This is a genomic window from Rhodoferax sp. (assembly GCF_023700745.1).
Lineage (GTDB): Bacteria > Pseudomonadota > Gammaproteobacteria > Burkholderiales > Burkholderiaceae_C > Rhodoferax.
On sequence record NZ_JAMPYG010000010.1, the window covers coordinates 1 to 56,076 of the forward strand.

Genomic DNA, 56,076 nt, shown 5'->3' on the forward strand with positions numbered 1-56,076 from the left:
ACATTGGGGCGCATCAAATGAAAAATCAGGAACATCTCGGCGGTCCAGCGGCCAATGCCACGAATGGCCACCAGTTCGTCGATGATGGCCTCGTCGTCCATCGCCGTCCAATCCTCCACATGCACTTTGCCACTGTCAAAGTGCAGCGATAAATCCACCAGATACTCCACTTTGCGGGCACTCAAACCGGCCGCCCGCATGTCGTCAATCTTGAGCCTGAGCACTTGCGCGGGCGTCATCTGTTGTGGCAATTTGGCAAAACGGTCCCATACGGTCTGGGCCGCCTTGACCGATATCTGCTGCCCCACCACACTGCGCGCCAAGGTCGCAAAGGCATCACCCCGGCTTTGCAAGCATGCCTGACCAAACTGGGGAATCAAGCGCTTCATGACACGGTCTTTTTTCATCAGATGCTTGCAGGCATCTTCCCAATAATTGGGCGTCGCAATATTGTCTGGCGCACTCATCACGCAGTCCATCTCATTTGGCTACTTCCCAGGTGGTACCGCTGGCGGCATCCTTGAGCACAATGCCCATGGCCAGCAGTTCCTGGCGGATACGGTCCGCCTCGGCAAAATTTTTGGCGGCCTTGGCAGCGGCCCGCTCGGCAATGCGCTGGGCAATGTCCTCTTCACTCACCCCGGCACCCGACTGCAAGAACGCATGCGGCTCTTCGTGCAACAAACCCAGGCAGCCACCCAAAGCCTTGAGCAACCCCGCCAGCGCGCCGGAGCGGGTGCGGTTGACCTCGCTGGCCAGGTCAAACAGCACGGCCACTGCTTCCGGCGTGCCGAAGTCGTCGTCCATGGCCGCCTTGAAGCGCGCTGCAAACGGATTTGTCCAGTCGATCGTAACGGCGTCAGGGGTGACCAGGGCCAACGCGGTGTAAAGACGCTTGAGCGACTGGCGGGCATCCTCCAGATGCACATCGCTGTAGTTCAAGGCACTGCGGTAGTGGGCGCGCACGATGAAGAAACGCAGCGTTTCGGCATCAAAACGGGCCAGAATTTCGCGGATAGTAAAGAAATTGCCCAGGCTCTTGGACATTTTCTCGTTGTCACGCGTGACAAAACCGTTGTGCATCCAGAAACGCGCCAGTGGCTTCCCGTTGGTACCTTCACTTTGGGCAATTTCGTTTTCGTGATGGGGGAACTGCAGGTCGGCACCGCCGCCATGGATGTCCACCGTCTGCCCCAGAAGTTCGCCACACATGGCCGAGCACTCGATGTGCCAGCCGGGTCGGCCGACACCATAGACACTGTCCCATTTGGCATCGGCAGGTTCAGCAGGTTTGGCAGATTTCCACAGCACAAAGTCCAGCGGATCGGTCTTGCCATCGACGACGGCCACACGCTCACCGGCGCGCAACTCGTCAAGCGATTTGCCGCTGAGCTTGCCGTAACCGTCAAATTTGCGCACCGCAAAATTCACATCACCATCGCCACTCTGGTAGGCCAGCCCCTTGTCCTTCAATTGACGAATGAGTTTGAGCATGGCCGGCACATAGTCGGTGGCGCGCGGCTCATAAGTGGGCCGCTCAATGCCCAGCGCATCGGCATCCTGGTGCAGGGCGTCCACCATGCGGTCGGTCAGGGCGCGGATGGTTTCACCGTTTTCGAGGGCACGTTTGATGATTTTGTCGTCAATATCGGTCACATTGCGCACATAAGTCACCTGGTAACCACTGCTTTTGAGCCAGCGCTGCACCACGTCAAAGGCCACCATGGCCCGCGCGTGACCCAGATGACACAAGTCATACACGGTCATGCCGCAGACGTACATGCGTACGTGCCCTGGCTGCAGGGGGATAAAGGGTTCAATTTCACGCGACAGCGTGTTGAAAATGCGCAAACTCATGGGTCTTTCAAATCGGATGTAAAGGGCAAAGCTGCGCCCATCAAGGTGCGCCGGCGTGGTCATGGGGCGCGGCAGGCAGTGGTCAACCGGCTCCCCAAGCAACGACCCTCAGCTACAATGATCGTCAGTATAAGGCCCTGCCTTCACCCGCTTTCTGGCAGATCAAGCCCCCTCAATCGGACCTATCCACCCATGAAGCACGCCCGTTCAGTCATTTTCAAATCCTTGCGTTGGCTCACCCTTCTGGGCACGCTGGTGGCACTGTCGAGCCAGGCCGACGAGTACGCCGATACCAACCAGTTGGTGCGCGCCAACAAATTCACCGAGGCTCTGGCCAAGGTGGACAATTACCTGACCAGCAAACCTGCCGACCCCCAAATGCGCTTTCTCAAGGGTGTGATCCAGCGCAATCTGGGCCAGCCCGCTGCCGCCATTGCCACGTTCACCAAGCTGACCGAAGACTACCCTGAACTGCCCGAGCCCTACAACAACCTGGCTGTGCTTTACGCGGGCCAGGGCCAGTATGACAAGGCCCGTGTCACTTTGGAAATGGCCGTTCGCACCAACCCCAACTACGCCACCGCCCACGAAAACCTGGGTGATGTGTATGTCCGACTCGCCAGCCAGGCCTACAACAAGGCCTTGCTGCTCGACAGCAGCAACAACACGGTGCCGCCCAAGCTGACCTTGACACTCGACGTGTTCAAGCCCAAGCTGGCACCCAAAAAAGAGTGATCGCATGAACTTCAAGACCATCTGCGCCCTGACCCGCACCACGATGACAGCAGCCGTGCTGTTTACTGCCGCCAATCTGGCATTGGCGCAAGCCGCCCCAAAGGTTAAATTTGCCACGTCTGCGGGAGATTTTGTGGTTGAGGTGTACCCAGACAAGGCGCCCAAAACCGTCGAAAATTTTTTGCAGTACGTCAAGGACAAGCACTATGACGGCACCCTATTCCACCGTGTGATCAACAACTTCATGATCCAGGGTGGTGGCTTTGATGCCGGCTACCAACAAAAACCCACCCGTGCCCCGGTGCTGCACGAAGGTCGCCAGGCCATGGAAAAAGGTTTGCGCAATATGACCGGCACGCTGGCCATGGCGCGCACCAACGACCCGCAGTCTGCCACCGCCCAGTTTTTCATCAACGTCAAAGACAATGGCTTCCTGGACCCCAGCGTTCAAGCCTTTGGTTACACGGTTTTTGGTAAAGTCGTTTCAGGCATGGACGTGGTCAACACCATCAAGACCACGCCGACCGGCGCCGGTGGCCCCTTTGGCTCTGACGTGCCCAAAACCCCTATTCTTATCAACTCTGCAACCCTGGTGAAATAAATCATGAGCAACCCCCAAGTCGAACTCCACGTCAAAAACTACGGCACCATCACGCTTGAACTCGACGCCGAGAAAGCGCCCAAGTGCGCCGCCAACTTTCTGGCCTATGTCAACAAGGGCCATTACAACAACACCATTTTTCACCGCGTGATTCCCGGCTTCATGGTGCAAGGCGGCGGCATGGAACCCGGCATGGCACAAAAACCGTGTGATGCACCGATCGAAAACGAAGCCAACAACGGCCTGAAAAATCTGAACTACACCGTGGCCATGGCGCGCACCTCCGACCCGCACTCGGCCACTGCCCAGTTTTTCATCAACGTGGCCGACAACGGCTTCCTGAACCACACCGCGCCCAGCGCCCAGGGCTGGGGTTACGCCGTGTTTGGCAAGGTGGTGGCGGGCACCGAGGTGGTGGACAAGATCAAGACGGTCAAAACCGGCCGCAAGGGCTACCATGACGACGTGCCGCTGGAAGATGTGGTGATCGAAAAAGCCGTCGCCTTGTAAACACCCGGGGTTTCAGATGCCCCAACATGCACCAGCGGACGACGCCGGGGAAACCCTCAGGGGTTTCATGGTAACGGCCCAAGCCCACTGGCGCAGCCTTGATTTCATTTCTGACCTGCACCTGCAGGCCAGTGAACCCGCCACCTTCACCGCCTGGCAGCGCTACATGGCCGGCACGCCGGCCGATGCGCTGTTCATTCTGGGGGATTTGTTCGAGGTCTGGGTGGGTGACGACAGCACCGCTACACCTGGCGACCCCGACAGTGATTTTGCGTTGCAGTGCCAACGGGTCCTGCATGCAACGTCGGCGCGACTGCCGGTGTATTTCATGCACGGCAACCGCGATTTTTTGCTCGGTGAGCACTTTGCCAAGGCTTGCGGCATGACGCTGCTGCCCGACCCGGCTGCGCTCGACTTTGATGGCCAGCGCTACCTGCTGTCACATGGTGACGCCCTGTGCCTGGACGATGTGGACTACCAGCAGTTCCGCCGGCAAGTGCGCAACCCGGCATGGCAGACTAATTTTCTGGCCAAACCCCTGGCCGAGCGTCAGGCCATTGCGCGTGGACTACGCGCCCAAAGCGAAGCACTCAAAATGAGTGGCACCAGCTATGCCGATGTTGATGCAGGAATGGCACGGTCCTGGTTGCGCGCCAATCAGGCCAGCACCCTGATCCACGGTCACACCCATCGGCCCAAAGACCACGTGCTGGATGCCACCGCACAGCCGGCCTTGCGCCGCCTGGTGCTGAGCGACTGGGATGCGACCGCACCGTTGCCACGGCTGGAAGTGTTGCGCCTGCAGGCTGGCCACGCACCCAGGCGCGTGGCTCTGGCGCCAGGGCATTAAGGCTTCAGCAGCACTTTCAGGACATTTTGCACACGGCGCACCTGCGCCGCATCAAAAGCGGATGCCAGCACCGTGGCCGCATCCTGCACCCAGGTTTGCGCCGGTGCCGGGTCGTTACGCTTGGTCAGCAACTGCAACTGGTACATGCGCCGCGCGCTCAACTGCTCGGCAGGCGTTGGCACTTCGGCGGCCATTTCAAGGCGCAACAGTGCGGTAGCAGCCTCACCGGAGGCAGGCTGCGCCACCGCCTTGACCCAGGCACTGCGTGCCGCCGGGCTCACCCGGCTGCCGAGTTCCTGCACCGTGGGCACCTGGGCAGGATCACGCGTCTCCCAGGCGGTCAGCAAATGCGTCAAGGCTTCGCCATGGGCCTGGGCGGCCAGCTTGCGCAAGGCAAACTGGGCCTGCTCCAACGCGTCACGCTGGGCACGGAAAGCGGCATCGCCAAGGCGCGGGGCATCAAGGCGCTCGCCATAAGCGGGGCGATCCGTGCGCGCATCGCGGCGCGGACCACGGTCATCCATGCGACCCGAGCCACGTGCATCACGTGCAGCGTCGCGACCCGCGGGACGGCCAGCGTCCTTGCGGTCACCAAACTTGCCGCCGCGGCCTTGTGCTGCAGGCTCTTCCTTTTTCATGCCCGGGCGATCATCGCCACGCATGGCCACCACACGCTTGGGAGCGGCCACAGGTTTGACCGGTTCGGAGGCTGCTTCGGTTGCCTCACCAGCGGCGCCTTCTTGAGCGACGTCAGGTGTCTCGGTAGCCATGGGCGTTTCAGCCACGGCCTCACCCTGCGCTGCGGCGGTGTCGGTCTCGGCAGGACCTGCCGCCACAACCGCAGCCTGGGCCAGGCGCTGACCAGACAGTGCGGCCTCGAGCGCGCTCATGGCGCTGCGAATGGCCTGGGCATCACCCGAGGCATTGGCTGCCTGTAGCACTTTGGAGGCTTCCAGCACGATGCGGTCGCGCTCGCTCAAGGCGTTTTGGGCTTTCTCGCGCTCGGCGGTCTTGCGGTTAAACGCCTCGTCAATCGGTTTGCGGAAGGCGTCCCACAGCTTTTGCTCCTGACGGCGGTCGATGGGTACACGGTGTGCCTCGGCCTGCCAGCGCTGCTGCAGCGCCTTGACGGCGTCGATGCGCAACATGGCCTCTGCCCCCAGGGCCCGGGCTTCGTCAATCATGGCGTGGCGTGCTTGCAGACTTTGTTTTTGCAAGCTTTCCAGCGGGCCTGCCGCGTGGTCGATGGCGGCCTTCCAGAGCGGTTGCAGCTCGGCAAACATCTTTTCGCCAATGTGGCCAGCCTCACGCCAGCGATCAGCAAACTGGTGCAGCACGCGGCTAAAGCCTTTCCAGTCGTCGTCCAGCGCGACCCGGTTGGCCTCGGCCCAGGCCTTGACTTCCTCGATCAGGGCCAGGCGCTGGGCACGGTGCTCGGCCGACTCGGCCTTCATTTTTTCGAGCCAGGCCTCGACCACCTTGTGGGCTTCGTTGCAGGCTTCATCAAAGCGCTTCCAGAGCATGTGGTTGGGCACGCCGCCCTGGTCGGTCAGCTTCCACTGTTCGCGCAAGCCACGCAAGAGGTCTTGCATTTTGCGACCGCCAATGGCCTGGCCTTCGGGACGTTTGAGCAAGCCCTCGGCTTTGGCCACCAGTTCCTCACGCAGTTGGTCGGCACGCCAGCGCTGCCAGCCCTCGAGTTCACCCGCTGCCACCAGCGCCGCATGCGCCTGGGCTTCGAGCTTGTCATCAATCAGACGACCGTTGTCCTTGAGCGCCTGACGCAGCGCATTGGCGGCACCAGCGCTGGCTTTGCCATGGCCCTGGGCCATTTCATGTTCCAGCTTGGCCAGCACTTCCGCCACGTAAGCAGTGGCTTTGGCGCGAATTTCGGGGTCCACCTTGGGTTTGGCCTGCGTCACGGCCGGCTCCAGCGGCAGACCCCGCGCCAGACGCAGTTCATCGGCCCACACCGGTACCTTGGGCAAGGGCGCTGCCGCGTCCTGAGAGGCGGCAATGGTGAGTGCCAGGGCATCCTGGAAAGCCTGCCAAACCAGTTGTAGCTGGGCTTGGGCATCGTGCAACTGGGTCACAAAACGAACGTCCACACTGGACCAGTTGGCATCGGCCACCAGTGCATCGGCCTCAGTTTGCCAGTGGACCACATCAGCCGCCAGGGCCTCCTGGGCGGCCTGGGCATCGGTCCAGGGTTTGGTGGACAGCACTTCAATGCGCTGCGCCAGCAGCACCGCTGCCTCGCGCTGCACCTGCACCCGGTGCTGCAGGTCTTCTATGGCGCGCACCCGCTCCACCAGCTGGGCTTTCAAACCGGCCAGAGGCTCTTTGCTCAGCGGCGCGCCAGCTTTGGCGGCATCACGCTGCCAGGCCAGGGCATCGGCCAGATTGAGCTTGCTCAGAGCCAGCAGCGCCTGGGCTTTGTCGGCCCATTCCAACGCAATGGTAGCCTGCGTCTTGCTGCGCTTGATCTCATCGAGCTTTTCGCGCAGCAACTTGGCGGCACCCTTGTCTTTGCCACTGAGCTCCTTGAATACCTGCTGCAACTGCTCGCTGCCCGGGCTGGTAGCCAGCCATTCGCGGATGCAGGCCATGCGCTCACCCGAGGTTTGCGCAGAAAACGCACCATGCGTGAGCGCATCCAGCGGATGAACTTCGGAGGTTTTGGCGCTGACGGCAGGCGCGTCAGGCGTGGGATTTGCTTTGCTTTGGGTAGAAAAAGGGAACATCGACGTCGCGCACAAAAGTGAGAAAGTGCCCACTGCGAGGCAGCGGGAATAAACGCGTATTTTCGCCGGGTTTTGGCGCCCGGCAAAAAAACAATTTGGACAGCCGCCAGCATAAGACAAAAGCCCCGCGCGCTGGTGCGGCGCGCGGGGCTTTCAACGGATAAATCCTTATCGGCGCTGCCCGATAACGCTACCAGTCGAAGGTTGCGACAGGGTGTCGGTAAATGTTCCACTGACACCACCCGTCAGGAAATTCAAGTTCCCTGTGACGGTGCTGGTGGCAGGACTATCGTTGCTACTGTCAGTCCAAGTAAACGCACCGGTAGCCGGGTTCGTGACCGTTGCAGAGCAGGTGATGGGGGTTGAACCTTCCCGGCAGGAGACATTGCCATTGCCCCCGATAGTCAAAGTGATTCCGTTCCCACCCATATTTGCTGCGTCACGGAAGTCCCAGGTTCCCTGGTAAGAAGCCGCCGTCAGCGCAAGTGGCACTGACGGATCTTCCGGTGTCAAGCCAAGTTGTGTCAGCAAGGCCGTGGCCGCCACGGTGTTCAGGCGTGCGCTGTTAAACACACCTGGCTTGTTCTGAAAGCCCGAATAGACCAGGCCGCCGCGTTCGACGAATACCCGGGTGTAGGTCAAAGGCGATGTCTGTGCAGGCAGGTTGTTCAGTGTCATGACACGGGCATCACCCAGGGTGGCTATAACGTACGAACCGGTGCCGATGACTGTGCAGTTGCGGGTCGAGCCGTTGTTGAAACGCTCCTTGCACGCGTAGTAGGTGACCGGGTTGGTACCGGTGCCTTTGAATGCCATGCGAAGTTTCGTGTTGCTGGTGTAAAAACCGGGGGCCGCGCCCGTGCCAACGGGTGCCGAACCAATCGTGCCGAGGCTCACCGTGCTGTTGGCCCACGCCTCATTGACCGAGTCGGGGTTGGTGTACGTGACGTTTTGATACACGAAGCTGCCCGGCAACCCAAAACTGCAAGGCATCCCTGTCATGGCGCTGATCATGCCCTCCAGCGTGCTGCTGCTGGTGCCGTTGGTATTCTGGAATTCGGTGGAGTTGCATCCCACACCAGCGCCTTGCGTGGTGGCATCACCGCCAGCCGAAACCGCCGAACTGTACTGGTTAACCACGTTGCTCACGCCGACCGGGTTGCTGCTACCAGGGTAATAACTGATGGCCGTCGTCAGATCGGTTGCGCTGTTGTAGAGCAAAGATGCGCCTGCGGGAAAGGTCGCACTACCCAACAAGGTGGTCAGCGTGCCAGCTGTGTTGTCGCCAATCGACAGGTTGGTGTAGCCCGCCGCACGCACGTCAGTGATGACACCCGCCAAAGTCTTGCCCGCGATGTCAAAGGTGGCGCGACTGGACTTGCCGGTGGCCGCGTTGTTGCAGTGGTTGTAGCTGCTGTTGCCCTGCGCATCGCGCACGCTGGAGGTGTTCTCAAAGTTGATGGGGCAATTGGCCCAGGCACTGCCACTCCAGTACAGGTCTGCGCCACGCCATGGGTCGCTGCCGCTGCCCCACTTGGCCAGGTTGCCGGTATTGTTGCGGTAACGACGTTCCACGTACCTGATATTGTTGTTGGCATCCGGCGTGTTTTGCGCCAGAGATGCAGTGAAGACGCGGGCGAAGAAATTGGAAGTGTCCGTGAAATTCAGATTGTTCAGGGTGAATCCGGCACTCGGGGTATCTGTGGTGGACGCGGTCTGGTTGTTGATGGCCACCGCCGTCGCGATGGAGGTGGTGGTCAGGCCCGAATCGGTCACCAGGGTGGTCGCTGCTGCCAGCAGCGCCGCTTCCATGTCTTCCTGGGTGGTTGCGGCAAGCACGGCAGGATCGCTCAAAGCCGCGACTAGCGCTGGCAAAAGTTCCAGCAGCTTCTTCTGAACCGCCAAGTCGAGATCAGCCTGCGTGATGGTGCTGCCATCCAATGCCTGGGTGCCCAACGAGTCATCAATTGCAGTGGACTGCTGCTGTGTGGTCACCACCACCATGCGCGCGACCGTAGCCGCGCTAATGCTGCCGTCCGTAGGTGCTGCCACGGTCGTGTAGTCCTGAAACAGCGAAACGGTGATGCCGGTAACGGCTTGTACGGCCGCAGCAGCATCCTCGGTACTGACACCCGTGCTTGCAACCGTCTGTTGCACCAATGTCGTCAGCGGACTCACCACGGCGACCTGATCGGCCGGGGCCGACAGGGTGAACGGGACGGCTACCGCTCCTGTGTCGGCATCGATTGCATCGGTGCCAACCACGGCAATGACGGGGTACTTGCCGACATCGGCGGCATCCACCGTGAGATTGACTTGGCCCGCAGCATCTGTTTTGCCTGAGGGCTCGCCTGTGTCGCAGGCACCGTTGCTGTTTTTGTCCAGACAGACCGTGGCGTTTTGGATGGCACCGTCAATGACGGTAATCGGTACGCTTGTGGTGGTCACCACCGGGGCGACACTGGAACTCCCGCCACCGCAGCCATAGAGCGAGAGCAGCCCTGCGCTGACAACGCCAAACAGCAGTCTTTTCAATCTGATTGTCATATAACCCCCAATAAAATTTTTTGGTAACAGGTCACAAATGTCTTCGGACTGAAGAAGTCACACCATCCCATATCTATGGGAGGATGCACGCAAGCGGGAGCAGGCCGCTGCGGTTAAGCTCTGCGCACCCAAGGAACAACGAGGTTGCTACGTGTGGCGAGTATTGATAGTCGAAGACGATCAGCAAATGCGCGAATTCTTCGCCGACAGTGTGTCGCGCAATGACGCATTGCAGCTGGCTGCCAGCGTAGGCACTGTGGCTGAGGCAGTGACCTGGCTCAATGCAAATGCTGACAAGTTCGATGTGTTGTTAACCGATCTGGGCCTGCCTGACGGCAGTGGTCTGGAGATCATCGTTCACGCCAAGACACTCAATCCAGCCTGTGAGCCCTTGGTGATCTCGATGTTTGGCGACGAATCCAATGTGCTGGCCAGCATTGAAGCTGGGGCGTTGGGCTACATTCACAAGGACTCTTCGCCGGAAGATATCGCCAAAACGATTCTGGACATGTGTGCCGGGGCCTCCCCGATTTCTCCCATGATCGCACGGCGGGTGCTGGACAAATATCGAACCGGACAGTCAAACCGGTTAGCTGATCCGATCAAAGCTGCATCAAACGCCATTGAAGAAGTTCATGCCGTGTCCATGCACGATCTCCTGACACCGCGAGAACAGGATGTGCTGGCCTTGATTGCCCGCGGTTTTTCTTACGCTGAAGTTGCCCGCTTGCAGTCCATGAGTCTGAGCACGGTGCAAACGCACATCAAAAACCTTTATGTCAAGCTTTCTGTGCATTCAAAAAATGAGGCTGTTTTTGAGGCAACACGCATGGGATTTTTATCGAGCTAGCGATTAGCCCCGAAAAAGTGCCATTTATGATGATTACATGACGCTTTGCAAATTCATCCTGGGTATTTCAGTCTGGCTGGTTATTGCATCCAGCCTGGCGGCCAAGCCGATTGAACTGCAGCAGACACATGCGGCCATGACGGTTGAGTCGACCACCAAGATCGCGAGTGGGTCCAGCAAACCCCAACTGAGAACGACTCATTACCCATTTCAAGACGAACACAGCCTGCTAGCTGTGATGCTGCACGAGGATGCCAACCAACATAGTGGCTTGTCGCCCATTCTGGTGGATCTGCAGCCAAAACTGGAAATGCCCTATCTGAAAGAATACCAAAATCGGATAGCCAAGACATTGGTGATGGTCGTTATCAGCTTGTGCGTCAGCACATTGGCGTTTTGGTTGTGGTTAACGCAGCCCGCGCAACTGGCTGGCAAACGACGCGATCCTCTTTATTTGCTGATGGGCGTCAACGCCCTGGCTTGGGCGATCGGTGTGAGTAAGCTCATCATTGAAACACCCCTGCTTCCCTGGCCGTGGTGGGGAGTTTTCACGACGGGGGCTTATGTGGCCTGGGTAGCCTTTACTTTTTTGTTTTGCCATCAGGTGTTGAGGCCGGTGCCACAGCGGGGTTGGGCGTTGGCGATGCTGTGTTTGGCGAGCGGAATACTGGCAGTCTATTTGGCCCTGCGGTCAGGAGAAACATGGGGTTGGCTGGTTTTATCAACATGGTTGGGGGCCCTGGCATTGTGGTCAGTGGGTTATGTGATGTGGTACATCCGGCGCACCTGGATCGATCGCAACACGGCCGGTCAGGCTGACCGATGGGTGATTTGTGGTGCCATGGTTCTGGCAGTCATGGCTGGCTTGCGCGAGTTATTGTTTGTCAGCCCGAGCCGTGATTTTTACGACGACAGCCGTGTCATTCAATACACGTCCCTGCTATTTGGTATGGCGTTTGTCTTCATTGTGGCAAACCGTTTTCGCACGGCAAGCGAACAGTCACGCGACTTGACCCACCATCTGGCTTTGCGGGTTGCCCAGCGAGAAAAAGATTTGGCAATCAGCTACGGGGAGATGGAGCAACTTGCCCGCGAACAGTCAAGCACCGCTGAACGAGTCCGCATTCTGCGCGACTTGCACGACGGTGTTGGCTCTCACATCAGTACCGCGATCCGACAGTTGGAATCGGGTCAATCCCGACCGGGAGAGGTATTGCAGACATTGCGCGATTCCCTGGACCAACTCAAGCTCTCCATAGATGCCATCAATCTGCCACCAGGAGATATCAATGCCTTGCTGGCAAATATTCGCTACCGGCTGGAACCCCGTTTTCTGGCCTGCAACATCCCCTGGCATTGGAATGTCAATTTGCTGGAGCCGGTCAGTCGACTGGACGCCAGCGCCATGCGACAGCTTCAATTCATGATATTTGAAGCACTGTCCAATGTGCTACAGCATGCGCAGGCCACGGCCTTGCAGATCGCTGCCTCGCCATTGAACGCTCAAGGTGAGGGAGCACGACTCCAGATCATTGACAACGGATGTGGTTTCGATGCCACCAGCGTCCATTACCGTGGCTTGCAATCGATGCAAGATCGAGCACATGCCATAGGGGTGATATTGAACATGACGAGTGTTCCAGGGCGCAGTGAGGTCGAGATCAGAATTGAGTGATCAACCTCATCACCTCACACCGACCTCTATTGAGTCGCCAGGTTGAGCTCGGCCCGGGGCTGCCATTTGGCATCGTCCGGCACGGCTTTGGCAGCGCCCAGAAACAGGCGCTCCATGGGCAGCTTGAGGCTGGCCAGGTAGTCGCGCACCACCACACCGCGCTGCTCGGCCAGCGCCCGCATGGCCGGCTCTGTCACGCTCAGATTGGCCAGCAGCAAGGCCTCCATCTCGGGTACCGGAATATCCTTGACCAAGCCAATCAGATTGCGCGGCTTGGGAAAATCAGCGCGCTTGTAAACGGCTTTGAGCAGCGCCGGGTATTGGGCGTCGGACACGGCAAGCGCCTGCGCCTGGTCTGCAGTGGCGCCGTTCAGCACGCCACCACGGCGCTTTTCTGCCAGCACCAGCGCTTGCAACTGCGCCCGCTTGTAGGCCTCGCGTTCATGCGCCAGACTGGCGCTGCCCACCACGGTCATATTCAGCGCCGGCCGCTCCAGCAGTGCCTTGGCCACTTTGTCGAGCCCGGCGCGGGCCTCGGGGCTCAGGGTGGCGGACCCGGCGGCGAAGCTGACCACACTGAGTTCTTCACCCCCGCCTCCGAGCACATTGGCCAGTAGGGAAAAAGGCGCGGTCACGGCTTTGACGATCAGATTGACAATCAGCTTGAACACGATCGGTCCGATACGAAACTGCGGGTCGCTGAGTGAGCCACTCACCGGCAGGTCGATGTCAATGACGCCATGTCGGTCGGCCAGCAAAGCCACCGCCAGTTTGACTGGCAAACTGTTTTTGGCCTCGGGCACGGCATCGCCAAACTTGAGCTGATTCAGCACGATCTTGTGGTTGGCCGTGAGCTGGCCATCTGGCTGCACCTTGTAACCCACGTCCACACTCAGCTTGCCGCGCTCAATGCCATAACCGGCGTAACGCGCCGAATAAGGGGACAGAGGCGGCAGTTCCAGGTCGCGCACCTTGCCCGTGATGTCGAGCGCCAGCGGCTTGGCCAGCGGATTGACTTTGCCCAGCACTTCCAGCGAGGCCGTGCCCTGGGCGCGGCCTCGCAGTTCCAGGTCGGCCAGTTGCACCACCCCATTGGGCGCTTGCGAGGAAAACGCACTGAGCTTGCCAGTGAGTTCGGTCAAATCAGCTGAGTAATTGGGCTGGATGAAACGGTCACTGAAGTCCACCCGGCCGCCGAGCAGGCTGACCGGGCCAAAGCTGACGACCGGAGGCAACTCAGCCTCTGTGGTGGACGGTGCTGTAGCAGCGGCCGAAACAGGCGCAGAAGCTGGTAAAGACGCAGTTGCTGCCACACTTTCGGGCTGGGCTGGCTTGAGCACGTCCTGCAGGTTGAAGCGACCGGCCGCGCTGAGGATCAGACGCGCATAGAAATCGCTGAGCACGGTTTCCTGAACATTGACCTGGGTCGCCACACCCGGCGCCAGCTCCAGCGCCAATCCACGCAAGCTCAGGGCTTTCCAGTTCAACAAATCCTCGCCTGGCATGAAAGGCTGGGCCTGCGGCAAGGTATTGGCCTGAAAATCTTCAATGCTGCTGTCGCCCTTCACTTTGAGCCGGATGCCAGCGGCCTGCCGGGCAAAATTGATCTGTCCTTTGAAACTCGCATCGGCCCTGATGAGTTCCACGTTGAGCAGGTCGGTCAGATAAGGCTCCAGCGCGTGCACAGGCAATCGCTGCGCCGTCAAGTGCCCCTGTATTTGCAAAGGTGTCAATTTGCCCGAGCCACGCCAGTTCAGCTGTCCGGGCCCGGTACGGCCATGCTGCACGCGCGCCGCCAAGTTCAATCCGAATGCTTTGCCAGGGGCCGTTGAAAAATTGTTTAACTGCAGCGACATGGCAGACCCGTTGAGGGTCACTGGCTTGGCGCCGGACTGGTCGACAAAACCCACTTGCCCGTTGCGCACATCGAGTTGCTGCACGGCCAGCGTCCAGTCCTGGCTGGCCGGCGCTTTGGCCGCTTTTTGAGACGCCTGACGCGGCTCGGGCTTGAGCCAGTCCTCAAACATCCAGCGCCCATCGGCCGCGCGCGACACACGGGTCTGCGGCTGGTTCACGGCGATCCGGCCCAGACTGGCGTTGCGCCGCGTGACGTCCAGCGCCACATCGTTCAACTGCACCTGCTTGATGCTGGCCAGCGACGGTTTGCCCGGCTTGCCACGCTGGATCGGTACCAGTGTGAACTGGTCCAGTGTCAATTGCGGCAACTGCACCTCAAGTTGCGCAGCTTGCCCCGCCTGCGGTGCGGCTTGCCAGTGCAGCGTGAGCGCGGTATTCAAGAGACCGTCAACGCGCGGCTGCAACACTTGCGCCACATAGGGTGCAGCCACGCTCAGGGGCAAATCAGTCACTCGGGCGTTGACCTGGACGTTTTGGTCAGTGGCGCTGCCATCAAAACCGAGACTGGCCGTGTCGAGCCGGGCGCTACCCGCAAACGGCATGGCCTGGGTCATGGGCCATTGGAGGGCAGACGCGGTCACATCGAGCGCCGTCAATTGCAGGCGGCTGGGCGTGGCCATGGTGTTGTCTTGCCATTGCACCTGGCCAGCCTGAACAGTCAATTGGTCGAGGCTGACTTTCCAGGGTTGGGGGCTTTTTTGAGCGGTCGTCCCTGATTCCTTGGCTGGCTGAAAAAGCGCCAGCCAATTGAGTTGGCCGGCCGGGTTACGCGTCAGGCTCACGCGCGGCTCGGCCAGGGTCAGGCTGGCCAAGTGCATGTTTTGCGTCAATGGCTGCACGTCTTTGAGTTGCAGGGTGAGCTGATTGAATTCAAGCAAGTCAGCCATGGATGGTGCTTGGGCTCCGGCATGCGACACCAGCTTGACCCGGCTGGCCTGGATCTGGCCAGTCAGTCGTACCATGGATTCCGACGTCTGCTCAAACGCCAGCTTGAGGTCGGCATCAAACACAGCCGAGCTCAGCCGCAAGGGCAAGCTGACTGGTTGATAGTCCAGGTAAGGTGCCAGATCAAGGCTGGTCACCTTCAAGCTAGCCTCTGTTTTGTGGCTCTGGGAAAACGGTGTGCTTTGTGCAGCCGAGTCAAACTGGCTGCCATTGAGCGCAAAAGACAAATGGGGTACCACCTGCACTTCACGCTTGCTGGAGAAATTGCTCAAGAAAGGTAGCTTGACCTCAAGCTTGCTCAGGCGATGCGTCTTTTGGTGGGGTGCGTCGGTGAATTCAATCGCACCATCGGCCAGCACCAGGTTGAACAAGGCAAAGCGCATGGGGTCTGTCTCTGGTTCCGGAGTTGCAGGTTTGGCAGCCAGTCGGGCCAGCACATCGTCCACGTCATAACGGCCTCCGCCCAGGTGTGTCAGGCGCAAGTGGGGCGCCTCCAGCGTGATGGCATCCACCACCGGCGCCAACCTGAACAAGGACTGCAACTCTGCATCTATATAGAGTCGCTTGACAAACAACTGTGGCAAGACCTCAGCCTGCGCTACTGGCAAAGCACCTTCGGGAATGCTTGCCGGCGCCACCTCAAAGTCATGCAGTGTGAGTTCAAGCGACCAAGGCTTGAACTCAAGTTGCCCCAGCGTCACCCGGCGCCCAAGCTGCTCACTCAAGCGTGTTTCAAGTTGCGTCTTGAGCAAGGGCGGTAACGCCAACCAACCAATACCCCATGCCAACAACACCGTTACCACGGCACCAGCCAGTCGGCGCAGCCACTTGGAAGAACGAGGAAACCATTGCGTCATCATGCGTACATTTTCCGCCTTGTTTTCAAGCCTAAAAACCCCTTGAACACAAAGTTACCATATTATTTTTATAATATAGAACGTTTTTGTTATGGTTGACTTGGTATATCAAGTCCCCATAAAATCCGCTCTCTTTAACCCAACCGAGAGATAACCCCATCCACTGCCGACCTCGGCAACATCAAATTTCTGCACTAACGGGCATAAATCCGCAGGAGCTTGATAGCGTAACAACCCAAGCCCGGGCATTGATGAACTTTAAGCTGGTCTTGAAGTGACATCAGCCCTCGCGCAAGAAGGAGAAGCTATGACAGCGTCTTACAACATGAGTACCCGCCTCCGGCAAGCACTGGCTGCCGTGACCAAGGGCTTTTTTCAATTGACCCACAACAGTTTTGCCCTGATTGGCTTGACTGTCTTGTTTGCCGCCATGGCTTTGGTGGCCCGTCCCGAACTGCGTCAGGTTGGTGAAATCCATCTTTTCAGCTGGTTGCAGGAGCGCCAGCAAGAGGTGAGCGGCGTGGTCAGCGACCTGGTCGCCAGCGAACGCGCCACCGCCGCCGACCCCAAGGAGTTGCCCAAGCAACAAGCGGCCGTGGCTTTTTGGCTGAGCAAGAAATACCGCGTGGCACCTGAACCCATCAGCGCACTGGTGTCAGAAGCCTATGAAATTGGCGCGCGCGTCAAGCTGGACCCCAAGCTGATCCTGGCCGTGATGGCCGTCGAATCCGGCTTTAACCCGTTTGCGCAAAGCCATGTCGGCGCACAAGGCCTGATGCAGGTGATGACCAAAGTGCACAGCGACAAGTACCAAAGCTTTGGTGGCAAGTTCGCTGCCTTTGACCCGCTGGCCAATTTGCGCGTGGGCGTCAAAGTGCTGCAAGACTGCATCCGCATGGCTGGTTCCATCGAAGGTGGCCTCAAATACTACGTCGGTGCCGCCAACATGGAAACCGATGGTGGCTACGCCTCCAAGGTGCTGGCGGAATATGCACGACTGCAGCGGGTAGCTGACGGACGTCCGACGCCACAGGCCAGCCCTGCCCCCATCCTGACCAATGTGCTTGCGGCGCCTCCCGCACCCGCAACACCTGCTGTCACCCAAGACAAAACGGCCACCTTGGCCTTGGGCTGATACGTCAGCTAAAATCCAGAGGTACGCGACTGGCGATAGGCAGCGCCCTGAAACGGGGCGTGTTGCCGATGTGGGAACACCACGGGGGAGCGTGCCACAAAGACAATCCGGATTTGTGATCAGCCGTTCGCCTGGGCACCTTAACCCACAGGACCATTGTCTTTAAGGACCGCCATGTTCAACCGAAACATCCTCATCGAGCAAACCGACCCCGAGCTGTTTGCTGCCATCCAATCCGAAAACCAGCGTCAGCAAGACCACATTGAGCTGATCGCCAGCGAAAACTACGCCTCGCCCGCCGTCATGGCCGCGCAGGGCACCCAGCTCACCAACAAGTACGCCGAAGGCTACCCCGGCAAGCGCTACTACGGCGGCTGCGAGTTTGTCGACATTGCCGAACAACTGGCACTGGACCGCGTCAAGCAAATCTTTGGCGCAGAGGCCGCCAACGTGCAACCGCATTGCGGCGCATCGGCCAACGAAGCCGTGTTTTTGGCTTTCCTGAAACCCGGCGACACCATCATGGGCATGAGCCTGGCCGAAGGCGGCCACCTGACGCACGGCATGGCGCTGAACATGAGCGGCAAGTGGTTCAACGTGGTCAGTTACGGCCTGGATGCCAACGAGGCCATTGATTACGACGCCATGGAGCGCAAGGCGCATGAATCCAAACCCAAGCTGATCATTGCCGGCGCCAGCGCCTACAGCCTGCGCATCGACTTCGAGCGCTTTGCCAAGGTGGCCAGGGACGTCGGCGCCATCTTCATGGTGGACATGGCGCACTACGCCGGCCTGATTGCTGCCGGTGTCTATCCCAACCCAGTGCCGCACGCCGACGTGGTGACCAGCACCACCCACAAGAGCCTGCGCGGCCCGCGTGGCGGCATCATTTTGATGAAATCGCAGCACGAAAAAGCCATCAACAGCGCCATCTTCCCCGGCCTGCAAGGCGGCCCGCTGATGCATGTGATCGCCGCCAAGGCGGTGGCTTTCAAGGAAGCACTGCAACCCGAGTTCAAGACCTACCAACAGCAAGTGCTCACCAACGCCCGCATCGTCGCTGAAACGCTCACCGAGCGCGGTCTGCGCATCGTCAGCAGCCGCACCGAGTCGCATGTGATGCTGGTCGATTTGCGCTCCAAGAACATCACCGGCAAGGAAGCCGAAGCAGTGCTGGGTGCGGCGCACATGACCATCAACAAAAACGCCATTCCCAACGACCCGGAAAAACCCATGGTCACCAGCGGTGTGCGCATCGGCACCCCGGCCATGACCACCCGTGGTTTCAAGGACGAAGAGGCCCGCCTCACCGCCCACCTGATCGCCGACGTGCTGGACAATCCGCGTGACGAGGCCAACATCGCCGTCGTGCGCGCCAAGGTCAATGCGCTGACCGCGCGCTTCCCGGTGTATTCGGCTTAAGTGCGTCATCATGAAATGCCCCTTCTGCAGTCATCCCGACACCCAGGTGGTGGAAACTCGGGTTTCTGAAGATGGGGGGTTGATCAGACGGCGACGGCGCTGCGCATCGTGCGACAAGCGCTTTACCACCTACGAACGCCCGGAAGTGAATTTCCCGGCGATTGTCAAAAAAGACGGGCGCCGCATCGAATACGAACGCGCCAAACTGCTGGCTTCCATGAAGCTGGCGCTGCGCAAACGCCCGGTGAGCACCGAGCAGGTTGACAGCGCGGTAGAACGCATCGAAGAAAAACTGCTGAACTTGGGCCTGCGCGAAGTGCTGTCCACCCGCATCGGCGAACTGGTGATGTTTGAACTTAAAAAGATCGACAAAGTCGCCTACGTACGCTTTGCCAGCGTGTACCGCAGTTTTGAAGACATCGACGACTTCAAGACGCTGGTGGATGAAGTGCGGCGGTAAGTCAGAAAAAATTCAGGTAGCGCGCCCGCGTTTGATGGGAATCCGGACGCTCACGACAAACTCCCCGTTCACGACATCAACTTTCAGGCGCGCCTCAACGTCAAAGTGCAAAGCCAGACGTTCCCTGATGTTGTCCAACGCAATGCGGTTGCCCTCGCTTGTTTTAGTGTCGCCAGGAACCGGATTATGAACAAAGATCACGAGGCTATGGTCATCCTCATAAGCCTCAACACTGATCTGCGCACCAGCTTCAAGCGGCGCAACCCCGTGCAACACAGCATTTTCAACCAGAGGTTGCAACAGCAGGGGCGGCACCAATGCATCGGCAGGCGCGACATCACAAGACCAATGGACGCGTAGTCGCGTTCCAAAACGAATTTCTTCAATGGCAACATAGGCCTTCGCCAGCTCCAGTTCCTGGCTAAAAGGTACCAGTGCCCGCGAGTCCGCCATCACAGCCCGAAATAGATCAGCCAGGTTTTCCAGCATGGCCTCCGCTCTTTTGGGGTCTTCACGGATCAGACCCAGCACACTGTTTAGGGTATTGAACAAAAAATGGGGGCGTATCCGGGCCTGCAAAGCCATCAGCCGGGATTCTGCCAATGAGGGTGACAATCGAAGATGACGCCAGTTCAAATAAGCAAGCAAGGTTCCACTCACCATCACAGCCAAAAGTGCGTTGCGCAACAGGCTTTCGGGCAATTGGCCCGGTAGCAGCATGCGAAGACCGAGTTGCAAAACAAGCACAATCACAACCACCATCACCAGAATAAACGCTACGCCTGCACCATACGAAATCCTTCTGATCAATGGCGCCCATACATACAGTGCAAGCAGGCTGAGGAGAATTGCCGGCTCGTAAAGCAAGCCCTGTGCGGTGAACTGTGCAAAGGCCCCAGCCAGATCAGGTGCGATCACCACCGTCATCACCAGCCTCAAAGCCTCGGCCAGCAAAGTCACGCGCAGGATAACCCCCAGATTACGGAAATCTGGCAAAGAAACATGGCTGAACGAAAAAGTGCCAGGTGTTGGATTTTGCAAACTAGGCAATCTATGGAATCTGATGTAATTCAACCGTTCATACTGTCAAAAGAGACGTTTGTCAGTTTGTTGCGTTCACGTACCAGTTTATCGCCCAAAATAACCCTAGCCTACAGGAACTTCATCATGCAAGCGAAAACCACGAAACCACACGGATTCACCTTGATCGAACTGATGATTGTTGTTGCGATCATTGGTATCCTGGCCGCTGTTGCCATTCCTTCATACCAAAATTATGTGAAGCAGTCACGGCGTACCGAAGCACAGGCCTACATGTTGGATCTGGCATTAAAAGAAGAAAAACACAGGGTCAACAACGCCAGCTATGCCGACCATACAGCACTTGGCGTCACAAACACGACTTACTACACCTTCACTATCGCTGCAGGCACCAACACCTACACCATTTCGGCGGCAGCAGCCAACGATACGGGGTGCACCCCGCTGACTCTCACTGAAGCCGGTGTCAAAGGTCCAAGCGGCTGCTGGAAAAAGTAACATGAAACAACTTGAACGCGGTTTCTCACTGATTGAATTGCTGGTCACCATCTCGGTGATTGCGATTCTGTCTGCGATTGCCGTCCCTTCCTTCCAATCCATGATCGAAACCAGGCGCTTGATAGCTGCCACTGAAGGCGTTTATGCCCATCTCCAATTTGCACGCTCCGAAGCTGTCAAATTCGGATTTGCTGCAAACCTGAATGTCAGCATCAAGACGGGAACCCCCTGGTGCTTGGGCATCAGCAACGCAACCGCGAGTTGTGATTGCAACACTGCGGGTGCTTGCGTTTACGGACCAGATGCAGTGATGCAGCGCAACCTGATCGGCAGCGAATTCACCAATGTGGCACTCAGCACCAATCAAGCCAATGCCCAGCTGGACGGCATTCGTGGTGGATTCGGCGGTACTGCTGGAACCATCACATTGACGTCGTCCCCTTCCAACCGGACAACCAATATTGTTTTCAGCCGCCTTGGCAGAGTAAAAATCTGCTCTGCCAGCGGCGTAGGTGGTTACCCATCATGTTGAAAAGCCCATTACTCCATCGCCAGAAAGGTGCCAGCCTGGTTGAACTGATGGTCGGCATGGCCATCGGTTTGATCATTGTCGCCGCCGCTGCCTCAGTCTATGTAACGACCGTTCGCGGGGGTGCTGACACTTTGCGCTCCGCCAAACTCAACATCGAATTACGCGGCGCCATGGACATCATGGTGGCCGAGATTCGCAGGGCGGGTTACATCGGGTTTGATGGCAACACTAATTTGTCCACCAACCCATTTATGCAGGCCAATACAAATCTTACCCTGGTGGGGTCCGACTGCATTCTGTTTGCCTACGATGCAAACGGTAACAACGTGGCCAACACCTCTGACCAATTTGGCTTCAAGAAAAACGGCTCGGTGGTTTCAATGCGATTTGGCGGCACAGCGCCCAGCACATCGGCCGGCTGCTCGGTAGGGAACGACTCCTGGGAAAGCATTACCGACGACAACAGCATCATCGTTGACACCTTGACCTTTGCCCTGACTTACCAGTGCCTGAATTCAAAAACAGGGGCTGGTTCAGCAAACCAGGCATGCGCTACAGGTAACGCCATTTATGACGCAGCGAGTGCTGCTGCTGTCAAATCTGATCTGGTCGAAATACGCAATGTGACCATTACCCTGGTGGGCCACCATAAAGACGACGCGCTCACCAGAATGTCGCTCAGTCAATCCGTGCGGGTTCGCAATGACCGAATCCAAACCGTGCCGTGACCCGATGGAGACGCATATGAACCATCATGATATTACTTGCGGCTGTTCTTCGTCCACCAAACAGGCCGGGGCAGTCACCCTGTTGACCTCGGTCATGATCATGCTGCTGGCGACCATCCTGGTGGTTGCGGTTTCCCGTACCACCATCATGGAACAGCGTATCTCCGGTAATGAAATTCGCACCCGCCTGGCGCATGAGGCCGCAGAGGCCGGGCTCAATTTTGGACTCGCTTATTTGACACAAACTTCTCAAGGCGGCGCAACGGTACCAATGGGCGCAGACAAAGACGAAAACACCGTTGCAGACACCATAGCCCTCGCCACATTAACGGGCACATCAAATCAATACAGCGTGGCATTTTGCAGCCCTATGGAAAATCTGTCTGCCGTCAGTTGCCCGAATGTACCAGGGGCAGTCACCTGCACTGCCGCCCCAGCCACCTATTTACGTACCCCGCGCATCGTCGCCTGCGGCTGGAGCGACGATGGTTTGGGCCGTGTCATGCTGAGTCAGGGCGTGGGTACAGTACCTGCAGTCAGCAACCCGGTCACGATGCCACTGACATCCAAAGGCGCTGTGAATGTCCAGGGCAGCGCAACCATCACCAACTACTACAACAATCTGACCATCTGGTCGGGTGGTTCCCTGTCCAATATCGGCAACTCTGGCAAGACCTTTGTGCGCAATCCCAATGTGCCACCACCTGACAACAGCGTGCCTCCCCCCACGCCACCATCGGCTTGCAGTTCCTCTGCTGATTACGTGTGTCTCACTGACAAAAACTCGACTGGACCCGACGTGATTGACGCAGATCCCACATTAAGCAATCTCACTGATGCGGCCCTGTTCAACATCTACTTCGGCCAGGTTGACGTGGCAGCTTACTCCGCCAACGTGGCCTCGATGGCTGACGTAGCACCGGGCAATGTAGGAACCCTGGATGGTGTCAAGCAGGAATCTTTCGTCGTGACCGGCAATATCACCAACACCATGAATTTCACCATTGGCAGCCGCGACCAGCCCGTGGTCATGATCGTCGATGGTGATTGGACGGGCGGTGGCAACACCACCGTCTACGGCATTGTGTATGTGACGGGGAATATTGATCTGACAGGCACCAAAACCATCTATGGCGGTATGGTCGTTGAAGGTACGGTCGCAGGTACCGGCAGTCTGGACATCATCTATGACCCACTGGTCTCAACCAATACCGCCAAGAATATCGGCAGGTCAGGCTCGATCCCTGGTTCCTGGCGCGACTGGAAATGATGGTGGTGACACGTCACAACCATACTGTGGTTAAAGGAAAAATCATGAAACCATCCTTACTCAAACAAACCGGCTCCATCCTGATCGAGGCCTTGGTGGCTTTGGTGGTGGTGAGCGTTGGCACCTTCGGGGTCATGAAGCTCAACACGGTCCTGCTCAGTGGCACAGGTCTATCCAAAACCCGCGCCGAGGCCCTGCAGATTGCGCAGAACCGCATGGAGACCATCCGGAATTTTTCTGTTGAAGCGGGCTGCCCGGCTGCAGATACTGGCAGTACCGAAACCGACGCTGTGACAGGTGTCAATGCCGTCTATAAAGTCGGCCGGACCATCAGTGGCGTCTTAGCCGAGCGGGTCAATGTCGAAATCTATGTGGGCTGGGATGGTGTTGCCGATCCGCACAATTCTGCGGCCGACAAACGTATCGTCCTGAGCAGCGTGGTAGCCTGCGTGGGTATGGGTACCTCTGGCATGGTAGGCGGCACTGCCAATGCCCAGAACGCGGGAAAACTAAAGGCCCCGACTGGCGCCGCGCGCGTGGGTGGCAGGACTGATCCAACTTGCCCAAGTGGTAGTTGTGTCACGACGATCAACAATACAAACAACATACCTGACAACACCAAAGTCTATAAAACGGGTAATCTGGTCGAATTGGTTGATACCGTTACCAATAAGGTACTTTTGACAGTCGAGGATGGCACGGACTTCAGCACCATTTCAGGGCGTGTTTATATCGAAGCCAATAACAGTGGTGACCCCATTGTTGACCCTGACGGTACCACCAGTTCAACGCTTGACGACAACGTGTTTGTGCTGTCGTCAGACGCATCCTATTGCGCACGCATTTTCCCAACCGATGCCAATTCAATCATCCCGGCAGGTGCCACTGGCAATGCCATCAAATACCGCTATTTTGATTACAACTGCTATGTAGGCGCGGGCTGGTGGGGCAATGTCGGTATTGCCAGACTGGACAACCCGAACACCAACAACCGCATTTGTCTGGGTGACCCTGCGTCGAGTCTAAACAACGAAACATCCATCTGGTCGAGAAAGGACCAGCTCAGTATCAGCCGCAGCTACCGCGGTTATAAAAAAATTGACCCCAGCGGCAGCAATACCAATTCAATTAATTTCGAAACCAAGGGGATTGGCTACAAACCCGCCAACCAGGCAGATGGCGCAGAGTGGGTCTATGTAGCGGAGCATATTGGGGTATCTGACCAGCATGATTTTCTGGTAACGATTATCAGTGGCAACCAAACCTGTGAAGGCTCTGGAAAAATGGCGCTTGTGGCTGACCAGTTTACGGGCAACCAGGGTCGTTTCTTTTGCATGTCAGGCCAATGCCCAGACCTGATCGCGACACCCAGCACACCCACAACAATCATTCATGGCACCATCACAAAAGAGTCAGGCGTTGTATTGACAGCGCCCGTGTCGGGGGCCGACAACTCGTGCAGCAGTGTTACGTGGACCGAGGCGGGCGATGGCGGGAGCTACAGCTATAGCTGTACGTTGAATTGGACAGGCTTCTCAGGCTCCGCCTGGCAAGGCGCCATTTCATTCGGGGCAACCGGTACCAATACAGTGTGTGCATCAGGTACTGCTGCGACGGTGATCCCAGATGGCAACAACGTGGCTTTTACTGTCAATAACAGCTCGGCTTTGGTGAATCCAAATTCATTGACATTTACCGATGTGCCACTGGCGGTAACAGATGTCACCATCGACTTCAATGCGGCGGCATCAGCTTGCCCCAGCCTGGGTACGCCTGCTACAAGCTGGTCGCCAAATAGCAATTCCAGTTCAACGATGAAGCCATTAACGTGGAGCTCTATAAGTTCAGCAACATCCTACTTGATCAATACTTGTACGTTAAGTGGTAATGCCACGATTTGTACACCAGCCACATCTGCAGGTTCGGTAACGTCACCTACAAGCTACACACCTGACATTACTGCGATTACTGGGGGAGTCAAAGGCATTTGCGTTTCTGTGACCGCAAGCAATGGGAGTAACACAAACAGTACCCCAAGCAGCACGAAATGCGTGACCAAGAGCGGGAACAGTTATAACTTCAACTAAATTTGAAAATTGAGTTTTGAATCGACCATCTATTTTTCTAGCTTCCCTTGGTATTGATGGGCGCGAACCTGCCCGTCTTGCCAGGATTAGCCGGTGGATTCAAGTCTTATGCAGAGTGGCTATTCAGCTTCCCAGATGTGGGCCCCTGCCTGAACAAGTAGCTGGCATTCGCCAGCAGGTGGTTTAGGACGCCGGCAACAAAAAAAGCACTTAGCGTTTCCGCCAAGTGCTTTTTCAATAGGTATTTTTGGTGGGCAGTACAAGTTTCGAACTTGTGACCCCTGCAGTGTGAATGCAGTGCTCTACCCCTGAGCTAACCGCCCTTTCCCTGTTCAGGAAAGACGCAGATTATGTCACAGTTTCTGGCGTTTTCTGCTCTCGCGTGCGCCAAATTGTCTCGGCATTGCTTGACTTGTCAATTTGCTTCAACACGTCTTCGTGTGCGGTCAATTCCTGCTCGCTGGCGCAGATCACCGGCAGCACAAACTGGCGCAGGTCCAGCGCGCTGACCAGGGCGCCGTTGGCATCGGTGGTGGGCGCCTCGTCCATGAGCAGGGCATCCTGGCCACGGGTGAGGTTGATGTACATGTCGGCCAGCAGCTCGGCATCCAGCAGCGCGCCGTGCAGCGTGCGACCCGAGTTGTCAACTTCGAGGCGGTCACACAGGGCATCGAGCGAGTTGCGTTTGCCCGGAAACATCTCCTTGGCCATGACCAGGGTGTCGGTGATGCTGGCCACCACACTTTTGACCGGCGGCTGCTTGATGAGCGCCAGCTCCATGTTCAAAAAGCCCAGGTCGAACGGCGCATTGTGGATGACAACATGCGCGTCTTTCAGGTAGTCCAGCAGGTCCTGGGCGACTTCTGCGAACTTGGGCTTGTCCTTCAGGAACTCGCTGGTGATGCCGTGCACCTTGAGCGCTTCCTCGTGGCTGTCGCGACCCGGGTTGACGTAGAAATGACGGTTGTTGCCCGTGAGCTTGCGGTGCAGCATCTCGACGCAGCCGATCTCGATGATGCGGTCACCGTTGTCAGCCGACAGGCCCGTGGTTTCAGTATCCAGAAAGACTTGGCGCATGGTTTTATCAGTGATTTTCCTTGGCGTGGTTGATGGAGTATTTGGGAATCTCGATCACTAGGTTTTTCTGCGCCAGGATGGCCTGGCAGCTCAGGCGTGAATTGGGCTGCAGGCCCCAGGCCTGGTCGAGCAGGTCGTCTTCGTCTTCTTCCGACGGTGCCAAGGACTCAAAGCCTTCGCGCACGATGACGTGGCAGGTGGTGCAGGCGCAGCTCATTTCGCAGGCGTGCTCAATGTTAATGTGGTTGTCCAGCAAGGCTTCGCAAATGGAAGTACCCGCCGGGGCAGACAGCTCGGCGCCCTGCGGGCAGTATTCAGCGTGGGGCAAAATTTTAATGGTGGGCATAGTTGATTGGTTGGGGTTAGAGCACGTTTGCTACACAAGGTGGTCTGACCCGCAAGTTCCTATTTTGTTGGGGTCAGAGCACATTTGCTGCGCAAAGTGGTCCGACCCGCAAGCATCTTAAATTGTCGCGATATTTTTACCAGCCAGCGCTTTCTGGATGCCGCGGTTCATGCGCAGCGCGGCAAAGGCTTCGGTGCCCTTGGCCAGCGCCAGCGTGATGGCCTCAATGGCCTTGGCGTCTTCGAGCGTGCGCGCGGCCTGCACGGACTGCATCAGTCGGTCGATGTCGGCGCGCTGGGCGTCGTCGAGCAAATCGCCGTCAGCCTGGAGCGCGCTCACGGTGGCGAGGATCATGCGGTCGGCGTCCACGCGCGCCTCGGTCACGGCGCGGGCCTGCATGTCGGCCTCGGCGGTGGTGAAGCTTTCCTGCAACATGCGTGCAATCTGGTCATCGGCCAGACCGTAGGACGGTTTCACGGCAATTTGTGCCTCGACACCGCTGCCCTGCTCGCGCGCCGACACACTCAACAGGCCATCAGCATCGACGGTAAAGGTGACACGAATGCGTGCCGCACCGGCCGCCATCGGTGGAATGCCGCGCAACTCAAAGCGCGCCAGGCTACGGCAGTCCGCCACCAGATCGCGCTCGCCCTGCACCACATGCAGCGCCAGCGCAGTCTGGCCGTCAATGTAGGTGGTGAAGTCCTGCGCCTTGGCGGTGGGAATGGTCTCATTGCGCAGCACGATGCGCTCCACCAGACCACCCATGGTCTCGACACCGAGCGACAGCGGAATCACGTCGAGCAACAGCAGATCGCCACCCGGGTTGTTGCCGGCCAGCTGGTTGGCCTGAATGGCTGCACCCAGCGCCACCACTTCGTCCGGGTTGAGGTTGGTGAGCGGTGCCTGGCCAAAGAATGCACTGACGGCCTGCTGAATCTGCGGCATGCGTGTGGAACCACCCACCATCACCACGCCCTTGACCTCGTCGGCAGCCAGTTTGGCGTCACGCAGTGCCTTGCGCACCGCCTGCAACGTGCGCGCCGTGAGCGCCTGGCTGGCAGCGTCGAAGTCTGCGCGCTTGACCTCCAGGTTGAGTTCTACGCTGGTCAATTGAGCACGGAAAGTTGCGACTGCCGCGTCCGTCAATGCTTCCTTGCAGGCGCGCGCGGCGGCCTTCAGGGCGGCCTTGTCGGTGGCATTGGCTGCAGTTGCGCCAGTTTGTGCCAGCACCCAGTCGGCCAACGCATGATCGTAGTCGTCACCCCCCAGCGCCGAATCGCCGCCAGTGGCCACCACCTCAAACACACCCTGGGTGAGTCTGAGTATGGAAATGTCAAAGGTGCCGCCACCCAGGTCGTAGACCGCGTAAACCCCTTCGCTGGCGTTGTCCAGACCATAGGCAATGGCGGCGGCAGTGGGTTCGTTGATGAGACGCAGCACGTTCAGGCCGGCCATTTGCGCCGCGTCCTTGGTGGCTTGGCGCTGGGCGTCGTCAAAGTAGGCTGGCACCGTGATCACCGCGCCATACAGGTCGGCGTTGAAGGTGTCTTCGGCGCGGTAACGCAGCGTAGCCAGGATGTCGGCACTCACTTCCACCGGTGACTTTTCACCCTGCACGGTTTGCAGGCCCAGCATGCCGGGATGGTCGACAAAATGGTAGGGCAGCTTGGCGGCCAGCGCCACGTCCTTCAGGCTGCGGCCCATGAAACGCTTGACCGAGGCGATGGTGTTTTCGGGGTCGCCAACACCGCCGGTCACGGCATCATCACCAATTTGACGGCCGCCGCCGGCCAGGTAGCGCACCACCGACGGCAAAATCACCCGCCCCTGGGCATCGGGCAGGCATTCGGCCACGCCATGGCGCACGCTGGCCACCAGCGAATGGGTGGTGCCCAGGTCGATGCCGATGGCAATGCGTCGCTCATGCGGGTTGGGCGTTTGCCCGGGTTCGGAGATTTGAAGTAAAGCCATGATGGGTAAGGCAGACAAGACTTGCGGATCAGGTCCGCAATGACCGCTGGATTTTGAATGGTTAGGTTTCTATGCTGTCAAGCCGGTCATTGACATCTGCAGCAAAGCGTTCAATGAACATCAGCGCCCTGACCTGCGCCACGGCGGCTGCGTAGTCATGCAACTGGTCCAGCAGCTGCTCTATTCTAAGAAGTACGTCGCGTTCGGCCAGGCGGCACTGCTGGTTGATCTGCTCCAGATCCTGGGGATCTCGCGCCTCGTCAAGTTCTTCGCGCCACTGCATTTGCTGCATCAGGAACGATGCGGGCATGGCGGTGTTGTTCTCGGCATTGACTGGTGCGCCGTGCAATTCACACAGATAGGCAGCACGTTTCAACGGGCTTTTAAGACGCTGGTAAGCCTCGTTGATGCGCACCGACCACTGCATGGCCACGCGCTGTGCAGCGCTGCCCTGGGCGCTGAACTTGTCGGGGTGCGCCTGACGCTGCAGGTCTTTCCAGCGGGCATCGAGCGCGGTACGGTCCTGGGCAAAACGCCGCTCCAGACCGAACAGCTCAAAATCGTCAGATTGAAGATTCACACCCGGAAAGACTCACCGCAGCCGCAGCGGTCACGCTCTTTTGGATTGTTGAACTTGAAACCTTCATTGAGGCCTTCGCGGACAAAGTCGAGCTCGGTACCATCTAGGTAGGCGAAGCTCTTGGGATCAACCAGCACTTTCACGCCGAAACCTTCAAACACCATGTCTTCGGGGCCGATCTCGTCGACATACTCCAGCTTGTAGGCCATGCCGGAACATCCGGTCGTTTTGACACCCAGGCGCACACCCACGCCCTGACCCCGTTTGGTCAGGTAGCGGGTCACGTGCCGGGCAGCGGCTTCTGTCAACGTCACAGCCATGATTGGTGAATAGGTTTTGATTATGCGGTTTGCGCTTCAGTGTGCTTTTGGCGGTAATCGTTGACAGCCGCCTTGATGGCATCTTCGGCCAAAATAGAACAGTGGATTTTGACAGGTGGCAAGGCCAGTTCTTCGGCAATCTCACTGTTTTTTAGCGCAGCAGCTTGATCCAGCGTCTTGCCCTTGACCCATTCCGTCACCAATGACGACGAGGCAATGGCCGAACCGCAGCCATAGGTCTTGAAGCGTGCGTCTTCGATCACGCCAGTTTCGGGGTTGACCTTGATCTGCAATTTCATGACGTCGCCGCAAGCCGGTGCCCCGACCATGCCAGTGCCGACGGAGTCGTCGCCCTTGTCAAAAGAGCCCACGTTGCGCGGGTGTTCGTAGTGATCCACTACTTTTTCTGAATATGCCATTTTGTTTCTCCTGGATGGGTTGGGTTCAGTGGGCAGCCCACTGAATCGTGGATATATCGATGCCGTCCTTGTACATATCCCACAGCGGGCTGAGCTCGCGCAGGCGCGCCACGTTTTCCCGGATGGTCGCCACGGCGTAATCAATTTCCTCTTCGGTGGTCCAGCGGCCAATGGTCATGCGCAGGCTGCTGTGCGCCAGTTCGTCGCTACGGCCCAGGGCACGCAGCACATAGCTGGGCTCCAGCGATGCCGAGGTGCAGGCCGAACCGCTTGAGACAGCCAGGCCCTTGATGCCCATGATCAGCGACTCACCCTCGACGTAGTTGAAGCTGATGTTCAGATTGTGCGGCACACGCTGCGTCAGATGGCCGTTGATAAAGACCTGCTCAATACTTTCCAGGCCGGCAATCATGCGGTCGTGCAAGGCCTGGATCTTGACCAGTTCAGCGGCCATTTCTAACTTGGCAATGCGATAGGCCTCGCCCATGCCCACGATCTGGTGCGTGGGCAGCGTGCCGGAACGCATGCCGCGCTCATGGCCACCACCGTGCATTTGCGCCTCGATGCGGATGCGTGGCTTGCGGCGCACAAACAGGGCGCCAATGCCCTTGGGGCCGTAAGTTTTGTGGGCCGTCAGGCTCATCAGGTCAATGGGCATCTGGCTGATGTTGAAGGCCACACGGCCGGTGGCCTGGGCGGCGTCCACATGGAACACCACGCCTTTCTCACGGCAAATGGCGCCGATGGCAGCCACGTCCTGGATGACGCCGATTTCATTGTTGACGTACATCACACTGGCCAGGATGGTGTCGGGGCGAATGGCGGCCTTGAAGGCGTCCAGATTCACCAGACCATCACTCTGCACGTCGAGGTAGGTCACCTCGAAGCCCTGGCGCTCCAGTTCACGGCAGGTGTCAAGCACTGCCTTGTGCTCGGTCTTGACCGTGATGATGTGTTTGCCCTTGGACTGGTAAAAGTGCGCTGCACCCTTGAGCGCCAGGTTATTGGACTCGGTGGCACCCGATGTCCAGACGATCTCACGCGGGTCGGCGCCAATCAGAGCCGCCACCTGTTCGCGGGCGTTTTCAACGGCGGCTTCGGCCTCCCAGCCCCAGGCGTGGCTACGCGACGCCGGGTTACCAAAATGGCTTCTAAGCCAGGGAATCATGGCATCCACCACCCGCTGGTCGCAGGGGTTGGTGGCGCTGTAGTCCATGTAAATCGGGAAATGTGGGGTGCTGTCCATAGGGCTTGCTCTTGAGGGGAAAGTATTACATCTTGGCGAACGAGGAGCCCAGCGCAAACACCGAATTGGGGGCGTTGATGCGGATGGGTTTCATGACCGGCATGCTGGAGATGGCGCGCTTGAGGTTGGGTTTTTCTTCCATCTGAAAACCCTTGGCGAGTTGCTCGTCAACCAGCTTTTGCAGGCTGACCGAGTCCAGAAATTCAACCATTTTGACGTTCAGCGAGGCCCACAGCTCATGGGTCATGCAGCGCGCGCCCTCGCCCAGGCAATTTTCCTTGCCGCCGCACTGGGTGGCGTCCATGGGCTCGTCCACCGAGGTAATGATTTCGGCCACGGTGATGTCGGCCGGCGAGCGCGCCAGCGTGTAGCCGCCGCCAGGCCCGCGTGTGGATTCCACCAGCGCGTTGCGGCGCAGCTTGCCAAACAGCTGCTCCAGGTAAGACAGGGAAATTTGTTGACGCTGGCTGATGGCGGCCAAGGTGACGGGACCTGCCGACTGGCGCAAGCCCAGATCAATCATGGCGGTGACCGCAAAACGGCCTTTGGTAGTTAAACGCATGGCAACACTCCTGATGTTTTGTTATCAATTAAATCGATATTTAAGAGGGATAACGTGGGCCATTATAATCAAAAACCGAGTGTTTTAGTCGGGTAAATAGACTGCTCAGTAACTTTATAAGGTTATTTGGCCGCTACCAAGGCCAGCAGGTTGTCGCTGCCCGCTGCACCAAAGGCCTGTTCCTTCAAAATCGCCAGTTGATCGCGCACCCGCGCAGCCTTCTCGAACTCCAGGTTGCGGGCGTGTTCCATCATCAGTTTTTCCAGACGCTTGATTTCGCGCGAGATGTCTTTCTCGCTCATATCTTCCACCTGGGCGCGCTGCATGGCATCGCGCTCCAGCTTCTCGGCCTCCCGGCCCGCTTTTTCACTGTAGACGCCGTCGATCAGGTCACGCACTTCCTTGACGATGCTGCGCGGCGTGATGCCGTGCGCCAGGTTGTGCGCCACCTGCTTGGCCCGGCGGCGCTCGGTCTCATCAATGGCTTTGCGCATCGACTCGGTGACCTTGTCCGCGTACAAAATGGCCCGCCCTTCCAGGTTGCGGGCCGCGCGGCCAATGGTCTGGATCAGCGAGCGTTCGGAACGCAGAAAACCTTCCTTGTCGGCGTCCAGAATCGCCACCAGCGACACTTCGGGAATGTCCAGCCCTTCGCGCAGCAGGTTGATGCCCACCAGCACATCAAACGTACCCAAGCGCAGGTCCCGCAAGATCTCGACCCGCTCCACGGTGTCGATGTCACTGTGCAGGTAGCGCACCTTGACGCCGTTGTCGCTCAAATAATCGGTCAGCTGCTCGGCCATGCGCTTGGTGAGTGTGGTGATCAGCACCCGCTCGTGCTTGTCGACACGGATGCGGATTTCCTGCAGCACGTCGTCGACTTGGGCTGAGGCCGGGCGCACTTCCACCTCGGGATCGACGAGGCCGGTGGGTCGCACCAACTGCTCCACCACCTGGCCGGCATGGTCTTTCTCCCACTGGGCCGGCGTGGCCGAGACAAAAATGGCCTGGCGCATCTTGGTCTCGAACTCTTCAAATTTGAGCGGCCGGTTGTCCAGCGCGCTGGGCAGCCGGAAGCCGTACTCGACCAGCGTGGTCTTGCGTGAGCGGTCGCCGTTGTACATGCCGCCAAACTGGCCGATCAGCACATGCGACTCGTCCAGAAACATCACCGCGTCCTTGGGCAGGTAGTCGGTCAGCGTGGCCGGCGGTTCGCCGGGCGCGGCGCCACTCAGGTGGCGGCTGTAGTTTTCGATGCCCTTGCAGTGGCCAACTTCACTGAGCATTTCCAGGTCGAAACGGGTGCGCTGCTCGATGCGCTGCGCTTCGACCAACTTGCCCTGGCTGACAAATTCCTTGATGCGCTCGGCCAGTTCGATCTTGATCGCCTCCACCGCGCTCAAAACCTGCTCGCGCGGCGTCACGTAATGGCTGCTGGGGTAGACCGTGAAGCGCGGAATCTTCTGCCGGATGCGCCCGGTCAGCGGGTCGAACAGCTGCAGGCTCTCGATCTCGTCGTCAAACAGCTCGACGCGGATCGCCATTTCGGAGTGCTCAGCCGGAAAAATGTCGATGGTGTCGCCGCGCACGCGAAAGGCGCCGCGAGAAAAATCGATGTCGTTGCGCTGGTACTGCATGCGCACCAATTGCGCAATCATGTCGCGCTGGCCCATCTTGTCGCCGGCACGCAGCGTCATCACCATCTGGTGGTAGGCCTCGGGCTGGCCAATGCCGTAGATCGCCGACACCGTGGCCACAATCACCACGTCGCGCCGCTCCAGCAGGCTCTTGGTGCAGGACAGGCGCATTTGCTCGATGTGCTCATTGATGGCCGAGTCTTTCTCAATGAACAGGTCGCGCTGCGGCACATAGGCCTCGGGCTGGTAGTAGTCGTAGTAACTGACGAAATACTCGACCGCGTTTTTCGGGAAAAACTCGCGGAACTCGCTGTACAACTGGGCAGCCAGCGTCTTGTTGGGCGCAAACACAATGGCCGGACGCCCAAGGCGGGCAATAACGTTGGCCATGGTGAAGGTCTTGCCCGAACCCGTCACGCCCAGCAGCGTCTGGAACACCTCGCCGTCGTTGACCCCTTCCACCAATTGGTTGATGGCCTCGGGCTGGTCGCCGGCAGGCGGATAGGGCTGGTAGAGCTCAAAGGGCGAGTCGGGGTAGCGCACAAAAGTGCCGGTACGCTTGGGCTCGGAAACATCGTTCACGGCCAGGGACAGGGTTTCAGACATGCAGGATCAGCTCAAAATTCAAATCAGGGGGGATGTTATCGAATGCACAAAAAAACGGCGCCAGGCCGGACTCAAGCCCCGACACCGGCTAATGCCTGGGTTTTCAACCAGCGCTCCACGTCAGCCGGGTCGTGGAAGGTCCGCACCTCGGCAAACGCAGTTTGCGCCTGCGGGTAGACCCGCCGCAACAAATTGAGCCACTGCTTGAGGCGACCGGTTTGCTGCCCGCGCTCCAGGTGGGCGCAGACCAGACGCCAGAATTCAGCGATCAGATCCAGCAGCTGCGGCCAGCTCAGGCTGGCCGAGGCGGGATTTGCCCCCAAAGCGGCCCGGATGCCGCATGCCAGCGCCGGGTTGGCCACCATGCCGCGCCCCAGCATCAGACTCTGGCAGCCCGACACCTGCTGGCAGCGCAGGGCGTCAGCCACCGTCCAGATCTCGCCATTGGCCACCAGCGGCAGGCGCACCACCTGACGGATGTCGGCAATACGCTCCCAGTAGGCTGGCGGCCGGTAGCCATCGGCCTTGGTGCGGGCGTGCACCACCAACTCAGAAGCACCAGCGGCCTCGATCGCCAGGGCGCAGGCTTCGGCGCGACGGTCGTCATGCAGGCCGAGCCGCATCTTGGCCGACACCGGCAGATGCGCCGGCACGGCCCGGCGCACGCCAGACACAATCTGGAACAACAGTTCTGGCTCTTCGAGCAGGGCCGAACCGCCACGGTGCCGGTTCACCACCGGCGACGGGCAGCCAAAGTTCAGGTCAATGCCTTCCGCCCCCATGGCCGCCAGACGCGCCGCGTTGTCGGCCAGGCAGACCACGTCGGAGCCCAGCAATTGCGGCCGCACCGGTATGCCCGATGCGGTCCTGCAGCCCTGCAGCAGTTCCGGCACATAACGCAAAAAAACTCGCTCGGGGTAGAGCGTGCCGGTGATACGGATGAACTCCGACACGCACCGATCGACCCCGCCCACGCGCGTCAGAATGTCACGCAGGACAAAGTCAAGCAAGCCCTCCATGGGGGCAAGAAGCAGGCTGGGCGTGGTCATTTGGTGTGGATGAAATTGGAAAGTCCAGGTTGGATTGTCGGGCCCTGTGGCGCGGTTTTGACAGAAACAGCCGCGATCCGTACAGTCACCAGTTTTCAACCCCTTGCTAGACACTGCACATGACCATCACCGTCAACATCGACCTGGCTTACGAATTTGCGGTCAGGGCCGACTTCACGACCGTCTTTGGCACCCTGTCCGACGTGCCGAAGTCCGCCAGTTTTTTCCCGAAAGTGGATCAGCTGGTGGACCTGGGTGATGGCGTTTACCGCTGGGAAATGGAAAAAATTGGTATCGCCCAGATCAGCCTGCAAACCATTTATGCGTCGAAATACACGTCCAACAAGACCAAGGGCAGCGTCCTCTGGACCCCGGTGCCGGGTGAAGGCAACGCGCTGGTGTCAGGCTCCTGGAAAATCACCGACAAGAAAAAATCCACCCATCTGGTGCTCCAGCTTCAGGGCGAACTCAGCTTGCCACTGCCGGGCCTGATGAAAAAAATGATCACCCCGGTGGTTGAGCACGAGTTCGAGAAACTGGTGGAGCAATACATTGACCAGCTCAGCCGGCATTTTGGCGGCGAAGTGTGAGCGCGATCAGTTCAGGTCCCGCTTGAAGCGGATTTCCTCAACCCGGGTATTACCCATGGGCACGGTCTTGATGCTGGTCATTTCGCGCTTGAAACCGGCCATATCAAAAAAGCGCAGGGCGCGCTCAAAACCCAGCGGCACCCAGGCGCTGACCTTGGTGCAGCCTTCATAGATCAGACCCTCACGCGCGGCGTCCCACAGCGCCAGCCCGACGCCCTGGCCCCATTGCTCGGGTTCAACATACAGGGACCATATCTCGCCCATGGTGTTGGGCGTTTTGGGGTCGCGTGAACGGTCAAAGCCAACAAAACCCACGACCTTGCTGCCTTGCACGGCCACCAGCACCTGGGGTTCGCTGTATTCAATGGCCTCGCGCCAGTAAACCAGACTGTGCTCGGGGGTGCCGCCCATTGGCACGGCCTCACCGGGAAAAACAGCCTTGAAAGCGGCCTGACTGGAGCGGGTGCGAATTTCGGCAATGGACTTGGCGTCGCGCATCAGGGCGGGACGCACTTCGGTAGGCGTGATCAAAGACATAACAAGCGCCGGGGACCAGCCCGGCCATCAATCAAAATAAGCAGCAGATTGTCGCCGCAAGGCGGCAAGGCCATGATTCCCAGCCATCAGTAGGTGTAAACGCCCTGCCCGGTTTTGCGCCCCAGGCGGCCCGCGGCCACCATTTCTTTCAACAGGGGGCAGGCGCGGTACTTGCTGTCTCCAAACTCGCTCAGGTACACCTCCATCACCGCCAGACAGACATCCAGACCGACCATGTCGGCGAGCGCCAGCGGACCGATCGGCTGATTGCAACCCAGCTTCATGCCGGCATCAATGTCCTCTGGCGTGGCCAGCCCTTCGGCCAGCACAAAGAAGGCTTCGTTGATCATCGGCACCAGGATGCGGTTGACCACAAAACCGGGGGCATTTTTGACCGTGATCGGGGTTTTTCCCAAGGCGGTGGCCATGGCGTGCACCGCCGCGTGGGTGGCATCGCTGGTTTGCAGGCCGCGGATGATCTCGACCAAGGCCATCATGGGTACCGGGTTGAAGAAATGCATGCCGATGAATTTGTCGGCACGGGTGGTCACGGCAGCCAGCTTGGTGATCGAAATCGACGAGGTGTTGGAGGCCACCAGCACCTCCGGGGCCAGCAAGGCATCAAGCTGCTTGAGAATTTTCACCTTCAGATCGTAATTTTCCGTGGCGGCTTCAATCACCAGTTGCGCCCCCTTGAGGTCGTCGTAGCTGGTGCTGCCCTGGATGCGGGCCATGGCTGCTGCCTTGTCATCGGCGGTGATTTTTTCTTTCTTGATCAAACGGTCCAGGCTACCTGACACCGTGGCGATGCCCTTGGCCACTGCCGCTTCTGAAATATCGACCATCACCACCTTGATGCCCGACACGGCGCAAGCCTGTGCAATGCCGTTGCCCATGGTGCCCGCGCCAATGATGCCAACTGTTGTGATTCCCATCTTGAAGACTCCTTTGAATTGATCTCATGATGTTAACTGCCAAAGCTTGCCGCATCGCTGACATTCCCGGCAATGACAAGTCCTGCCGCGATAATCCGCCCACCTCAAAACCCAGGAGACATTCCACATGAATCTCACCGAACAACTGCTGACCGCGCTCAAAAAACACGGTGCACGGCAGATTTTTGGCATCCCCGGCGATTTTGCCCTGCCCTATTTCCGCATCATCGAAGAGTCGCAAATTTTGCCGCTCTACACCCTGTCGCACGAGCCCGGCGTGGGTTTTGCCGCCGATGCCGCCGCGCGCATCAACGGCAGCCTCGGCGTGGCGGCGGTGACCTACGGCGCGGGTGCGCTCAACATGATCAATTCGGTGGCAGCCGCCTTTGCCGAAAAATCGCCGCTGGTGGTGCTGTCTGGCGGGCCGGGCAAGAACGAGTCACGTTCCGGCCTGCTGCTGCACCACCAGGCCAAGACGCTCGACAGCCAGTTCCAGATTTTCAAGGAAATCACCTGCGACCAGACTCGACTGGACGACGCCGAACGCGCCCCGGCCGACATCGCCCGGGTGCTGGCCAACTGCCTGCGCCACTCCGAGCCGGTGTACATCGAGATCCCGCGCGACATGGTGGCCGTGCCCTGTCTGGAGGTAGTGCCCGAAGCCGCGTTCCAGGTTGACCCCGATGCCCTCGATGCCTGCGTCGACGAAATCCTGGAGCGCCTCAAACAAGCAAAAACCCCCGTGCTGATGGCCGGCGTGGAAGTGCGCCGCTACGGCCTGGAGGACAAAGTGGCCACCCTGTCACGCCGTCTGGGGCTGCCGGTGGTCACCAGCTTTATGGGCCGCGGCCTGCTGGCCGACCAGGACGCCCCTTTGGTCGGCACCTACATGGGCGTGGCAGGCTTTCCCGAAGTAACGCAGTTGGTGGAAGGATCGGACGGCCTGTTTTTGCTGGGCGAAATCATCTGCGATACCAACTTTGCCGTGTCGGAAACCAAGATCGACATGCGCAAGACCATCCAGGCCTTGAACGGCCAGGTCAACATCGGCTACCACACCTACGCCAAGCTGCCACTGACCGCCGTGGTGAACCGCATGCTGGAACGTGTAACCGGGCCCGACAAGGCCTTCAGCGTGACACCGCAGCACTTTCCCACCGACCTGCCGCTGGACGACCAAAGCATCACGCCCACCGACATTGCCACCGCGGTCAACGACCTGATGGCCGCACACGGCAAGATGCCGATGGCCTCCGACATGGGCGACTGCCTGTTTACCGCCATGGAGATCAGCCACACCGCGCTGGTGGCGCCCGGCTACTACGCCACCATGGGTTTTGGCGTGCCCGCCGGCCTGGGCCTGCAAGCCGCCACGGGTGAACGCCCGCTGATTCTGGTGGGCGATGGCGCTTTCCAGATGACCGGCTGGGAACTGGGCAACTGCAAACGCTACGGCTGGGACCCGATCGTGCTGCTGTTCAACAATGCGAGCTGGGAAATGCTGCGCACCTTCCAGCCCGAGTCCGGCTTCAACGACCTGGGCCATTGGGGCTTTGCCGAAATGGCGGCCGGGCTGGGCGGCGACGGGGTGCGGGTGGGCACCCGGGCTGAACTCAAAGCCGCGCTGGACCAGGCCATGGCCACACGCGGCAGGTTCCAGTTGATTGAAATCACCATACCCAGCGGCGTGCTGTCGACTACGCTGGCAAGGTTTGTGGCGGGGGTCAAGCGGCTCAACGCGGTCAAATAGGAGCTTCGCGCCTCAGACCCAGGCGCACTCGCAGGTGAAATGCCGCAAAAACTGCGGCTGCTTGGTGATCTTGACACCGCGGATGCTGGCCGCTTTTTCTTTCACCTCGGCAATCACCTCCGCCGCGTAATCAAAGTGGCTTTGCGTGTACATGCGTCGCGGGAAGGCCAGGCGCACCAGTTCCATGCTGTGGTAGGTCTCGGTGCCATCGGCCAGGCGCTTGCCAAACATCACCGAACCAATTTCGACCCCGCGAATGCCGCCTTCCAGGTACAGCGCGTTGCATAGCGCCCAGGCCGGGTAATGGGCAATTGGCATGTCGGGCAGCACGGTGCGCGCGTCGATGTACACCGCATGGCCGCCGGTGGGTTTGACAAAGCCCACGCCGGCCGCTTCCAAGCGCTCGCCCAGGTATTCGGCGGTGCGCAGGCGGTAGCGCAGGTAGTCTTCCTGCATGCCCTCCTCCAGCCCTACGGCCAGCGCTTCCAGGTCGCGCCCGGCCAGGCCGCCGTAGGTGGGAAAGCCTTCGGTCATGATCAGCACATTGCGCACCGCGTCCATCCACTCTTCACTGCGCAGCACGATGAAACCGCCAATGTTGACCATGCCATCCTTTTTGGCGCTCATGGTGGCGCCGTCGGCATAACTGAACATCTCCTGCACGATAGATTTGATCGGCGTGTTTTCGTAGCCGGGTTCGCGCATCTTGATGAACATGGCGTTTTCGGAAAAGCGGCACACGTCCATGATGAAGGGCTTGCCATGCGCCTTGAGCAGTTTGGCGTAGGCGCGGATGTTGGCCATCGACACCGGCTGGCCGCCACCGGTGTTGTTGGTGACGGTGATCATGCCAAACGGAATCCGCTCACCCTGCTCTTGCAGCAGCTTTTCAGCCCGCTCCAGGTCAATATTGCCCTTGAACGGATGCATCAGGGAGGGCTGCAGGCCCTCAAGAATCACCAGATCCAGCGCCTCAATGCCAAGGTATTCCAGATTGGCGCGGGTGGTGTCAAAGTGGCAGTTGTTGGGCACCACGTCGCCTTTTTTGCAGACCGCCGTGAACAGCACTTTTTCTGCGGCACGGCCCTGGTGGGTGGGCACAAAAAACTGCATGCCGGTGATGTTCTGGATGACTTTTTCCAGCCGGTAAAAGCTGCGCGCACCGGCATAACTTTCGTCGCCTTCCATGATGGCGCCCCACTGGCGCGACGACATGGCGCCGGTGCCGGAGTCGGTGAGCCAGTCAATCAGCACGTCTTCGGCGCGCAGCTTGAACACATTGAGTTTGGCGGCTTCCAGCAGTTGCTCGCGCTCAGGCCGGGTGGTCATGCGGATCGGCTCGACACTTTTGATGCGAAACGGCTCGATCAGGGTTTTGGGCATGGTGTTTCCTTGCGGGGTTTCAAAAAAACAAGAAGGTAGCACCGCCCGAGGGCTCGTGGTGTCGGTTATTTCCAACATGGGCATCCGTTTGTGCCGCGACCTGCGGCGAACGATATCGCGCAGTCTTTGCCTAGCCTGAAACCGACGCGCAGTCTTTGCCTAGCCTGAAACCGACGCACTGCCAACCAGTCAGTTTGCCTGGACCCAGCCTTTGGGCAGCCCGGCCAACGGTGTCATGCCATACAGCGGTTCGCCGGGAATTCCGGCCATCAGCGGCAAGCGTGCGGCTATGAGCTTGGCCGGATCGACCCCGGTTCGCAGGCCCATGGCCTCGAACATGAACACCAGGTCTTCCGTGACCACGTTGCCGGTGGCACCTGGCGCGTAGGGGCATCCCCCCAGACCGCCCAGCGACGCATCGAAGGTGCGCACACCCACGTCATAGGCCGCCAGGCAATTGGCCAGCCCGAGGCCACGCGTGTTGTGCATATGCGCAGCACCCGTTTTGTTGCCAATTTCCGAACGCACCCGTGTAAACAGCCGCTTGACCTGCGCCGGGTTGGCCATACCCGTAGAGTCGGAAAGCCCTGCCTCGTCGGCTCCGGCTTCAACACACTGACTGGCCAGCCACACCACGTCATCTTCCTTGACCTCACCTTGAATGGTGCAGCCGAAAGCGGTTGATATGCCTGCCTCGATCTTGACGCCGGGCGAGAGTTCATCGCGCATGCGCACGATGGCACGTACCGCCTCAATCATCGCCATGCGCGTCATGTGCACATTGGCCAGTGAATGTGCTTCACTGGCCGACACCGGAAGAGTCAACTTGTGCACACCCGCCTTCAGTGCCGCCTCGGCGCCACGCGCGTTGGGCACCAAGGCCATGACGGTGAGGCCGGGGTGTGTCAACGCATGGCGCACCACGTCAGCGGCGTCAGCCATCTGCGGTAGATGCTTGGCCGGCACAAAGGAGCACACTTCGATCTCGCGCAGACCGGCTGCCACCAGCGCGTCGATCCAGCGCAACTTGTCGGCTGTCGGCATGATGGCCTTGACCGACTGAAGACCATCACGCGGTCCGACTTCGCTGATCAGAACGTCAATGGGCTGTAGAGATGTGGACATTATTTCCTGGCTGCTTTTGCAGCCGACACGCCAGCGCGCAAGGCCAGCAGATAACTGTCCACGCCAAAACCACAAATCTGGCCCATGACGATTTCGCCGAACACCGAGTGGTGGCGGAATTCCTCGCGTGCATGGATGTTGGACATGTGCAACTCCACGACCGGGCAGGTCAGGATGGCCAGCGCGTCACGAATGCCATAGGAGTAATGCGTCCAGGCGCCGGCATTGATCAGCACGGCATCGACACCGTCCTGGTAGCCCAGGTGGATGCGCTCGCACATCTCGCCTTCACAGTTGGTCTGGTAAGCCTGGACCTCGACACCCAGTTCCTGGCCCAGCGCGCTCAACGAGGCATTGATCTCGTCGAGCGTGATGGTGCCGTACTGCTTGGGGTCGCGCTTGCCAAACATGTTGTGGTTGATGCCGTGCAGCATGAGAACTTTCATGATTTTTCCTTTTGGTGAAATTTAAAAATTGAACTGAAAAATTACAAATTGGCCACGCGGATTCGATCGCAAGTGACTCCGGCAAACGCTTGCCCAAGCCACTTCCAGCAACTTACTTGCGCATCTTGGCCAATTCGGCCTGGACTTCCGCCACCGTCTCTTCGCCCACGTTGGCGCTGAACTGGGCAATCACCGGCTTCATCTTCTCGCGCAGCTTGGCCACCTCGGCCGGCGGGAATTCACTCACCTGCATGCCGTTCTTCTTCAACAGGTTCATGTTGGCATCGACCGCGGCACGGGCCAGCTCACGCTGAACCTTGGCGGCCTCATCAGCCGAGTCGTCCAGAATCTTGCGTTCGGCCGGGCTCAGACTGTCCCAGATCTTCTTGCTGAAGATCACCGACTGCGGGTTGTACTGGTGATTGGACATGACCACGTATTTCTGCACCTCCCAGAACTTGTTGGCCGCGATCACCGAGATCGGATTCTCCTGACCGTCGATGGCCTTCTGCTCCAAGGCGCTGTACACCTCGGGGAAGGGCAGCGGGGTCGGGTTGGCGCCCAGCGCCTTGACCCAGGCCACGTTGATCGGGTTCGGGATCACGCGCAGTTTCAGGCCCTCGATGTCTTCGAGCTTGTTGATGGGGCGTTTGCTGTTGGTAATTTCACGGTAGCCGAGTTCCCAATACGCCAGACCGATCAAACCCTTGGCTTCGAGTTTCTGGTGCAGCTTCTTGCCAACCGGGCCGTCAACCAGCGCGTCAGACTCCTTGCCATTGGCAAACAGGAACGGAAAGTCGAAAATCGCCAGTTCCTTGGTCACACTGGCCAGAATACCGGTATTCATGACAGCCATTTCCAGCGTGCCGCCCTGGATGGCTGAAATGTTGGCCTGGTCGCTGCCGAGTACCCCGGAGAGGAACAGCTTGATTTGCATCTTGCCGCCCGATTTGGCCGCGACCAGATCAGCCATCTTCTTCATACCCGCAATCGCTGGGTGGCCTTCGGGGGCGTTGACTGCAAACTTGAAGTTGTGCTCCTTGATGTCCTGCGCAGAAGCCATGCCCAAAGCGGCCAGGGTCGCAGCGGCGACGATTGATTTAAGTACGAGTCGTTTCATGAGTGTCTCCAATTAATGTGCAATCGGGTCGCAGAAAGAACGGCTGTTGCGGCGGCGTACCCAGCACCGCAACAACCCAATAAAACCTGGTGGTCCATGCAGCGCATCGACGCTTGCCTCAAGCCAGCGGAACGGTCAATTGCGCAATCATCCGGGCGGTGTCAGGGCGCACACCCCGCCACCAGAAAAAGGCTTCGGCAGCCTGCTCGGTCAGCATGCCAACACCATCCGCCAACTGGCGTACACCGGAATTGGCTGCCAGGCGCAAAAAAGGGGTCAAGCCTTTGCCATAGGCCAGTTCATAGGCCAACGTGCACTTTGAAAAAACCGTGACCGGCACCGGCGGCAGCTCACCACGCAGGCTGGCAGACGTGGCGTTGAACACCACATCGAAGGTCTGTCCGGCAAGTTCCGCATAGCTGCTGGAGCGCACCCGGCCCTGCTGCGCGCCGATGCTGGCCAGATCCATGGCTCTTTGCAGGGTGCGATTGGCAAGCACCAACTCGGCCGGTTGCTCCGCCAGGAACGGCAACAAGGCCCCGCGCGCCGCACCGCCGGCACCCAGCATCAGCACCCGTTTGCCCTTGAGCGGGAAATTCAGGTTGTGCGTGACATCGCGCACCAGGCCAATGCCATCAAAGTTTTCGGCCAATATCTGTTCGTCGTCGAACTTCATGGCATTGGCCGCGCCTGAAAGTTTGACCCGCTCGGAGACGTGTGTGGCGTAGGCCGCAGCCTTGAGTTTGAACGGCGCAGTGATGTTGAGGCCTTTGCCGCCCGCAGCGCGGAATGCATCCACAGCCGCTTCAAAGCCATTGATCGGACCTTCCATCTTGTCGTACACCAGGTCCTGGCCGGTGAGTTCAGCAAAGGCGGCGTGAATCATGGGTGATTTGCTTTGGGCAATCGGGTTGCCAATCACGGCATAGGAGTCGGTCATGGGAACATTCCTCAGACGGCTGGGCTGTAAAGAACGCCGTCGCGCACCATGGCGTCAATGTCATCCACGCCAAAGCCCAGGCTGGCGGCAATCTCGCGGTTGTGCTGGCCCATGTCGGGGGCCACGCACGGCGTGGATGCCGGCATGCCGGTGAAGCGGAACGGCAGATTGGGCAACTTGATCTTGCCCAGCACCGGGTGATCCTGCTCCAGCACCATGCCGCGCGCCTGAATCTGCGGATCCGACAGCACCTCGGCGATGTTCTGCACCTTGGCGCAGGGCACGTCGATGGCGTCCAGTGCCGCCAGACATTGCGACACGGTCTGTGATGCCACCCAAGCCTTGGCCACGGCCAATATTTCCTGGCGGTTTTCGTTGCGTCCCGCACTGGTGTGAAAGCGCGTATCTGCGGCAAAAGCCTCGCCACCCGCAAGCCTGGCAAAACGCTTCCAGGCGTCATCCACCTGCGCGGCAATCACCAAATAGCCGTCCTGTGCCGTGAACACACCGTAGAGGGTGCTTTGCGGCATGTCGTGACCGGTTTGCACCGGCAACTCCTTGCCGCCCGACAAGGTGTAGCACTGCACTGCGTAGTCGTGAATCGACACCAGACAGTCGTACAAGGACAAATCAATGTGCTGTCCCTTGCCCGATTTGACCCGGCCCAGCAACGCTGCGCAGACCGAGGCCACGCCATGGATGCCGGTGTACATATCACCCAGCGACACGCGCAGCAAGGGCGGCGCCTCGCCCGGGTTGCCGACCATGGCCATGATGCCGCTCTTGGCCTCGGCAATCAAGCCAAAACCGGCGCGGTGCGCATCCGGTCCGGTGTGGCCGTAAGCGGAAATGGAGCAATAGACCAGGCCGGGGTTGCGTTTGGACAACTCGTCGTAGCCCAGTCCCAATTTCCTGAGTGCACCGGGACGGTAGTTTTCCACGAACACATCGGCCGTGTCGGTGAGCTTGTGCATCAGCGCCAGACCACGCGGGTCGCGCAGGTTGATGCACAAGCCCTTCTTACCCATGTTTTGCTGCAGGAAGTAACCGCTGTAATCGCCCACGAAGTAGGCATGGTGACGTCCTGCATCGCCCTCGGTCGGACGTTCGACCTTGATCACTTCGGCGCCCAGTGCGGCCAGGCAGCGGGACAGGTAGGGACCAGCCAGAAAGTGGCTGTAATCGATCACACGAAAGCCATTGAGTGGCAAGTTCTGGTTCATGCGGGCCTCCGGGGGACCATCAGTTGGTGTTCACCTTTTTGCACCACCTGACCGTCCTGGTTGATCAGTTCCGACGGCAGGACCACAATGCCCCAACCAGGGCGGCTTTTGGAGGCGCGCAGGCCGGTCACCCTGAACTTCACATGCAGCACGTCGTTGACCTTGATGGGCAACAAAAAGTCCCAGGCCCAGCCCAATGACATGCCAGGAAGAAAACGGTAATCGCTCTGCGTTTTCAGGCCATCGGCGATCGACAGGCCAAACAAACCATGCGCCACGATGCAACCGAAGTGGCTGGCGTTGGCATAGGCTTCATCCACATGCACCGGGGTGTGGTCACCCGTGAGATCGGCATAAGCCAGGATGCGTTCTTTGGTGACGGTGTAGGTCGGGCTGATGCAGCTGTCGCCTTCCTGGGCGTCATCCCAGTATTTTTCAGGTGTTTGGGTCATGATGATCTCAGGAAAAGTTGCGGGGGTTGATCGACAGGGCGTGTGCCACGCTGCCAGGGCTGGCCTGGATCAGCTCCACGGCCAGGCCATCGGGCAGGCGAAGCCAGTTGCGGCCTTGCGGCATGGCGGTCACGCCAAAGGACTGAGCCTCTGCAATGGCCACTTCCAGGTCTTCGCACATGATGCCGATGTGACCCAGGCGACCCTCAGGTTCGGCAAAGTCCGGCTTGGCCATGAACTGCATGCCACCCAGCGTCCAGTATTGGCTGGGGCTGTCCAGGGGGCCCTGCACTTCGCGCAGGGTCATGCCCAGCACCTGGTCAAAAAACCGGATGTGCCATTGGATATCCTGGACCCAGATGGCGACATGTTCCACGTAAGCGCGTGGTCGGGTGGTGCTGCTCATGTGGCTTCCTTGCGTTGGGGGTGAGATTGGAGACCGTGCTCAATGCCCTTGATGCAGGCCACCAGCGTCGCGTTGACAGGCGTGGGTACGCCCAGGGCCGCGCCGCGCTCGACCACCGCGCCGTTGATGTAGTCCACTTCGGTGATCGAGCCCTTTTCCAGGCTTTGCAGCATCGAGGCCTTGAATTCAAAGGGCAGACCGGCCGCCGCCTTGTCCCAGGCCTCGTGCGGCTCCTGGATCGAAAGTTGAATACCGCTGGCACGTGCCACAGCCATGGCTTCAGCCACCGCAGCCAGCGCACAAGCCCGCACTTCAGGCACCTGGTACAGCGCACCATAAGGCAGACCGGTGATGCCGCTGAGCGCACCGGTGGCCACGTTGATCAGCAGTTTGTCCCAGATGGTGGCGCGAATGTCGGTGCAGACGGTGGTGACCAGGCCGGCAGCGTTGAAGAGTTCGGCGATGGCGTTGGCCCGGTCCGGGGTGTGCGAGCCGAGTTCGCCAATCAACGTCTCCTTACCCTGGGTGCCGGCCACCACCACGCCCGGGCTCACCAGCAGACCGCCCACATAGGTCTTGCCCGCCAGAACACGTTCCGCACCCACCAAATCGGCCAGCACAGCCTCATGTCCCAAGCCATTCTGAAGGGACAGCACGACGGTGTGCTCACCCACCAAACACATGGCGCCTTGCATGGCCGCCAGCGTATCAAATGACTTGACCAGCACGATGATCAAATCCATCACCCCCAGACCTGCGGCACTGGTGGCCGCCAATACCCTGACGCGTTGCTGGCCACCTGCGTCACGCAAGGTCAACCCATTGCGATTGATGGCATCAACGTACTCCGGTCTGCGGTTGATCAGGGTTACGTCCGCGCCGGCCTTGGCCAAGGTACCGCCGATGGCACACCCCAAAGATCCCGCTCCCAGCACACAAATTTTCATGAACTCTCCATTCAGGCCAGCACACCATCGTGCCGTTGGACCCGAACGATAAAGATCCAAGATCATTGTGTCTATAAAATAGTGGCAATACAGCATATTGTGTGGAGCAATAATGGATACGAACCAGACTGATGCCAACCTCCTTGATGTCAAACATCTCCGACTGTTCGACCTGCTGTATTCCACGCACAGCGTGACACGCTGCTCGGAGCTGTTGGGGCAATGCCAGCCCACCGTGAGCATCTGGTTGTCCAAACTTCGAAAAGAGCTTGGCGATCCACTTTTCATACGTACTGCAGATGGAATGCAGGCCACGCCCAGGGCTGACGAATTGATTGTTTCGGTGCGGGCCGCGTTGGACGCATTGCGACAACTCACGGTGCCGGAGCCTGCGTTCGATCCAGCCCAAAGCCATCGGCACTTTCGCATTTGCATGACCGATGCCAGTCATATCACGCTGCTGCCTCAATTGCTGGCCCATGTGCGTGCGCTGGCACCGGGAACCACGCTGGAGGCCGCGCACATCGACGAAAAGTCTGCAGAAGCATTGCAATCCGGCGAAGCTGATCTGGCGATCGGGCTGGTGCCCTGGCTGGAATCCGGCTTTTATCAGCAGACCCTGTTTCCCCAGGATTGGGTGTGCTTGGTGAACCCACGTCATCCACGCATCGGCGAGACGCTGGACACACCCGCCTACCAGAAGGAGGGACATATTGAAATCGTCTCTGGCACCGGATCAGGCTTGCTGAAAGCGGCGCTGGAACAACATCACATCCGGCGCAAGATCGTGCTGGCACTCCCAGGATTTTTAGGACTGGCTACCGTAGTGGCCAGCACCGATCTGGTGGCGACCCTGCCGCGGCACATCGGCGAGACGCTGGCGCAAATCAATGGCTTGAGGGTATTCACATGCCCGGTGGCGATCCCTGGGTTTACCGTCAAACAACACTGGCACGCCAGATTTCACAACGACGCGGGCAATCTTTGGCTACGCGGCGTATGTGCCAGTCTCTTTATGGATCGCAAGGTGCGCGGTGCCGCGACAAAAGACAAACTGCCTTAATCGGCGCCGACACCTATGGGCTGGACTACGCGGACCCCGGACCTTTCGCAGCCCGCTTGCCATGGCGCCTGACGTAGAGCAGACGGACGAAGCGCCAATCTACTTAACCTGAAAACCGCACACAGGACCCATGTCGCAGGCATCTTCCACCAGGATGCGCAGCAGGAATCAGCACGGCACCATCGTCATCCACCACCACATCGCCCGCAAAAACGGTCACGCCGGATCAGTTCGTCCGGCAGAAACAAATCGCCAAGTTCACCCTCGTCACTGGCAATGCGAATTATTGTCAACCCTGTGACGCCACAGTCCAGATAGAAATCAACCATGCGCTAGGCACTGATCAGGTACACGCCCGTGGCAGATGCATCCAGTTATTCAAACCAACCCTGTTTTGTGTCAAGTCAAAGAGATGGTGATCATTCCAGTGAATCCATCTTGGTTTGAATTTTTTCGAACCAACACAGGGCAATCCTTATTGACACACATAAAAAAAAGAACAAAATAAAACATGTCCAAAATTTCGGGCATGTGTTCGGTATAGTGGATTTAATCAACAAGGAGAAGGTAAATGAAATTTCGACTTTTGGCTTTGGCAGCACTGTCTGCGATGACCGCATTGACCAGTACCGCACAGGCTGCGGGAACGAGCAAGCTCGACCAGGTGTTGGCGCGCGGCAAGCTCATCGTGGGAACAGGCAGTACCAATGCACCATGGCACTTCAAAAGTGCCGACAACAAGCTGCAGGGATTCGACATCGACATATCGAAAGTTATCGCCAAGGCGCTGTTTGACAATCCGGAAAAAGTGGAATTCGTCAACCAGTCGTCAGACGCCCGCATTCCGAACATCACCACCGACAAGGTCGATATCACCTGCCAGTTCCTGACCGTGACCGGTGGCCGCGCACAGCAAGTTGCATTCACCATCCCCTACTACCGGGAAGGTGTTGGCCTGATGACCAAGGCCGGCAGCGCACGTAGCACCTACGACGCCTTGAAAGCGGCCGGCACTTCAGTGACGGTGGCCGTGCTGCAAAACGTCTACGCCGAGGCCATGGTGCATGCTGCCTTGCCAAAGGCCAAGGTCGCCCAGTACGAATCTCCGGATCTGATGTACCAAGCACTGAATTCGGGTCGGGCCGATGCCGCTGCAACCGACCAGTCGTCGATCTCCTGGTTCATCAAGCAAAACCCGGGTAAATATAAAGATGCAGGGTATGGCTGGAATCCTCAGACCTATGCGTGCGCCGTGAAGCGTGGCGATCAGGACTGGCTCAATTTCGTCAATACAGCACTGCATGAAGCAATGACCGGGGTGGAGTTTGATACGTATGCCGCATCCTACAAAACCTGGTTTGGGGTAGACCTCGCACCGCCAAAAATCGGATTCCCGGTTGAATTCAAGTAAGCCAGTGACGATCTAATTCGCAAAAACTGCGATCTCCCCTCTACAGCAGGCGTCCGCAGCCTGGTCTGGAGGGGGAGCAGGCAAAGGCGATTGGCCTGTCATTCTGCCAAGGAAAAGGCGCCATGGATTATGTTTTGAATTTTTCTGTTGTGTGGCGAAGCTTCGAGCATCTGCTGGGTGGGCTGGGCCTCAGTCTGCTGATCGCCTTTGCTTCGATCCTGATCGGCATCGTGATTGGGCTCGTGGTGAGCTTCGCGCTGATTTCCCCATCGGCTAGCGTGCGCCGATTGGCGAACACCTATGTCACGGTAATACGCAACACGCCGCTGCTGGTGCTGGTGTTATTTGCCTATTTCGCCCTGCCAGACCTCGGTGTGCGGCTGGGCAGTATCGAATCGTTCGTCGTCACCCTTGCCTTGTATTCCAGCTGCTATCTCGCAGAAGTATTTCGCGGCGGACTGCTGTCGGTTCCCAAGGGGCTGAGCGAAGCGGGACAAGCGATCGGGCTCACGAAGATGCAAATCCGTCTATCGATCGTCATGCCGATCATGTTCCGCAACGTGCTGCCTGCCCTCGGCAGTACGGTGATCTCGCTGTTCAAGGACACTTCGCTCGCTGCAGCGATTGCGGTGCCCGAGCTGACCTTCCAGGCACGCAAGATCAACGTCGAGAGTTTTCGCGTGGTGGAAACCTGGATCGTTGCCAGCCTTATTTATGTCTTGACTTGCATCGTCCTCGCCATGCTGTTCCGGCATATCGAACGACGTCTTGCCATTCCACGGTGAACAGCATGGATTTCACATTGACTCAATTTCTGCACGAGCTTTGGATTGCCCGCACACCCATCGTCCACGGACTTGGCATCACCATGCTGGCATCGGCGTTGGCGATTGTGGCGGGGTCGCTGCTGGGCATCGGGGTGGGCCTGGCCCTGACCTATGGCGTGCCACCACTGCGCTGGCTGACCCGTGCCTACACTGATTTCATTCGGGGCACGCCCGTGCTGGTACTCGTGCTGGCAAGCTACTACATCCTGGGTGCCATTGGGGTTCAACTCAGTCCATTTCAGGCAGGCGTCCTGGCCCTGGCTGTCTTCTGCAGTTCACATGTTGGTGAAATCGTGCGGGGGGCGTTGCAAGCCATCCCGCATGGCCAGATCGAAGCCGCCAAGGCTGTGGGACTGACCTTTACGCAGACTTTTCTCTATATCCTGATGCCGTTGGCCATACGCCAGATCCTGCCAACCTGGGTCAACACCGCAACCGAGATGGTCAAGGCTTCAACACTGCTGTCCATCATCGGGGTGAGTGACTTGCTACTGAGCTCGCAAGAGGTGATTTCTCGCACCTTTATGAGTCTGCCGTTTTATTTTTTTGCCGGACTTCTCTATTTCACGGTCAATTTTGCCATCGAACAGTTCGGGCGATTCGTGGAACGGAAAACCAAAATTCCATCGTAGGGAGCATCGCTGATGAGCAGCAACATTCTTGAAATAAAAAACCTGCACAAGCGCTTTGGTGCAGTCGAGGTGCTGAAAGGGGTTGACTTTGCCATGCAGCAGGGCGATGTGGTCTGCATCATCGGCTCTAGCGGTTCCGGCAAGACGACCTTGCTGCGCTGCATCAACATGCTGGAAGACTTCAACGAAGGCGAGGTCTGGATTGATGGCCAGGGTATCGGCTATGAGACCCGCAACGGCGCCCGGCGGCGTAAAAGTGAAAAAGAAATCGCCAGGCAACGTGCCCTCACCGGTATGGCATTCCAGCAATTCAATCTCTTCCCGCACATGACGGCGACAGAAAACGTCATGCTGGGGCTCGTCAAAGTCAAGAACATGAACAAGGACGAGGCACATGCCATTGCCAAAAAATGGCTCGACCGGGTTGGCCTGCTGGAACGCAGCGACCATTATCCGGGCCAGTTATCGGGCGGGCAGCAACAGCGGGTCGCAATCGCTCGTGCCATTGCGATGAGCCCGAAATTGATGCTGTTCGATGAAGTGACTTCTGCACTCGATCCCGAACTGGTAAATGAGGTGTTGCTGGTCATCAAGGATCTTGCCCGCGAAGGGATGACCATGCTGCTGGTGACCCATGAGATGCGTTTTGCCTTTGAAGTAGCGAACCGGGTGATTTTCATGAATGAAGGCCGGATCGGCGAAGCGGGTGATCCCAAAGAGATGTTTATCCATTCGAAAACCGAGCGATTGGCCGAGTTCCTGAAAAACTCCACGTTCAACTAACCAAAAAGGAAAAACCAAAATGACACTTGTACGATACGGTGCTGGTGAAATCGGCGCAGGCGGGCAGCCCCTGCCCTTTGCACGGGCTGTTGAAGCAGATGGCTGGTTGTATGTATCGGGCCAGGTCGCCTTGCAACAAGGTGAAATCGTGGGTGGCGGCATCATTGCCGAAACCCGCAAGGCCATTGGCAATCTGATCACCATTCTGAGCGAGGCCGGCTACGGCGTCGAGGATGTCGTCAGAGTGGGCGTCTGGCTCGATGACCCGCGGGACTTCTGGACTTTCAACAAAATATACACGGAATATTTCGGCGAAAATCCGCCAGCACGGGCCTGCGTCCAATCCCGGATGATGGTCGACTGCAAAGTTGAGATCGATTGCATCGCCTTCAAACGTAAGCCTGCCAAGATGACTGGTTAATGGTTAAGTTTGCCTGCGTGAATTCGGCTCGCCATTGACCCTATGATGAAATGCAAGACATGACCGCTGTCGGACAAGACTCCCCCCTTCGGCGATCTCGCGGCCTGGATCGGGCGTTTGAAATTCTCGATTTTTTTCGTGTCCAGCGTCGACCGATGCGGCCGAATGAAATCGCGGCGCACATTGGCGCGCCCCGTTCATCAGTCTATGAACTGGTGAATTTGCTGCTGAAGCACGGCGCCCTGGAATACCGGGGCGATGAAGGGCAAGTCTTTCTGGGCCGAAAACTGTATTTCCTGTACAACGCGTATGCCGAGCAGTTCGACCCCATGGGGGAATGTGAATCGTCACTGGCCCGCATTACGGAAACAACCCGGGAGACATCCCAGTTTTGCATGCTCGACGGCAATAAATACACCGTTGCGCTGATGAAAGAGGGCATCCGACCTTTCCGGATTTCTTCCAATGTTGGCGAGGCATTGCCAATTCCGTGGACTGCATCGGGACGCCTGCTGGTGTCCCATATGACAGACCAGGAAATACTGGATTTCATTCCTGGGGAAGACTTCAAATTACCCAATGGGGAATGGCTCTCGCCAGAGACCTTCATTCAACAAGCCCGAGAGGCCAGCATCGCGGGGTATTTCACCTTCGACAGCATCGTCGACAGTTTCACCCATTGCTTTGCCGTACCCGTCTACCAAAAGGACAAAAAATGCATGGCCACGCTTTGTCTGGTCGCCCCCAAGGATGATGGTCTTCGCAACAAACAGGAATACCTCCGTTGCCTGATGGACGTCGCCAGTGAGTTGACGCAAAGGATAAAGTTTGTTTAACCAAGTACTTTCCTCCGGAAACATCCCTGAAGGAAAAAAAGGCATGACGGATCACCTGACGATCCATGGTGCAAGAAATGCTGATGTACCAACGGTACTCGCGTTCATCTTTGAACATGGCATAAACCCATGGAATTATCTGCATCGACCAAGCCTTGTTGCCCATCTGGCGGATATCGAAACCGGCAAAACGCAAGCCTTGCTAGCGACGCTTAACGATGAACTGGCAGGCGTTGTGACTTTTATGGCGAGCACGGCCATGGCACAGTACCAGAAAGAGGCACATCGCGGTGATGCGCATGGCTACATCTCCGAAGCGGTCGTGCATGGTGCGCATAGCGGTTGTGGTATCGGTACCAGCTTGCTGCGCGCAGCCACTTCGCAATTGGCGGCGCAGGGCTTCAGGGAAATTTATATCGAACGACATGAAGAAAACCTGGCCTCGGCGGGCATGATGCGCAAGACAGGCTTTGTTGAAATCGATCTTTATAAAGATCCCGCACGTCGTGCGACCGGATTTCGCAGAACAAGCGTCAGTCGGTTACTGGTGTGATTGCACTCAAACTGACAACAGGGTTTGCGTCATATCTGTCGCCGCCCCACCCGCCAACATACGACCCGCACGAGCCTGTACCCGGGCGTGGCTAATATCACCAGTGTCTGCGTCATACGCCAGTGCGCCATTGACGAAGACTTTTTCTATGCCTTCAGACAAGGCCTTCGGCGCCTCGTAGGTAGCAGCATCTCGCACCCGGTTGGGGTCCAGTACCACCACGTCCGCATACCAGCCCACCTGCAATTGCCCGCGCTGATGCAGCCGGAAATTGCGGGCCGACAAGCCGCTCATCTTGTAGATGGCCGTTTCCAGCGAAAAAAGCTGCTGCTCGCGCCAGTAGCGCGCCAGCACACGTGGAAATGCACCCCACAGCCGTGGGTGCGGATGCTGGTCATGCGGCAAACCGTCGGAACCGATCATGCTCAAGGGGTGGGCGATGACGCGCTTGACGTCGTCCTCGTGCATCTGGAAATAGCAGGCACCGCCGGGCTGCAGGCGGCGGCAGACGGTTTTTTGGTCGACGCCCCATTCGGCCGCAATCGACGCCAGCGTGCGGCCCGTCATCTCGGGATGAGGCGTGGACCAGCTCACCAGCACATCGATCACGCCGTCCACCAGGTCCTCACGCAGCACCGTCGAGCCCGCCACATAGGGGTAGACATCCATGGCCACCGCCTGGCGGCTGGCCAGCGACTCGATCAGGGGCAGGGTTTCCAGCGTGCGGCCCCAGTTGGCCGGCCCGGCGCACTTGTGGTGCGAAATGATCAGGGGCACACCGGCCCTGAAAGCGGTGTCGCCGGCCTCGTGCAGTGCCTCGATGATGGCCTGCATCTCGCTGCGCAGGTGCGTGCTGTAGACGCCCCCGAAACCCGCGACCACCTGGGCCAGGCGCACCACCTCCTCGGTCGGCGCGGCAAAGGCTTCTTCGTAAAAAAGTCCCGACGACAGGCCGGTGGCGCCCGCATGCATGCACTGCGTGAGCAGCGCCGCCATCGCGTCGAGCTCGCTGGCATTGGCCGCACGGCTCAGGTCCGCCACACAGGCAAAACGCAGCGTGGTGTGGCCGATCAGCACGGCCACGTTGACCGCTGGCTGTGCGGCCGCCAATGCGCGCGCATAACTCTCCACCGAATCGAAGCGGAACGAATCGCTCCCCAGCAGGTTCAGCGGCGGCAGCGACTGCTGCACCACAAACGGCGCCAGCGAAATGCCGCAATTGCCGGTGACGACGGTGGTAATGCCCTGCGACACCTTGGGCAGCATGTCGGGGTGCTTGAGCACAATGGCGTCGTCGTGCGTGTGCACATCGATGAAACCAGGCGTGATGGCCAGGCCCGTGCAGTCCACACGGTGCAGCGCATCCAGCGTGACGCCCTCCGGCAATTGCCGGGACAGGTCCCGGCCCACGGCGGCAATGCGGTCGCCCACCAGCAATACATCACCGATCCAGCCGCTGGCACCGGTACCGTCGATCACCATACCATTCGCAAGCAAAGTAGCGCGTGTCATGTCGGAGTGTTGTCCTTGAGTTTGAGTTTGTTGTCGCGAACCGCAGCCCCGGTGTCCCAATCCAGCCGCGGGTAATGCCGCATGTCCACACCGCGCGTGCTGAGCACCTCGCGCACGCCGCCCAGGCGTTTGACGGCCAGGTCGCCCAGCCGCTGCGCCACCAGCACCGTCAGGATCTCAATCACGGTGAGGTGAACCAGGTAGGCCTCGGTTCCCACATGCATGACCGGATCTTCCGGGACATGGATGCCCAGCACGATGTCGGCGTGCTGAGCCAGTGCGGTGCCCTGCTGGGTCAGGGCAATCACCGTGGCGCCTTGCGAGCGTGCAACGTCCACCGCCTCGATCAGCGAAGGCATGCCGCCCACGTGCGAAATGGCAAATACCACGCCCTGGGGGATCATGGTGGCTGCCGAAACCAGCTGCAGATGAATGTCCAGGTAGGCGTTGGAGACCAGCCCCAGCCGGAACAGCCGGGCCTGCATGTCGGACGCCATGAAACTGGAGGTCACGCCCACGCTGTAACAATCCACGCGACTGGCGCGAACAATGGCATCGGCCGCCGCCTCTACCGCCGCCACGCTGAGTTGCGCCTGCACACCGCTGACCGCGGTGGCCGCACCCTTGATGACTTTGGAGATGACTTCCGGCGTGTCATCCTGGAGCTGCACCCGACGATGCAGGGGCGAACCGCTGACGGCCATTTCCTGCGCCAGCGCCAGCTTGAACTCGCGCAACCCGGGGTAGCCCAGGTCACGGCAGGTACGCATGACGGTGGGCACTGAGCTGCCCGCCCGCTGCGCCAGCTGCTCAAAACTCTCATCCAGTACACGCTGCGGGTCTTGCAGGATCAGCGCCAGCACACTGCGCCTGGATGTAGACGCACTCACCATGGTCTCGGCAATTTTGACAAGAACTCTTGAAGTCATAAAGGGATCACGAAGAGGTGTGGGTTGACGTAACGCAGCAAAGACCGTCAAGGCAACACGCGAAAATCAGAAACAGGTCACCAGGGCATCGCAGACCACATAGTTTTCATCCACCACCGGCATCCAGCGCCATTTATCAAACGTGGTACAGGGATGCGAAATTCCCAGCGCCACCACA

54 protein-coding genes, 1 tRNA gene and 1 riboswitch (1 of these 56 only partly in view) are annotated in these 56,076 nt (G+C 58.7%); of the genes, 24 read left to right on the plus strand and 31 right to left on the minus strand.

Annotation, left to right across the window (positions count from 1 at the left end; translation table 11 throughout):
- Window positions 1-467 (minus strand): DNA-3-methyladenine glycosylase 2 family protein (locus NDJ10_RS09325; protein ID WP_296161458.1); only part of this gene is annotated, 467 nt, incomplete at its 3' end.
- A 13-nt stretch (window positions 468-480) separates the two neighbouring features.
- Window positions 481-1,857, minus strand: coding sequence for a cysteine--tRNA ligase (gene cysS / locus NDJ10_RS09330; protein ID WP_296161461.1), 1,377 nt, complete (start codon window positions 1,855-1,857; stop codon window positions 481-483).
- A 192-nt stretch (window positions 1,858-2,049) separates the two neighbouring features.
- Here cysS and NDJ10_RS09335 point away from each other — a divergent pair, with 192 nt between their 5' ends.
- From NDJ10_RS09335 to NDJ10_RS09350, 4 genes are all read left to right on the plus strand, one after another.
- Entirely contained in the window at window positions 2,050-2,592 is a 543-nt protein-coding gene (locus NDJ10_RS09335) for a tetratricopeptide repeat protein (RefSeq protein ID WP_363318701.1), read from the plus strand.
- Between the two features lie 43 nt (window positions 2,593-2,635).
- On the plus strand, window positions 2,636-3,193 hold the full coding sequence (locus tag NDJ10_RS09340) for a peptidylprolyl isomerase (RefSeq protein ID WP_296161665.1): 558 nt from the start codon (window positions 2,636-2,638) through the stop codon (window positions 3,191-3,193).
- A gap of 3 nt (window positions 3,194-3,196) precedes the next feature.
- Window positions 3,197-3,703 carry a peptidylprolyl isomerase gene (locus NDJ10_RS09345; protein WP_296161463.1) on the plus strand — a complete coding sequence of 169 codons (507 nt, stop codon included), beginning with the start codon at window positions 3,197-3,199 and terminating at the stop codon, window positions 3,701-3,703.
- Between the two features lie 67 nt (window positions 3,704-3,770).
- Window positions 3,771-4,553 (plus strand): UDP-2,3-diacylglucosamine diphosphatase, encoded by a 783-nt coding sequence (locus NDJ10_RS09350; protein WP_296161465.1) that lies wholly within the window; start codon window positions 3,771-3,773, stop codon window positions 4,551-4,553.
- On the opposite strand, the gene NDJ10_RS09355 is transcribed toward NDJ10_RS09350, so the two are convergent.
- Together NDJ10_RS09355 and NDJ10_RS09360 are read right to left on the minus strand one after the other, a co-directional pair.
- Window positions 4,550-7,297 carry a DUF349 domain-containing protein gene (locus NDJ10_RS09355; protein WP_296161466.1) on the minus strand — a complete coding sequence of 916 codons (2,748 nt, stop codon included), beginning with the start codon at window positions 7,295-7,297 and terminating at the stop codon, window positions 4,550-4,552. The genes NDJ10_RS09350 and NDJ10_RS09355 overlap by 4 nt on opposite strands.
- 168 nt (window positions 7,298-7,465) lie before the next feature.
- Window positions 7,466-9,844, minus strand: a complete 2,379-nt coding sequence (locus tag NDJ10_RS09360; RefSeq protein WP_296161469.1) for a hypothetical protein — start codon at window positions 9,842-9,844, stop codon at window positions 7,466-7,468.
- Between the two features lie 151 nt (window positions 9,845-9,995).
- On the opposite strand from NDJ10_RS09360, the gene NDJ10_RS09365 reads away from it, so the two are divergent.
- The gene (locus NDJ10_RS09365) at window positions 9,996-10,694 is read left to right on the plus strand and encodes a response regulator transcription factor (RefSeq protein ID WP_296161473.1); all 699 of its coding nucleotides are present in this window, start codon (window positions 9,996-9,998) and stop codon (window positions 10,692-10,694) included.
- A 37-nt stretch (window positions 10,695-10,731) separates the two neighbouring features.
- Window positions 10,732-12,369, plus strand: coding sequence for a histidine kinase (locus NDJ10_RS09370; protein WP_296161475.1), 1,638 nt, complete (start codon window positions 10,732-10,734; stop codon window positions 12,367-12,369).
- Between the two features lie 26 nt (window positions 12,370-12,395).
- On the opposite strand, the gene NDJ10_RS09375 is transcribed toward NDJ10_RS09370, so the two are convergent.
- Window positions 12,396-16,091, minus strand: a complete 3,696-nt coding sequence (locus tag NDJ10_RS09375; RefSeq protein WP_296161478.1) for a DUF748 domain-containing protein — start codon at window positions 16,089-16,091, stop codon at window positions 12,396-12,398.
- A 304-nt stretch (window positions 16,092-16,395) separates the two neighbouring features.
- Between NDJ10_RS09375 and NDJ10_RS09380 the strand changes: the two genes are divergently transcribed.
- The 3 genes from NDJ10_RS09380 (at window position 16,396) to nrdR (ending at window position 19,105) form a co-directional block, all read left to right on the plus strand.
- Window positions 16,396-17,223 carry a lytic transglycosylase domain-containing protein gene (locus tag NDJ10_RS09380; protein ID WP_296161480.1) on the plus strand — a complete coding sequence of 276 codons (828 nt, stop codon included), beginning with the start codon at window positions 16,396-16,398 and terminating at the stop codon, window positions 17,221-17,223.
- Between the two features lie 15 nt (window positions 17,224-17,238).
- Window positions 17,239-17,367, plus strand: a riboswitch (ZMP/ZTP riboswitch).
- A 30-nt stretch (window positions 17,368-17,397) separates the two neighbouring features.
- Complete coding sequence (glyA, locus tag NDJ10_RS09385; protein WP_296161482.1) at window positions 17,398-18,645, plus strand: serine hydroxymethyltransferase; 1,248 nt, start codon at window positions 17,398-17,400, stop codon at window positions 18,643-18,645.
- Window positions 18,646-18,655: 10 nt separating this feature from the next.
- Window positions 18,656-19,105 (plus strand): transcriptional regulator NrdR, encoded by a 450-nt coding sequence (gene nrdR, locus NDJ10_RS09390; RefSeq protein ID WP_296161484.1) that lies wholly within the window; start codon window positions 18,656-18,658, stop codon window positions 19,103-19,105.
- A 12-nt stretch (window positions 19,106-19,117) separates the two neighbouring features.
- Here nrdR and NDJ10_RS09395 read toward each other — a convergent pair whose 3' ends face one another.
- Window positions 19,118-20,179: a histidine kinase gene (locus NDJ10_RS09395; RefSeq protein WP_296161486.1), complete on the minus strand. Its 1,062-nt coding sequence runs from the start codon at window positions 20,177-20,179 to the stop codon at window positions 19,118-19,120.
- A 93-nt stretch (window positions 20,180-20,272) separates the two neighbouring features.
- Between NDJ10_RS09395 and NDJ10_RS09400 the strand changes: the two genes are divergently transcribed.
- The 5 genes from NDJ10_RS09400 to NDJ10_RS09420 are packed head-to-tail and all read left to right on the plus strand — an operon-like array spanning window position 20,273 to window position 25,261.
- Window positions 20,273-20,644, plus strand: coding sequence for a type IV pilin protein (locus tag NDJ10_RS09400; protein ID WP_296161489.1), 372 nt, complete (start codon window positions 20,273-20,275; stop codon window positions 20,642-20,644).
- Between the two features lies 1 nt (window position 20,645).
- The gene (locus NDJ10_RS09405; protein ID WP_296161491.1) at window positions 20,646-21,176 is read left to right on the plus strand and encodes a GspH/FimT family pseudopilin; all 531 of its coding nucleotides are present in this window, start codon (window positions 20,646-20,648) and stop codon (window positions 21,174-21,176) included.
- On the plus strand, window positions 21,170-21,904 hold the full coding sequence (locus NDJ10_RS09410; RefSeq protein ID WP_296161493.1) for a prepilin-type N-terminal cleavage/methylation domain-containing protein: 735 nt from the start codon (window positions 21,170-21,172) through the stop codon (window positions 21,902-21,904). Before NDJ10_RS09405 ends, NDJ10_RS09410 begins: the two co-directional genes overlap by 7 nt.
- A gap of 16 nt (window positions 21,905-21,920) precedes the next feature.
- Window positions 21,921-23,174, plus strand: coding sequence for a PilX N-terminal domain-containing pilus assembly protein (locus NDJ10_RS09415; protein ID WP_296161495.1), 1,254 nt, complete (start codon window positions 21,921-21,923; stop codon window positions 23,172-23,174).
- A 44-nt stretch (window positions 23,175-23,218) separates the two neighbouring features.
- Entirely contained in the window at window positions 23,219-25,261 is a 2,043-nt protein-coding gene (locus tag NDJ10_RS09420) for a hypothetical protein (protein WP_296161498.1), read from the plus strand.
- A gap of 248 nt (window positions 25,262-25,509) precedes the next feature.
- On the opposite strand, the gene NDJ10_RS09425 is transcribed toward NDJ10_RS09420, so the two are convergent.
- The 11 genes from NDJ10_RS09425 to NDJ10_RS09475 form a co-directional block, all read right to left on the minus strand.
- Window positions 25,510-25,584 (minus strand) — tRNA-Val (locus NDJ10_RS09425).
- A gap of 25 nt (window positions 25,585-25,609) precedes the next feature.
- Window positions 25,610-26,338 carry a DNA polymerase III subunit epsilon gene (gene dnaQ / locus NDJ10_RS09430; RefSeq protein ID WP_296161500.1) on the minus strand — a complete coding sequence of 243 codons (729 nt, stop codon included), beginning with the start codon at window positions 26,336-26,338 and terminating at the stop codon, window positions 25,610-25,612.
- 7 nt (window positions 26,339-26,345) lie between these two features.
- Window positions 26,346-26,684, minus strand: a complete 339-nt coding sequence (gene fdx, locus NDJ10_RS09435; RefSeq protein WP_296161502.1) for an ISC system 2Fe-2S type ferredoxin — start codon at window positions 26,682-26,684, stop codon at window positions 26,346-26,348.
- A 117-nt stretch (window positions 26,685-26,801) separates the two neighbouring features.
- Entirely contained in the window at window positions 26,802-28,658 is a 1,857-nt protein-coding gene (gene hscA, locus NDJ10_RS09440; RefSeq protein WP_296161504.1) for a Fe-S protein assembly chaperone HscA, read from the minus strand.
- Window positions 28,659-28,719: 61 nt separating this feature from the next.
- Window positions 28,720-29,238 (minus strand): Fe-S protein assembly co-chaperone HscB, encoded by a 519-nt coding sequence (gene hscB, locus NDJ10_RS09445; protein WP_296161507.1) that lies wholly within the window; start codon window positions 29,236-29,238, stop codon window positions 28,720-28,722.
- Complete coding sequence (iscA, locus tag NDJ10_RS09450) at window positions 29,235-29,558, minus strand: iron-sulfur cluster assembly protein IscA (RefSeq protein ID WP_296161509.1); 324 nt, start codon at window positions 29,556-29,558, stop codon at window positions 29,235-29,237. The genes hscB and iscA overlap by 4 nt, the downstream gene beginning before the upstream one ends.
- 20 nt (window positions 29,559-29,578) lie before the next feature.
- Complete coding sequence (gene iscU / locus NDJ10_RS09455) at window positions 29,579-29,977, minus strand: Fe-S cluster assembly scaffold IscU (protein WP_296161511.1); 399 nt, start codon at window positions 29,975-29,977, stop codon at window positions 29,579-29,581.
- Between the two features lie 25 nt (window positions 29,978-30,002).
- Window positions 30,003-31,223 (minus strand): IscS subfamily cysteine desulfurase, encoded by a 1,221-nt coding sequence (locus NDJ10_RS09460; RefSeq protein WP_296161512.1) that lies wholly within the window; start codon window positions 31,221-31,223, stop codon window positions 30,003-30,005.
- Window positions 31,224-31,248: 25 nt separating this feature from the next.
- A complete protein-coding gene (locus NDJ10_RS09465) occupies window positions 31,249-31,785 on the minus strand; it encodes a Fe-S cluster assembly transcription factor (protein ID WP_296161514.1) in 537 nt (178 codons plus the stop codon).
- Between the two features lie 122 nt (window positions 31,786-31,907).
- Window positions 31,908-34,028 carry an excinuclease ABC subunit UvrB gene (uvrB, locus tag NDJ10_RS09470; protein WP_296161516.1) on the minus strand — a complete coding sequence of 707 codons (2,121 nt, stop codon included), beginning with the start codon at window positions 34,026-34,028 and terminating at the stop codon, window positions 31,908-31,910.
- A 71-nt stretch (window positions 34,029-34,099) separates the two neighbouring features.
- Window positions 34,100-35,077: a tRNA-dihydrouridine synthase gene (locus NDJ10_RS09475; RefSeq protein WP_296161518.1), complete on the minus strand. Its 978-nt coding sequence runs from the start codon at window positions 35,075-35,077 to the stop codon at window positions 34,100-34,102.
- A 119-nt stretch (window positions 35,078-35,196) separates the two neighbouring features.
- On the opposite strand from NDJ10_RS09475, the gene NDJ10_RS09480 reads away from it, so the two are divergent.
- On the plus strand, window positions 35,197-35,667 hold the full coding sequence (locus tag NDJ10_RS09480) for an SRPBCC family protein (protein WP_296161520.1): 471 nt from the start codon (window positions 35,197-35,199) through the stop codon (window positions 35,665-35,667).
- Between the two features lie 6 nt (window positions 35,668-35,673).
- Here the strand turns inward: NDJ10_RS09480 and NDJ10_RS09485 are convergent, their stop codons facing one another.
- Window positions 35,674-36,204, minus strand: coding sequence for a GNAT family N-acetyltransferase (locus NDJ10_RS09485; protein ID WP_296161522.1), 531 nt, complete (start codon window positions 36,202-36,204; stop codon window positions 35,674-35,676).
- Window positions 36,205-36,290: 86 nt separating this feature from the next.
- Window positions 36,291-37,139: a 3-hydroxybutyryl-CoA dehydrogenase gene (locus tag NDJ10_RS09490; RefSeq protein ID WP_296161524.1), complete on the minus strand. Its 849-nt coding sequence runs from the start codon at window positions 37,137-37,139 to the stop codon at window positions 36,291-36,293.
- Window positions 37,140-37,266: 127 nt separating this feature from the next.
- Here NDJ10_RS09490 and ipdC point away from each other — a divergent pair, with 127 nt between their 5' ends.
- Window positions 37,267-38,889, plus strand: a complete 1,623-nt coding sequence (gene ipdC / locus NDJ10_RS09495) for an indolepyruvate/phenylpyruvate decarboxylase (protein ID WP_296161526.1) — start codon at window positions 37,267-37,269, stop codon at window positions 38,887-38,889.
- Window positions 38,890-38,901: 12 nt separating this feature from the next.
- Here ipdC and NDJ10_RS09500 read toward each other — a convergent pair whose 3' ends face one another.
- The 9 genes from NDJ10_RS09500 to NDJ10_RS09540 all read right to left on the minus strand — a co-directional run bounded on the left by NDJ10_RS09500 (window position 38,902) and on the right by NDJ10_RS09540 (window position 46,931).
- On the minus strand, window positions 38,902-40,272 hold the full coding sequence (locus NDJ10_RS09500; protein WP_296161528.1) for a tryptophanase: 1,371 nt from the start codon (window positions 40,270-40,272) through the stop codon (window positions 38,902-38,904).
- Window positions 40,273-40,461: 189 nt separating this feature from the next.
- On the minus strand, window positions 40,462-41,397 hold the full coding sequence (locus NDJ10_RS09505) for a hydroxymethylglutaryl-CoA lyase (RefSeq protein WP_296161530.1): 936 nt from the start codon (window positions 41,395-41,397) through the stop codon (window positions 40,462-40,464).
- A complete protein-coding gene (gene aroQ / locus NDJ10_RS09510) occupies window positions 41,397-41,843 on the minus strand; it encodes a type II 3-dehydroquinate dehydratase (RefSeq protein ID WP_296161532.1) in 447 nt (148 codons plus the stop codon). Before aroQ ends, NDJ10_RS09505 begins: the two co-directional genes overlap by 1 nt.
- 112 nt (window positions 41,844-41,955) lie before the next feature.
- Window positions 41,956-42,963, minus strand: coding sequence for a TRAP transporter substrate-binding protein (locus tag NDJ10_RS09515; RefSeq protein ID WP_296161534.1), 1,008 nt, complete (start codon window positions 42,961-42,963; stop codon window positions 41,956-41,958).
- A gap of 118 nt (window positions 42,964-43,081) precedes the next feature.
- The gene (gene aroE, locus NDJ10_RS09520; protein ID WP_296161536.1) at window positions 43,082-43,903 is read right to left on the minus strand and encodes a shikimate dehydrogenase; all 822 of its coding nucleotides are present in this window, start codon (window positions 43,901-43,903) and stop codon (window positions 43,082-43,084) included.
- An 11-nt stretch (window positions 43,904-43,914) separates the two neighbouring features.
- Complete coding sequence (locus NDJ10_RS09525) at window positions 43,915-45,126, minus strand: CoA transferase (RefSeq protein ID WP_296161537.1); 1,212 nt, start codon at window positions 45,124-45,126, stop codon at window positions 43,915-43,917.
- Window positions 45,123-45,578, minus strand: coding sequence for a MaoC family dehydratase (locus NDJ10_RS09530; RefSeq protein WP_296161538.1), 456 nt, complete (start codon window positions 45,576-45,578; stop codon window positions 45,123-45,125). Before NDJ10_RS09530 ends, NDJ10_RS09525 begins: the two co-directional genes overlap by 4 nt.
- Before the next feature lie 7 nt (window positions 45,579-45,585).
- Entirely contained in the window at window positions 45,586-45,984 is a 399-nt protein-coding gene (locus NDJ10_RS09535) for a VOC family protein (protein WP_296161539.1), read from the minus strand.
- A complete protein-coding gene (locus NDJ10_RS09540; RefSeq protein ID WP_296161540.1) occupies window positions 45,981-46,931 on the minus strand; it encodes a 2-dehydropantoate 2-reductase in 951 nt (316 codons plus the stop codon). Before NDJ10_RS09540 ends, NDJ10_RS09535 begins: the two co-directional genes overlap by 4 nt.
- A gap of 112 nt (window positions 46,932-47,043) precedes the next feature.
- Here NDJ10_RS09540 and NDJ10_RS09545 point away from each other — a divergent pair, with 112 nt between their 5' ends.
- The 8 genes from NDJ10_RS09545 (at window position 47,044) to NDJ10_RS09580 (ending at window position 53,457) form a co-directional block, all read left to right on the plus strand.
- Window positions 47,044-47,994, plus strand: coding sequence for a LysR family transcriptional regulator (locus NDJ10_RS09545; protein ID WP_296161541.1), 951 nt, complete (start codon window positions 47,044-47,046; stop codon window positions 47,992-47,994).
- A 571-nt stretch (window positions 47,995-48,565) separates the two neighbouring features.
- Complete coding sequence (locus NDJ10_RS09550) at window positions 48,566-49,405, plus strand: transporter substrate-binding domain-containing protein (RefSeq protein ID WP_296161543.1); 840 nt, start codon at window positions 48,566-48,568, stop codon at window positions 49,403-49,405.
- A gap of 122 nt (window positions 49,406-49,527) precedes the next feature.
- A complete protein-coding gene (locus NDJ10_RS09555; RefSeq protein WP_296161546.1) occupies window positions 49,528-50,190 on the plus strand; it encodes an amino acid ABC transporter permease in 663 nt (220 codons plus the stop codon).
- Window positions 50,191-50,195: 5 nt separating this feature from the next.
- Window positions 50,196-50,864 (plus strand): amino acid ABC transporter permease, encoded by a 669-nt coding sequence (locus tag NDJ10_RS09560; RefSeq protein WP_296161548.1) that lies wholly within the window; start codon window positions 50,196-50,198, stop codon window positions 50,862-50,864.
- Window positions 50,865-50,876: 12 nt separating this feature from the next.
- Complete coding sequence (locus NDJ10_RS09565) at window positions 50,877-51,647, plus strand: amino acid ABC transporter ATP-binding protein (protein ID WP_296161550.1); 771 nt, start codon at window positions 50,877-50,879, stop codon at window positions 51,645-51,647.
- A gap of 19 nt (window positions 51,648-51,666) precedes the next feature.
- Window positions 51,667-52,068 (plus strand): RidA family protein, encoded by a 402-nt coding sequence (locus NDJ10_RS09570; protein WP_296161552.1) that lies wholly within the window; start codon window positions 51,667-51,669, stop codon window positions 52,066-52,068.
- A 59-nt stretch (window positions 52,069-52,127) separates the two neighbouring features.
- The gene (locus NDJ10_RS09575; RefSeq protein WP_296161555.1) at window positions 52,128-52,904 is read left to right on the plus strand and encodes an IclR family transcriptional regulator; all 777 of its coding nucleotides are present in this window, start codon (window positions 52,128-52,130) and stop codon (window positions 52,902-52,904) included.
- Complete coding sequence (locus NDJ10_RS09580; RefSeq protein ID WP_296161557.1) at window positions 52,897-53,457, plus strand: GNAT family N-acetyltransferase; 561 nt, start codon at window positions 52,897-52,899, stop codon at window positions 53,455-53,457. The genes NDJ10_RS09575 and NDJ10_RS09580 overlap by 8 nt, the downstream gene beginning before the upstream one ends.
- A gap of 6 nt (window positions 53,458-53,463) precedes the next feature.
- On the opposite strand, the gene NDJ10_RS09585 is transcribed toward NDJ10_RS09580, so the two are convergent.
- From NDJ10_RS09585 to NDJ10_RS09595, 3 genes are all read right to left on the minus strand, one after another.
- Entirely contained in the window at window positions 53,464-54,969 is a 1,506-nt protein-coding gene (locus NDJ10_RS09585; RefSeq protein ID WP_296161560.1) for a D-aminoacylase, read from the minus strand.
- On the minus strand, window positions 54,966-55,898 hold the full coding sequence (locus NDJ10_RS09590) for a MurR/RpiR family transcriptional regulator (protein ID WP_296161561.1): 933 nt from the start codon (window positions 55,896-55,898) through the stop codon (window positions 54,966-54,968). Before NDJ10_RS09590 ends, NDJ10_RS09585 begins: the two co-directional genes overlap by 4 nt.
- Before the next feature lie 66 nt (window positions 55,899-55,964).
- Window positions 55,965-56,076 carry the end of an amino acid deaminase gene (locus NDJ10_RS09595; protein ID WP_296161563.1) on the minus strand. 1,187 nt of this gene lie beyond the right edge of the window, so 112 of the gene's 1,299 nt are visible here — the last part of the coding sequence; the start codon falls outside the window, past its right edge; it ends in the stop codon at window positions 55,965-55,967.

What these genes read in the sequence shown, in the direction of transcription:
- cysS (WP_296161461.1), bottom strand. Translation starts at nt 1,857, where the DNA reads ATGAGTTTGCGCATTTTCAACACGCTGTCGCGTGAAATTGAACCCTTT.
- NDJ10_RS09335 (WP_363318701.1), top strand. Translation starts at nt 2,050, where the DNA reads ATGAAGCACGCCCGTTCAGTCATTTTCAAATCCTTGCGTTGGCTCACC.
- NDJ10_RS09340 (WP_296161665.1), top strand. Translation starts at nt 2,636, where the DNA reads ATGACAGCAGCCGTGCTGTTTACTGCCGCCAATCTGGCATTGGCGCAA.
- NDJ10_RS09345 (WP_296161463.1), top strand. Translation starts at nt 3,197, where the DNA reads ATGAGCAACCCCCAAGTCGAACTCCACGTCAAAAACTACGGCACCATC.
- NDJ10_RS09350 (WP_296161465.1), top strand. Translation starts at nt 3,771, where the DNA reads ATGGTAACGGCCCAAGCCCACTGGCGCAGCCTTGATTTCATTTCTGAC.
- NDJ10_RS09355 (WP_296161466.1), bottom strand. Translation starts at nt 7,297, where the DNA reads ATGTTCCCTTTTTCTACCCAAAGCAAAGCAAATCCCACGCCTGACGCG.
- NDJ10_RS09360 (WP_296161469.1), bottom strand. Translation starts at nt 9,844, where the DNA reads ATGACAATCAGATTGAAAAGACTGCTGTTTGGCGTTGTCAGCGCAGGG.
- NDJ10_RS09370 (WP_296161475.1), top strand. Translation starts at nt 10,732, where the DNA reads ATGACGCTTTGCAAATTCATCCTGGGTATTTCAGTCTGGCTGGTTATT.
- NDJ10_RS09375 (WP_296161478.1), bottom strand. Translation starts at nt 16,091, where the DNA reads ATGATGACGCAATGGTTTCCTCGTTCTTCCAAGTGGCTGCGCCGACTG.
- NDJ10_RS09380 (WP_296161480.1), top strand. Translation starts at nt 16,396, where the DNA reads ATGACAGCGTCTTACAACATGAGTACCCGCCTCCGGCAAGCACTGGCT.
- glyA (WP_296161482.1), top strand. Translation starts at nt 17,398, where the DNA reads ATGTTCAACCGAAACATCCTCATCGAGCAAACCGACCCCGAGCTGTTT.
- nrdR (WP_296161484.1), top strand. Translation starts at nt 18,656, where the DNA reads ATGAAATGCCCCTTCTGCAGTCATCCCGACACCCAGGTGGTGGAAACT.
- NDJ10_RS09400 (WP_296161489.1), top strand. Translation starts at nt 20,273, where the DNA reads ATGCAAGCGAAAACCACGAAACCACACGGATTCACCTTGATCGAACTG.
- NDJ10_RS09405 (WP_296161491.1), top strand. Translation starts at nt 20,646, where the DNA reads ATGAAACAACTTGAACGCGGTTTCTCACTGATTGAATTGCTGGTCACC.
- NDJ10_RS09410 (WP_296161493.1), top strand. Translation starts at nt 21,170, where the DNA reads ATGTTGAAAAGCCCATTACTCCATCGCCAGAAAGGTGCCAGCCTGGTT.
- NDJ10_RS09415 (WP_296161495.1), top strand. Translation starts at nt 21,921, where the DNA reads ATGAACCATCATGATATTACTTGCGGCTGTTCTTCGTCCACCAAACAG.
- NDJ10_RS09420 (WP_296161498.1), top strand. Translation starts at nt 23,219, where the DNA reads ATGAAACCATCCTTACTCAAACAAACCGGCTCCATCCTGATCGAGGCC.
- dnaQ (WP_296161500.1), bottom strand. Translation starts at nt 26,338, where the DNA reads ATGCGCCAAGTCTTTCTGGATACTGAAACCACGGGCCTGTCGGCTGAC.
- fdx (WP_296161502.1), bottom strand. Translation starts at nt 26,684, where the DNA reads ATGCCCACCATTAAAATTTTGCCCCACGCTGAATACTGCCCGCAGGGC.
- hscA (WP_296161504.1), bottom strand. Translation starts at nt 28,658, where the DNA reads ATGGCTTTACTTCAAATCTCCGAACCCGGGCAAACGCCCAACCCGCAT.
- iscA (WP_296161509.1), bottom strand. Translation starts at nt 29,558, where the DNA reads ATGGCTGTGACGTTGACAGAAGCCGCTGCCCGGCACGTGACCCGCTAC.
- iscU (WP_296161511.1), bottom strand. Translation starts at nt 29,977, where the DNA reads ATGGCATATTCAGAAAAAGTAGTGGATCACTACGAACACCCGCGCAAC.
- NDJ10_RS09460 (WP_296161512.1), bottom strand. Translation starts at nt 31,223, where the DNA reads ATGGACAGCACCCCACATTTCCCGATTTACATGGACTACAGCGCCACC.
- NDJ10_RS09465 (WP_296161514.1), bottom strand. Translation starts at nt 31,785, where the DNA reads ATGCGTTTAACTACCAAAGGCCGTTTTGCGGTCACCGCCATGATTGAT.
- uvrB (WP_296161516.1), bottom strand. Translation starts at nt 34,028, where the DNA reads ATGTCTGAAACCCTGTCCCTGGCCGTGAACGATGTTTCCGAGCCCAAG.
- NDJ10_RS09475 (WP_296161518.1), bottom strand. Translation starts at nt 35,077, where the DNA reads ATGACCACGCCCAGCCTGCTTCTTGCCCCCATGGAGGGCTTGCTTGAC.
- NDJ10_RS09480 (WP_296161520.1), top strand. Translation starts at nt 35,197, where the DNA reads ATGACCATCACCGTCAACATCGACCTGGCTTACGAATTTGCGGTCAGG.
- NDJ10_RS09485 (WP_296161522.1), bottom strand. Translation starts at nt 36,204, where the DNA reads ATGTCTTTGATCACGCCTACCGAAGTGCGTCCCGCCCTGATGCGCGAC.
- NDJ10_RS09490 (WP_296161524.1), bottom strand. Translation starts at nt 37,139, where the DNA reads ATGGGAATCACAACAGTTGGCATCATTGGCGCGGGCACCATGGGCAAC.
- ipdC (WP_296161526.1), top strand. Translation starts at nt 37,267, where the DNA reads ATGAATCTCACCGAACAACTGCTGACCGCGCTCAAAAAACACGGTGCA.
- NDJ10_RS09500 (WP_296161528.1), bottom strand. Translation starts at nt 40,272, where the DNA reads ATGCCCAAAACCCTGATCGAGCCGTTTCGCATCAAAAGTGTCGAGCCG.
- NDJ10_RS09505 (WP_296161530.1), bottom strand. Translation starts at nt 41,397, where the DNA reads ATGTCCACATCTCTACAGCCCATTGACGTTCTGATCAGCGAAGTCGGA.
- aroQ (WP_296161532.1), bottom strand. Translation starts at nt 41,843, where the DNA reads ATGAAAGTTCTCATGCTGCACGGCATCAACCACAACATGTTTGGCAAG.
- NDJ10_RS09515 (WP_296161534.1), bottom strand. Translation starts at nt 42,963, where the DNA reads ATGAAACGACTCGTACTTAAATCAATCGTCGCCGCTGCGACCCTGGCC.
- aroE (WP_296161536.1), bottom strand. Translation starts at nt 43,903, where the DNA reads ATGACCGACTCCTATGCCGTGATTGGCAACCCGATTGCCCAAAGCAAA.
- NDJ10_RS09525 (WP_296161537.1), bottom strand. Translation starts at nt 45,126, where the DNA reads ATGAACCAGAACTTGCCACTCAATGGCTTTCGTGTGATCGATTACAGC.
- NDJ10_RS09530 (WP_296161538.1), bottom strand. Translation starts at nt 45,578, where the DNA reads ATGACCCAAACACCTGAAAAATACTGGGATGACGCCCAGGAAGGCGAC.
- NDJ10_RS09535 (WP_296161539.1), bottom strand. Translation starts at nt 45,984, where the DNA reads ATGAGCAGCACCACCCGACCACGCGCTTACGTGGAACATGTCGCCATC.
- NDJ10_RS09540 (WP_296161540.1), bottom strand. Translation starts at nt 46,931, where the DNA reads ATGAAAATTTGTGTGCTGGGAGCGGGATCTTTGGGGTGTGCCATCGGC.
- NDJ10_RS09545 (WP_296161541.1), top strand. Translation starts at nt 47,044, where the DNA reads ATGGATACGAACCAGACTGATGCCAACCTCCTTGATGTCAAACATCTC.
- NDJ10_RS09550 (WP_296161543.1), top strand. Translation starts at nt 48,566, where the DNA reads ATGAAATTTCGACTTTTGGCTTTGGCAGCACTGTCTGCGATGACCGCA.
- NDJ10_RS09555 (WP_296161546.1), top strand. Translation starts at nt 49,528, where the DNA reads ATGGATTATGTTTTGAATTTTTCTGTTGTGTGGCGAAGCTTCGAGCAT.
- NDJ10_RS09560 (WP_296161548.1), top strand. Translation starts at nt 50,196, where the DNA reads ATGGATTTCACATTGACTCAATTTCTGCACGAGCTTTGGATTGCCCGC.
- NDJ10_RS09565 (WP_296161550.1), top strand. Translation starts at nt 50,877, where the DNA reads ATGAGCAGCAACATTCTTGAAATAAAAAACCTGCACAAGCGCTTTGGT.
- NDJ10_RS09570 (WP_296161552.1), top strand. Translation starts at nt 51,667, where the DNA reads ATGACACTTGTACGATACGGTGCTGGTGAAATCGGCGCAGGCGGGCAG.
- NDJ10_RS09575 (WP_296161555.1), top strand. Translation starts at nt 52,128, where the DNA reads ATGACCGCTGTCGGACAAGACTCCCCCCTTCGGCGATCTCGCGGCCTG.
- NDJ10_RS09585 (WP_296161560.1), bottom strand. Translation starts at nt 54,969, where the DNA reads ATGACACGCGCTACTTTGCTTGCGAATGGTATGGTGATCGACGGTACC.
- NDJ10_RS09590 (WP_296161561.1), bottom strand. Translation starts at nt 55,898, where the DNA reads ATGACTTCAAGAGTTCTTGTCAAAATTGCCGAGACCATGGTGAGTGCG.